This is a genomic window from Campylobacter concisus (assembly GCF_050447505.1).
In the GTDB taxonomy this organism is placed as follows: Bacteria; Campylobacterota; Campylobacteria; order Campylobacterales; family Campylobacteraceae; genus Campylobacter_A; species Campylobacter_A concisus_BP.
This window is the reverse complement of the sequence record NZ_JALMFZ010000001.1, coordinates 1,951,637-1,992,121: the sequence shown is the minus strand read 5'-3', so window position 1 is coordinate 1,992,121 and position 40,485 is coordinate 1,951,637. Positions and strand designations below refer to the sequence as shown.

At 40.5% G+C, this 40,485-nt stretch carries 30 protein-coding genes, 2 tRNA genes and 3 rRNA genes (1 of these 35 running past the window's edge); 23 read left to right on the top strand and 12 right to left on the bottom strand.

Annotated features, from left to right (window positions below; genetic code table 11):
* From MTT09_RS10015 to MTT09_RS09985, 7 genes are all read left to right on the top strand, one after another.
* Positions 1-3,703: Ig-like domain-containing protein (locus MTT09_RS10015; RefSeq protein ID WP_429803687.1), on the top strand; the 3,703-nt coding region annotated here is incomplete at its 5' end.
* A 467-nt stretch (positions 3,704-4,170) separates the two neighbouring features.
* Positions 4,171-5,681: ribosomal RNA gene (locus MTT09_RS10010) — 16S ribosomal RNA — on the top strand.
* Positions 5,682-5,775: 94 nt separating this feature from the next.
* Positions 5,776-5,852, top strand: a tRNA-Ile gene (locus MTT09_RS10005).
* Positions 5,853-5,864: 12 nt separating this feature from the next.
* A tRNA-Ala gene (locus tag MTT09_RS10000) sits at positions 5,865-5,940 on the top strand.
* A 434-nt stretch (positions 5,941-6,374) separates the two neighbouring features.
* Positions 6,375-9,278: ribosomal RNA gene (locus MTT09_RS09995) — 23S ribosomal RNA — on the top strand.
* A 133-nt stretch (positions 9,279-9,411) separates the two neighbouring features.
* A 5S ribosomal RNA gene (gene rrf / locus MTT09_RS09990) occupies positions 9,412-9,530 on the top strand.
* Together the 16S, 23S and 5S rRNA genes with 2 tRNA genes alongside form the textbook arrangement of a ribosomal RNA operon.
* 550 nt (positions 9,531-10,080) lie before the next feature.
* Entirely contained in the window at positions 10,081-11,118 is a 1,038-nt protein-coding gene (locus MTT09_RS09985) for an isoaspartyl peptidase/L-asparaginase family protein (RefSeq protein ID WP_429802719.1), read from the top strand.
* Positions 11,119-11,172: 54 nt separating this feature from the next.
* Here the strand turns inward: MTT09_RS09985 and nrfD are convergent, their stop codons facing one another.
* From nrfD to MTT09_RS09955, 6 genes are read right to left on the bottom strand one after another with little or no spacing between them, the layout of a single operon-like run.
* Entirely contained in the window at positions 11,173-12,057 is an 885-nt protein-coding gene (gene nrfD, locus MTT09_RS09980; protein WP_429803686.1) for an NrfD/PsrC family molybdoenzyme membrane anchor subunit, read from the bottom strand.
* A gap of 10 nt (positions 12,058-12,067) precedes the next feature.
* Positions 12,068-12,706, bottom strand: coding sequence for a TorD/DmsD family molecular chaperone (locus MTT09_RS09975; protein ID WP_103631105.1), 639 nt, complete (start codon positions 12,704-12,706; stop codon positions 12,068-12,070).
* 10 nt (positions 12,707-12,716) lie between these two features.
* Positions 12,717-13,268, bottom strand: a complete 552-nt coding sequence (locus MTT09_RS09970) for a 4Fe-4S dicluster domain-containing protein (RefSeq protein WP_429803685.1) — start codon at positions 13,266-13,268, stop codon at positions 12,717-12,719.
* A gap of 11 nt (positions 13,269-13,279) precedes the next feature.
* Positions 13,280-15,571: a molybdopterin-containing oxidoreductase family protein gene (locus tag MTT09_RS09965; RefSeq protein ID WP_194173911.1), complete on the bottom strand. Its 2,292-nt coding sequence runs from the start codon at positions 15,569-15,571 to the stop codon at positions 13,280-13,282.
* A 22-nt stretch (positions 15,572-15,593) separates the two neighbouring features.
* Positions 15,594-16,487: a hypothetical protein gene (locus MTT09_RS09960; protein ID WP_429803684.1), complete on the bottom strand. Its 894-nt coding sequence runs from the start codon at positions 16,485-16,487 to the stop codon at positions 15,594-15,596.
* Positions 16,488-16,497: 10 nt separating this feature from the next.
* On the bottom strand, positions 16,498-17,208 hold the full coding sequence (locus MTT09_RS09955; protein ID WP_103620707.1) for a disulfide bond formation protein B: 711 nt from the start codon (positions 17,206-17,208) through the stop codon (positions 16,498-16,500).
* A 473-nt stretch (positions 17,209-17,681) separates the two neighbouring features.
* On the opposite strand from MTT09_RS09955, the gene MTT09_RS09950 reads away from it, so the two are divergent.
* Positions 17,682-18,830 carry a hypothetical protein gene (locus tag MTT09_RS09950; RefSeq protein WP_429803683.1) on the top strand — a complete coding sequence of 383 codons (1,149 nt, stop codon included), beginning with the start codon at positions 17,682-17,684 and terminating at the stop codon, positions 18,828-18,830.
* 2 nt (positions 18,831-18,832) lie between these two features.
* Here the strand turns inward: MTT09_RS09950 and MTT09_RS09945 are convergent, their stop codons facing one another.
* Together MTT09_RS09945 and MTT09_RS09940 are read right to left on the bottom strand one after the other, a co-directional pair.
* Positions 18,833-19,429: an effector protein gene (locus MTT09_RS09945; protein ID WP_429803682.1), complete on the bottom strand. Its 597-nt coding sequence runs from the start codon at positions 19,427-19,429 to the stop codon at positions 18,833-18,835.
* Positions 19,430-19,576: 147 nt separating this feature from the next.
* Positions 19,577-20,419: a DUF3737 family protein gene (locus tag MTT09_RS09940; RefSeq protein WP_429803681.1), complete on the bottom strand. Its 843-nt coding sequence runs from the start codon at positions 20,417-20,419 to the stop codon at positions 19,577-19,579.
* Positions 20,420-20,542: 123 nt separating this feature from the next.
* Here MTT09_RS09940 and dcd point away from each other — a divergent pair, with 123 nt between their 5' ends.
* The 8 genes from dcd (at position 20,543) to MTT09_RS09900 (ending at position 28,451) form a co-directional block, all read left to right on the top strand.
* Positions 20,543-21,103, top strand: a complete 561-nt coding sequence (gene dcd, locus MTT09_RS09935; RefSeq protein ID WP_002939953.1) for a dCTP deaminase — start codon at positions 20,543-20,545, stop codon at positions 21,101-21,103.
* A gap of 216 nt (positions 21,104-21,319) precedes the next feature.
* Positions 21,320-22,315, top strand: a complete 996-nt coding sequence (pseB, locus tag MTT09_RS09930) for a UDP-N-acetylglucosamine 4,6-dehydratase (inverting) (RefSeq protein ID WP_009295416.1) — start codon at positions 21,320-21,322, stop codon at positions 22,313-22,315.
* Positions 22,312-23,424 (top strand): UDP-4-amino-4,6-dideoxy-N-acetyl-beta-L-altrosamine transaminase, encoded by a 1,113-nt coding sequence (gene pseC / locus MTT09_RS09925; protein WP_429803680.1) that lies wholly within the window; start codon positions 22,312-22,314, stop codon positions 23,422-23,424. The genes pseB and pseC overlap by 4 nt, the downstream gene beginning before the upstream one ends.
* Before the next feature lie 3 nt (positions 23,425-23,427).
* Positions 23,428-24,105, top strand: a complete 678-nt coding sequence (pseF, locus tag MTT09_RS09920; protein WP_087583570.1) for a pseudaminic acid cytidylyltransferase — start codon at positions 23,428-23,430, stop codon at positions 24,103-24,105.
* The gene (gene pseG / locus MTT09_RS09915) at positions 24,106-24,978 is read left to right on the top strand and encodes a UDP-2,4-diacetamido-2,4,6-trideoxy-beta-L-altropyranose hydrolase (protein ID WP_087583569.1); all 873 of its coding nucleotides are present in this window, start codon (positions 24,106-24,108) and stop codon (positions 24,976-24,978) included.
* Complete coding sequence (gene pseH / locus MTT09_RS09910; RefSeq protein WP_087583568.1) at positions 24,963-25,421, top strand: UDP-4-amino-4,6-dideoxy-N-acetyl-beta-L-altrosamine N-acetyltransferase; 459 nt, start codon at positions 24,963-24,965, stop codon at positions 25,419-25,421. The genes pseG and pseH overlap by 16 nt, the downstream gene beginning before the upstream one ends.
* 3 nt (positions 25,422-25,424) lie before the next feature.
* Positions 25,425-26,453, top strand: coding sequence for a pseudaminic acid synthase (pseI, locus tag MTT09_RS09905; RefSeq protein WP_429803679.1), 1,029 nt, complete (start codon positions 25,425-25,427; stop codon positions 26,451-26,453).
* A 9-nt stretch (positions 26,454-26,462) separates the two neighbouring features.
* On the top strand, positions 26,463-28,451 hold the full coding sequence (locus tag MTT09_RS09900; protein WP_429803678.1) for a motility associated factor glycosyltransferase family protein: 1,989 nt from the start codon (positions 26,463-26,465) through the stop codon (positions 28,449-28,451).
* Between the two features lie 249 nt (positions 28,452-28,700).
* Here MTT09_RS09900 and MTT09_RS09895 read toward each other — a convergent pair whose 3' ends face one another.
* Positions 28,701-30,281: a flagellin B gene (locus tag MTT09_RS09895; protein ID WP_429803677.1), complete on the bottom strand. Its 1,581-nt coding sequence runs from the start codon at positions 30,279-30,281 to the stop codon at positions 28,701-28,703.
* A gap of 202 nt (positions 30,282-30,483) precedes the next feature.
* Between MTT09_RS09895 and topA the strand changes: the two genes are divergently transcribed.
* The 4 genes from topA (at position 30,484) to crcB (ending at position 35,144) form a co-directional block, all read left to right on the top strand.
* Positions 30,484-32,598 carry a type I DNA topoisomerase gene (gene topA / locus MTT09_RS09890; protein WP_429803676.1) on the top strand — a complete coding sequence of 705 codons (2,115 nt, stop codon included), beginning with the start codon at positions 30,484-30,486 and terminating at the stop codon, positions 32,596-32,598.
* A gap of 60 nt (positions 32,599-32,658) precedes the next feature.
* Complete coding sequence (locus MTT09_RS09885; protein ID WP_429803675.1) at positions 32,659-33,378, top strand: leucine-rich repeat domain-containing protein; 720 nt, start codon at positions 32,659-32,661, stop codon at positions 33,376-33,378.
* A 573-nt stretch (positions 33,379-33,951) separates the two neighbouring features.
* Positions 33,952-34,791 carry a biotin synthase gene (locus MTT09_RS09880; RefSeq protein WP_429803674.1) on the top strand — a complete coding sequence of 280 codons (840 nt, stop codon included), beginning with the start codon at positions 33,952-33,954 and terminating at the stop codon, positions 34,789-34,791.
* A complete protein-coding gene (gene crcB / locus MTT09_RS09875; RefSeq protein WP_107714348.1) occupies positions 34,791-35,144 on the top strand; it encodes a fluoride efflux transporter CrcB in 354 nt (117 codons plus the stop codon). Before MTT09_RS09880 ends, crcB begins: the two co-directional genes overlap by 1 nt.
* Before the next feature lie 207 nt (positions 35,145-35,351).
* On the opposite strand, the gene MTT09_RS09870 is transcribed toward crcB, so the two are convergent.
* Complete coding sequence (locus MTT09_RS09870; protein ID WP_429803673.1) at positions 35,352-35,834, bottom strand: hypothetical protein; 483 nt, start codon at positions 35,832-35,834, stop codon at positions 35,352-35,354.
* Positions 35,835-35,950: 116 nt separating this feature from the next.
* On the opposite strand from MTT09_RS09870, the gene MTT09_RS09865 reads away from it, so the two are divergent.
* The 3 genes from MTT09_RS09865 to MTT09_RS09855 are packed head-to-tail and all read left to right on the top strand — an operon-like array spanning position 35,951 to position 39,194.
* A complete protein-coding gene (locus MTT09_RS09865) occupies positions 35,951-37,114 on the top strand; it encodes a cation:proton antiporter (RefSeq protein WP_021085423.1) in 1,164 nt (387 codons plus the stop codon).
* Between the two features lie 2 nt (positions 37,115-37,116).
* A complete protein-coding gene (locus MTT09_RS09860; RefSeq protein ID WP_429803672.1) occupies positions 37,117-38,394 on the top strand; it encodes a citrate synthase in 1,278 nt (425 codons plus the stop codon).
* Positions 38,391-39,194: a 3'(2'),5'-bisphosphate nucleotidase CysQ family protein gene (locus MTT09_RS09855; protein ID WP_149705200.1), complete on the top strand. Its 804-nt coding sequence runs from the start codon at positions 38,391-38,393 to the stop codon at positions 39,192-39,194. The genes MTT09_RS09860 and MTT09_RS09855 overlap by 4 nt, the downstream gene beginning before the upstream one ends.
* A gap of 2 nt (positions 39,195-39,196) precedes the next feature.
* Here the strand turns inward: MTT09_RS09855 and MTT09_RS09850 are convergent, their stop codons facing one another.
* Together MTT09_RS09850 and MTT09_RS09845 are read right to left on the bottom strand one after the other, a co-directional pair.
* Complete coding sequence (locus MTT09_RS09850) at positions 39,197-39,661, bottom strand: damage-inducible protein (protein ID WP_429803671.1); 465 nt, start codon at positions 39,659-39,661, stop codon at positions 39,197-39,199.
* 1 nt (position 39,662) lies between these two features.
* Positions 39,663-40,485: the 3' portion of a methyltransferase domain-containing protein gene (locus tag MTT09_RS09845; protein ID WP_429803670.1), read on the bottom strand. It continues 734 nt past the right edge of the window; 823 of the gene's 1,557 nt are visible here — the last part of the coding sequence; the start codon falls outside the window, past its right edge; its stop codon occupies positions 39,663-39,665.

Genomic DNA, 40,485 nt, shown 5'->3' with positions numbered 1-40,485 from the left:
ACCAGTTACTACTCCAGTATCAGACGTTGTGCCGCCGCAGGTAGATCTCACTCCAAAGGCTGACGGCACAGTTGATGTAGTGCCTCACGACAATGACGCGACAAAGGTTGCAATTTCATACACAGACAATGGTGGCAACACGCAAACTATAACCGTGGTCAAAAACCCAAGTGCCGGCTGGGTCGTAGATAACACTCCTGGCAAGACGACAGCTCCAACAGGTGCTTTCAAGCTTGATCCACATAGTGGCAAGGTCACTATCAGCGACAATGCGACAAAAGACAACACTCCAGTGGTCGCAAAGGCTACTGATGGCGCTGGCAACACAGCCACAGGCGAGACTACTGCTCCAGATAAATTTACTATCAAATTTAATGATGATGCAGATGGCAATGGCACTATCACAAGAGGCGAGAACTATGCCGAGGATGGCGCAAAAGCTACTGCAACTATCAGCATACCAAACCTTGCAAAGGACGGCAGCAAGATACATGTCATAGGCACTGGCATAAATGACTATTACACAGTTCATAAAGATGCTAGTGGCAATATTACAAGCGTTATAGATACAAAAGGCAACAACGTATTTGACGGCGATAATGGCATAAAGATTAGCTATGACTATAACCACTATCAAACAGCCCTCGGAAATGCAGCTAGCATCACAGCTGAGCTAGAAGGTACAACCCTTAAAGCTACTTCAAGTGTTAAATTTGAAAATGTTGGTAAGGCTGAAGTTAAATTTGTTGAGCTTGATGAGCATGGCAATGTTCTAAATGAAAAATCAGATCAAATAACAAATCAAAATAGAAATACAGCTATGCTAGATGGTGATATCAACCACACCACAGCACGCATCTCACTACCTGAGAATGTTCAAGATGGCGACGTTGTAACTGTAAAATATGGCTACGGACCAGATGCAGCCTCTCTTGCAAAAACAGGTGGCACAGATACGACTGCTTATAAGTATTTCTTAGTTCATAAAGCAGCTGATGGCTCTATGACAGTTGATCAGATCACTTCAGAGACTGATAAGACAGTTATCAAATCAGGTCTTACATCTACAAATGGTGCTGGCGAGAAATTTGGTATAGATATAGCTGATATGCCAACAGCCAGCATGAATGGTACACACTCACGTGGTATAGAGGTAAGTATAAAAGGTGATGACCGTGCAGAGCAGTCTAATGGAAATACATGGATATTTAGAGATGGCATGGAGGCTCCGAAGATAGAATTTATAGAAGGCAACAAAGTTTATAATCCAAGCGTTTCAGGAAGTGGCTCAGGCGCACTAAATGCCGGCATAAGCGTAGCTGACGCTATAAAAGACGGCGATATCAACCACACTACAGCTCGCATAACATTACCAAAAGTGTTCTCAGACGGCGATAAACTAACAGTTGCTATAACTGACTACAACAAAATTTATGCTGACACTGGCGTAAAACAATACCCAGCAAATAACCCAGAGCCAACATTTGTGAAGACATTTGTCATTCACAAAGCGGCTGACGGCACTGTGACTTTTGACGAGGTCGATGTAGCTGGCAATGTCACACATGCAGGCATCCCAGCGCCAAATAACAACGCTATTGAAATAACTGGCGTGCCACTATATAATATGTATGAAAATGGCGTTGTGAAGTCAGATTATGTCCATGCAACAGGTGTTAATGCTACTATCACAGACCACCTTAACCTAAATGGCAACGATAGTGGAAGCAATACAGGCTATGCATTCTTAGCGAACGTAAATGTTGTCACTATCACAGAGGTGATCGATGATGTTGCAGGCGGTATAGATCACGGCAATGTCAAAGATAATGACGTAGTAGTAAATGGCGTAACTAAAAAAGGGCTAACAAACGACAGCACTCCGACATTTAACGGCAAGGCCGACCCTAACTCGGTAGTGGAGCTATATGATGGCACGACTAAGATAGGCAGCAGCAAAGCTGATAATTATGGCAACTGGTCTATCACTCCGGCCACTCCACTTGGCGAAGGCGCTCACAATATCACAGCCTCATCTCCAGCCACAAATGCGATCAAGGCCTCTGACCCAGCTACTATAACAGTAGATACAAGCACTAAGGTTACGCTTGATAGCGTTACAGATGATGTTACGGGCGGCGTTGTAAATGGCAATGTTAAGGGCAATGATGTGACAGTTGAAGGCAAAACACTAAAAGGTCTAACAAACGACAACACACCAACTCTATCAGGCAAGGCAGAGGCTGGCTCAACTGTAGAGATCTTTGATGGTACAAACAAGATCGGTCAAGTAGAGGCAAAAGCGGGCGGCTCTTGGAGTTTTAAAGTGAGCACTCCACTTAGCGAGGGCGAGCATGAGCTGAAGGTAAAAACTACTGACAAAGCTGGCAATACAGCCGAGGCCGCTCCAGTAACCATAACTGTTGATACGAAAGTGACAAATTTAAAAGTTGAGTGGATAGATGATCTCAACAATGATGGTAAATTTAGCTGGAGTGAGAATTTAAATCCTGAACACGCAGGACGTATAGCTTGGAAAGCATATCTTCCAAACGACGGTACGGTTAAAGTTGGTGACGTTATGCACTATATGTGGGGCGGACCAGGTGCTACTGGTGAGCTAACTTATACTATAAAAGCTGAAGATATAGCAAAAGGCTATGTGGGCTTTGTAAAACAAAATATGATTCATGGAACATGGGAGCATATTCCTTTTGGCAAGGACTCTGATGGTAAAATTTTTGAAGCTTGGGCATATTTAACAGACGCTGCTGGCAACAAAGGATCAACAGGCAAAGATGAGATAGTCTTTGACTTTAGTGATGCACCTACTCATATAAATGCTAGCGCTATTTATGGCACAAATAGAACAGGCTTGTTACTTGATGACAATCCAAAAAGCGCAAGTGCTGTTAATATCGAAGCACAAGGTAAAGCAGTAGAGCTAGATGTTAAAACATTCACTCATAGAGCAGATGTGAAACTAGGTGATGGTGACGATATAGTAACGGTGCATAAGAGTGGTGGTGTTTGGGGTGACATGGTAGAAGACTCAAAACTAAATTTAGGCGATGGAGATAATATCTTAAAAGTAGAGACAAATATCGATAGAGCATCAGTAATCGCTGGAGATGGTTATGACAACGTCAAAGTCGATGGATATATAACAAATCGCTCTAATGTAAATTTAGGTGATGGCAACAATACATTAACAGTTGGAACAAATATAGATCATAGTACTGTAGAAACTGGAAGTGGAAACGACACCATCAAAGTTGGTAACTATATCCACTACTCTAATATAAAGTTAGGCGCAGGCGATGACTCATTAACGATTGCAAAGTCAGATATGCAAGGTAATGATATAGATGGTGGCACTGGTTATGACAAATTATCTATCACTAACCCAGACAGATCTATAAATTTAGATAGCATCGCAGATCATGCACATAACTTTGAGGAGCTTAATATCTCTAATAAGAGCCAAAATACTACTTTAAGTGTCAAACTAAGTGATGTCATAAGCTTAACAGATGGTGATAATACGCTAAAAATAACAGCTGATGCTGGAGACAAAGTAGAATTTAAAGATACTGGCTGGCAAAAGGGTGCATCAACTGACGGCTATACCGCATATACAAATGATACTAGCGGAACAACTGTTACTGTTGAGATCAAGGACGAAGTAACACAGCCTATGTAATCATAGATGTAAATTTGCTATCAAAGTGGTGGTATTAAATCAAACGGAGAGCAAGGATGCTCTCCAAATTTATGTATCAGAAATAAAAATTAAATTTGTAAAATATTTTGCAATTATTTCAACTATCTTTAAGCATCACTCATATATAATTCCAGCTCACGAAACGAGAAACCACCTTTAACTTCAACGTTAATAAAGCCTTTTTCTTATCGTTGTTCTTTTAACTTACAATTGTTAAACTATTAGTCAATCTTTGAAATCTAAACAAGTGATCGATTGAGCCAGTCTATTATGATTAAATAATAGATTAGACAAACTAATATAAAAACTAAAAGTTTTTTTGATTAAAAACTTCATAATAAATACTAAAAGCAATTTTAGTAAAAACATTATTACTAGATTGCATTAGCAATCTTAGTCTTTAGTGTTGCTTCTTAGTAAAGCTTTGCTTTACGTTAAAGAAGGTTAATATGGAGAGTTTGATCCTGGCTCAGAGTGAACGCTGGCGGCGTGCCTAATACATGCAAGTCGAACGGACAAGTAAGAGCTTGCTCTTATGAGTTAGTGGCGCACGGGTGAGTAATGTATAGCTAATCTGCCCTACACTAGAGGACAACAGTTGGAAACGACTGCTAATACTCTATACTCCTCTCTAGCATAAGTTAGATAGGGAAAGTTTTTCGGTGTAGGATGAGGCTATATTGTATCAGCTAGTTGGTGAGGTAATGGCTCACCAAGGCTATGACGCATAACTGGTCTGAGAGGATGATCAGTCACACTGGAACTGAGACACGGTCCAGACTCCTACGGGAGGCAGCAGTAGGGAATATTGCTCAATGGGGGAAACCCTGAAGCAGCAACGCCGCGTGGAGGATGACACTTTTCGGAGCGTAAACTCCTTTTGTTAGGGAAGAATAATGACGGTACCTAACGAATAAGCACCGGCTAACTCCGTGCCAGCAGCCGCGGTAATACGGAGGGTGCAAGCGTTACTCGGAATCACTGGGCGTAAAGGACGCGTAGGCGGATTATCAAGTCTCTTGTGAAATCCTATGGCTTAACCATAGAACTGCTTGGGAAACTGATAATCTAGAGTGAGGGAGAGGCAGATGGAATTGGTGGTGTAGGGGTAAAATCCGTAGAGATCACCAGGAATACCCATTGCGAAGGCGATCTGCTGGAACTCAACTGACGCTAATGCGTGAAAGCGTGGGGAGCAAACAGGATTAGATACCCTGGTAGTCCACGCCCTAAACGATGTATACTAGTTGTTGCTAAGCTAGTCTTGGCAGTAATGCACCTAACGGATTAAGTATACCGCCTGGGGAGTACGGTCGCAAGATTAAAACTCAAAGGAATAGACGGGGACCCGCACAAGCGGTGGAGCATGTGGTTTAATTCGAAGATACGCGAAGAACCTTACCCGGACTTGATATCTAACAAATCATCTAGAGATAGAAGAGTGTCTGCTTGCAGAAATGTTAAGACAGGTGCTGCACGGCTGTCGTCAGCTCGTGTCGTGAGATGTTGGGTTAAGTCCCGCAACGAGCGCAACCCACGTCATTAGTTGCTAACAGTTCGGCTGAGCACTCTAATGAGACTGCCTTCGTAAGGAGGAGGAAGGTGTGGACGACGTCAAGTCATCATGGCCCTTATGTCCGGGGCGACACACGTGCTACAATGGCATATACAATGAGAAGCAATATCGCGAGATGGAGCAAATCTATAAAATATGTCCCAGTTCGGATTGGAGTCTGCAACTCGACTCCATGAAGCCGGAATCGCTAGTAATCGTAGATCAGCCATGCTACGGTGAATACGTTCCCGGGTCTTGTACTCACCGCCCGTCACACCATGGGAGTTGATTTCACTCGAAGCCGGAATACTAAATTAGTTACCGTCCACAGTGGAATCAGCGACTGGGGTGAAGTCGTAACAAGGTAACCGTAGGAGAACCTGCGGTTGGATCACCTCCTTTCTAGAGTACATATAGATATTCTCTCACAAGATATCTATAAGAAAGATATTCTCAATCATCCTTGTTTAGTTTTGAAAGATTGATAGACCTATAGGGGCCTATAGCTCAGCTGGTTAGAGTGCACCCCTGATAAGGGTGAGGTCACAAGTTCAAGTCTTGTTAGGCCCACCAGAGAATTTAATTGGGGAATTAGCTCAGCTGGGAGAGCGCCTGCTTTGCACGCAGGAGGTCAGCGGTTCGATCCCGCTATTCTCCACCATAAAATAGTTTAACAGCAAAAGTCTATATTAAGTGTTTTAAGAAACATTTACTTTAGACTTTTAAGCGTACTTGATCTTTATTGATTATAAAGTTGCCGAAAGCAACTTTGTGCTTTAGGGGTTTCCAAAGGGTGCAACTCTTTGGTCGTAAAGGCTAGCTTGCTAGTCTGCGAAGTCTAAATGTTCTTTTAATTAATATTGTTAATAGTCACAAGCAAGTTTTAAAAACAATTTTACAGGACTTGTTAAAGATTTAAATTTCTATTCTCTTTGCATTTAATGCAAAAGTTTGACATCACAATCTATTTAGGATTTAAAACTTATCTAAATAGTAGTCAATGCTTTCCGTCTTGAGAGCTAGAATTTAAATGTAGTAACATAAAGTTATCTTTAACAAGGAAGTGATGCGAATTAGAATAATCTAATATAGAAAAGGTAAGCTACAAAGAGCAAGTGGTGGATGCCTTGGCTAGTAGAGGCGATGAAAGACGTGCCAGGCTGCGATAAGTCTCGGGGAGCCGTCAAGGGGCTTTGATCCGGGAATTTCTGAATGGGGCAACCCAACTAATAGAGATATTAGTTACCGTATAACGGAGCGAACGAGGGGAATTGAAACATCTTAGTACCCTCAGGAAAAGAAATCAAAAGAGATTACGCTAGTAGCGGCGAGCGAACGCGTAAGAGGGCAAACCACTAGTTTACTAGTGGGGTTGTAGGACTGCAATATAGACTAAACTTAGCTAATAGAACAACCTGGAAAGGTTAGGCACAGAGGGTGATACCCCCGTATATGAAAGCTTTGTTTTACTTAGCAGTATCCTGAGTAGGGCGGAACACGTGATATTCTGTCTGAAGCTGGGTAGACCACTATCCAACCCTAAATACTACTACTAGACCGATAGTGCACAAGTACCGTGAGGGAAAGGTGAAAAGAACTGAGGTGATCAGAGTGAAATAGAACCTGAAACCATTTGCTTACAATCATTCAGAGCCCTATGATTTATCAGGGTGATGGACTGCCTTTTGCATAATGAGCCTGCGAGTTGTGATGTCTGGCGAGGTTAAGGAAACCCGGAGCCGTAGCGAAAGCGAGTCTTAATAGGGCGTTTAGTCAGACGTTGCAGACCCGAAACGATGTGATCTATCCATGAGCAGGTTGAAACCGGTGTAAGAGCCGGTGGAGGACCGAACCCGCTAGCGTTGAAAAGCTATGGGATGACTTGTGGATAGGGGTGAAAGGCCAATCAAACATCGTGATAGCTGGTTCTCTCCGAAATATATTTAGGTATAGCGTCATGTAGTAACACTAGGGGGTAGAGCACTGAATGGGCTAGGGCATACACCAATGTACCAAACCCTATCAAACTCCGAATACCTAGTGTGTAATCATGGCAGTCAGGCGGCGAGTGATAAAATCCGTCGTCGAGAGGGGAACAACCCAGACTAACAGCTAAGGTCCCTAAATCTCATTTAAGTGGAAAACGATGTGGAGTTACTTAAACAACCAGGAGGTTGGCTTAGAAGCAGCCATCCTTTAAAGAAAGCGTAATAGCTCACTGGTCTAGTGATTCTGCGCGGAAAATATAACGGGGCTAAAATGAGTACCGAAGCTTTAGACTTAGTTTACTAAGTGGTAGGAGAGCGTTGTATTTGCGTTGAAGGTATACCGGTAAGGAGTGCTGGAGCGAATACAAGTGAGCATGCAGGCATGAGTAGCGATAATTGGGGTGAGAATCCCCAACGCCGTAAACCCAAGGTTTCCTACGCGATGCTCGTCATCGTAGGGTTAGCCGGGTCCTAAGCAAAGTCCGAAAGGGGTATGCGATGGAAAATTGGTTAATATTCCAATGCCAACTATAATGTGCGATGGAAGGACGCTTAGAGTTAGAGGAGCCAGCGGATGGTAGTGCTGGTCGAAAGGTGCAGGTTGGAGTTCAGGCAAATCCGAACTCCTTTAAGCCGAGGCCTTACAGGTGCGTGAAGTTCTTCGGAATGAATCGTAAATCCTTGATACTGTCGAGCCAAGAAAAGTTTCTAAGTTTAGTTATAGTTGCCCGTACCGTAAACCGACACAGGTGGGTGGGATGAGTATTCTAAGGCGCGTGGAAGAACTCTCTTCAAGGAACTCTGCAAAATAGCACCGTATCTTCGGTATAAGGTGTGCCTAACTTTGTGAAGGATTTACTCCGTAAGCATTGAAGGTTACAACAAAGAGTCCCTCCCGACTGTTTACCAAAAACACAGCACTCTGCTAACTCGTAAGAGGATGTATAGGGTGTGACGCCTGCCCGGTGCTCGAAGGTTAATTGATGACGTTAGCTCTGCGAAGCGTTTGATCGAAGCCCGAGTAAACGGCGGCCGTAACTATAACGGTCCTAAGGTAGCGAAATTCCTTGTCGATTAAATATCGACCTGCATGAATGGCGTAACGAGATGGGAGCTGTCTCGAAGAGGGATCCAGTGAAATTGTAGTGGAGGTGAAAATTCCTCCTACCCGCGGCAAGACGGAAAGACCCCGTGGACCTTTACTACAGCTTGACACTGCTATTGGGATAAAAATGTGCAGGATAGGCGGGAGGCTTTGATCCATAGACGTCAGTTTATGGTGAGCCATTGTTGAGATACCGCTCTTTTTTATTCTGATAGCTAACTAGCTTGAGTTATCCTCAAGTAGGACAATGTCTGGTGGGTAGTTTGACTGGGGCGGTCGCCTCCCAAAATGTAACGGAGGCTTACAAAGGTTGGCTCAGAACGGTTGGAAATCGTTCGTAGAGTATAAAGGCATAAGCCAGCTTAACTGCGAGACATACACGTCAAGCAGAGACGAAAGTCGGTCTTAGTGATCCGGTGGTTCTGTGTGGAAGGGCCATCGCTCAAAGGATAAAAGGTACCCCGGGGATAACAGGCTGATCTCCCCCAAGAGCTCACATCGACGGGGAGGTTTGGCACCTCGATGTCGGCTCATCGCATCCTGGGGCTGGAGCAGGTCCCAAGGGTATGGCTGTTCGCCATTTAAAGCGGTACGCGAGCTGGGTTCAGAACGTCGTGAGACAGTTCGGTCCCTATCTGCCGTGGGCGCAAGAAGATTGAGGAGAGTTGACCCTAGTACGAGAGGACCGGGTCGAACCAACCACTGGTGTACGAGTTGTCCTGCCAAGGGCACCGCTCGGTAGCTATGTTGGGATGTGATAACTGCTGAAAGCATCTAAGCAGGAAGCCAACTCCAAGATGAATCTTCTTTTAAGAGCTCATATAGACTATGTGTTTGATAGGCTGGGTGTGTAATGGATGAAAGTCCTTTAGCTGACCAGTACTAATAGCTCGTCTGCTTATCTTTTAATAAGCATCACTTCCTTGTTAAGGATAAAAACTTAATAAGATATGTTTTTATAAAACTTTGTTTATGACTTTTAACTTTATTTAGTAGTGTTAAATAAGAGATTTATCTAGTATATCTTTTATTTAACACTGCCCGTGACTATACAGACGAGGAAACGCCTTGCTCCATCTCGAACCAAGAAGCTAAGCTCGTCCTGGCTGATGATACTCTCCCTTACTGGGATGTTGGAAAAGTAGGTCGTTGCGGGCTTTGTTGTTTATCTGCTTTAATTCTTATATTATTAATTCTGGTTTTTATTAGTGTTTATTTCTATTTAAGTATAAAATAGTAGTTTTTATTTTTTTATTATTAGATTATTGGTTTAGCGACCTTTATTTTGTGCTGTATGCTGTAATTGTGTGTTTTTGGTGTGTAAACACAATGCTTTGTGCTAGGGTTGTTGGTTATTTAGTTACATTCGCCACCTATCGCACAAATATTAGACCAACAAGTTGTCTAATTGGTTTTCTGCTATGCTATATTTATTCCATTGCTTATTAAAAATGCAGAACCTTAACTATTTGATATTAGCATGACCTCTAAGCTGATCTTCAAAAAGTCATTTTTGAGGTGATGTATTGATAGTTTCTTATTTTTATCATTCTTGTTAAAGTTTTATTACACACAAATGAACACGATGCTAAATTTATTAAATTTAACACTGCCTCATGCAAAAGTATATACTTATATTAAGCTAAACGAAAAGTATTAAGTTATATTATTTTTTTAAGATTTATCAAATTTCTTTAAAGGAGAGCGTATGAAACTAGCATTTTCAAAAGCTGTTTTTGTAGCAGCTGGCGTTGCCTTATTCGCAGGCTCACTCTTAAACGCAGAGGATAAATTTAGCCCTGTTATTGTCATACATGGTGGCACTAGCGGACTTGAGCTTACTAAAGATGAGTTTAAAGTGCGCGAAGAGCCTATGAAAAAGGCGCTTTTAGCTGGTCAGGCCGTGCTTGAAAAGGGCGGTAGTGCTATGGATGCAGTTACGGCAGCCATTATGGTGTTAGAAGACGATCCAAATTTTAATGCTGGCAAGGGCGCAGTATTTACAGCTGACGGCTTTAATGAGCTGGATGCCTCGATCATGGATGGCTCTACTAAAAAAGCAGGTGCAGTAGCGATGGCAAGGCATATCAAAAACCCAATCCTTGGTGCAAGAGTTGTAATGGACAAGACTTGGCACACTCTTGTTGCTGGCGAGGGAGCTGACAAGCTAGCCAAAGAAAACGGCCTAGAGATGGTTGATCAAAAGTACTTTTTCACGCAGTTTAGATATGATGCACTCCAAAGGGCTAAAGAGAAACAAAAGCTCATGCTTGATAGCGAAAAGACAAAGAAAACTTCGCTAAATTTATATGAGCGTCCATATCTTGGTACTGTTGGAGCGATTGCTCTTGATAAAAATGGCAACCTAGCCGCAGCAACAAGTACTGGTGGCATGACAAATAAAATGACTGGCCGTATAGGTGATAGTCCGATAATTGGCTCTGGAACCTATGCAGATAATGACTCAGTGGCAGTCTCTTGCACAGGCACAGGTGATATCTACATGCGTGTAAATGCTGCTCATGAAGTCTCAGCTCTTTATAAATACAAAACTTCAGATGTGCAAAAAGCAGCCGAAGAGGCTGTAAAAGAGGTAGCAACACTAGGTGGCAGTGGTGGTATCATCTCTATTGATAAGTCTGGCAAGACAGGCTTTGCTTGGACTAAAGATAAGCTTGGTATGTATCATGGTGAGGCTAGACTGGGAGCTAAACCAGTTGTTTACTGGCCGCTTGGTGAGAAATGATTAGATAGCTAGGCCAGATCCTATCTGGTCTAGTTTTTAAAGGGAGAAAGTTTATTAAAATATATAAATTGCTCCAAGAACGATAAATGCTCTTAGGCAAAAACCGCCGATTAAAACACCATATTCATTGTATACGCAGGATTTGATGCCTTCGCTACATTCACATACTGCTCCGTCTTTTGTCACGCCACATCTTTGCAGCATAAATTTACTGCCACCAATTAATGGCAGTGCAAGACCGAGTACTATAAAGCCTATCCAAAACATCGGTGCTAGAGAACCTGATACTATTTTGGTTATGCTAGCCATGCCAGCAGCTTCGTTTCTAACGCTTGCAAATAGCATCAAGAGGGCAAAAATTTCAAGCGCTACTAAGATAGTGTGAAATTTATGCGACTCATGGCTTAAAACGCCACCACCACTTAGCACAGATATAGCGTTTGCACTAAGGCCTGTTGATATGGCTGAGATAGTAAATAGTATCGGTAGCCATATACTTGCCCAAAGTGGGATCGCTTTTACTACATATAAAAGTAGTCCAGTATATCCCATCACACCAAGCGCTAGTAACGAGCCAAAGCTAAGCATCATATCGCAAATTTTGCCGCCTTTTTTGACCTGTAAAAGCACAAGCACGCTAACTATTATGAAAAATGTTAGAAGATATGTGCCGATACTCATTATAGAAACTGGTCTTGTGTAAAGACCTATGATCTTAGCTGGATTGATCGCTGCGCTTGGTGCTAGGTCAAATAGTAAAAGTGCAGTTCCAACTATAACCGCTATTGGCGCGAGCAAGAATCCAAATTTGTAAAATTTCTCATCAAGCTTGCCCAAAAAGCCTTTGTAGGCTAAAGCCGAGCACAAAAACGCCCCAGCACCTAAACCACCTAAAAAGAGATATATGACTATGAGCCATCCCCAAGTTGTTTGTTCCATTATCTATCCTTTAACTCTTAAAAGTTAGAAGAGCTCTTGACTGCTCTATCTCATTTTCAAGATATAAATTTAAAAAATCAGCAAAGCTCACATAAGCTTCTAAATTTGTAGCCTCCTTACAGCGAGAGCTAAATTTATAAAACCACTCAAACGGATGAGTGCGGATGAAGTCATATTTTTTATGTAAAATTTCATCCATCTTCTCTTTTTCGTCTGCTTGCAAGGCATTGAAACTTAGAAAGTAAAGGTATTGCAGCTCGTATCCGATGAAATCATCTGGAAATTTATCAAACTGCTCTTTGCTAAGCTTTAGCCCAGAGCTCTCATAAAAGCTTCGCACCTGCATGGTCTTTTCGCCAAACATCGTTTTATAATCAAAATAAACCGACTCGTATGGCTCGGCCTTTGGGTGTCTTGGTCCTACAAAGAGCCTATTAAATTCATATCTTAGCTCGTCTAGCAAATTTAGATCATCTTTACACTTATTTAGCCAAAGTATGAAGTCGTGATTTTTAAATTTATCACTAAAATTAAGGCTTAGGCTTATGAGCTCATCTAAATTTTGCTCTCTAAGCTCTACTAAGAAAAATCGCCTTAAAAAGTCTTCAACACTAAGACTAACGCTAAGCTTTTCTTTGACCTTATCCATCTTTTACTCTTTAGTGTATGAATTCATTTCGCTTCATTCTTGGATAAAAGCGGATATTTGGCTTGGTAAAGAAGTGTTTAAAGCCTGGCATCTCTTTTTGCATACCAGCGCTGTCGCTAACGTTGCTATCAACTAGTTTTAGTACTCCACACGGACAGCCTGCTACGCAAGCTGGTTCTTCGCCACGCTCAAGTTTTTCGGCACAAAGGTTGCACTTTTGAGCCTTGCCGTCTTTGCCTTTTGTGATAGAGCCATAAGGGCAAGCCATCAAGCAGTATCCACAGCCTATGCACTTATCATGAAGTGGCTGTACGACACCATTTTCTAGCTTGATATAAGCCCCAACTGGGCAGACATCCATACAGGCTGGCTCGTCGCAGTGATGGCAAGAGTGAGTCATAAAGATCTCTTTTTCTATGCCATCTTCATGTATCATAAGGCCATCGACATGTCTCCAGTTTATATCTGGATCTTGGTTGTGATAGACCTGACATGAAATTTCACAAGCCTTGCAGCCTATACAAAAGTTATAATCAAATAAAAATCCTTGTTTTCTTTTCATCTTAGACCCCTTTACATCTCTTGTTTAGCTGCTTTTTTTACTTCACAAAAGCTAGCTGTATAGGTTGAGCCATTTCCTAGATCGCTAACGCCATCAGAGCAAAGTATATTTGCTCCAGTTCTTGATTTTGTCACTTTTACCCAGATGTTGTTCCACGCATAGACTATGCCTGGGTTCATTTGATTTGTCTCGACTGCTGTAAAGACGGCTGTTCCTTTTTCGTTTGTTGCCTCAACTGTGTCTCCGTTTTTGATACCGCGTGCTTCCATATCTTCACGTGTCATAAATAGCTCAGCATTGCCCTTAACGATAACCCTTTTTAAGATATAAGGCATATTGCCCCAGTTTGAGTTGTCTTGTAGCTGAGTACCTGGCGTCATGAAATAAAGCGGATATTTTTTGAGATAGTCTTTCCCAAATTTATTGCTCTTTTCGTAGTAGTCCCAGTCAGTTTCAAGGTCTATTACTGGATGATAGCCTGCGTCTTTAAAGGTTTGTGAGTAAAGCTCGCATTTTCCACTCTTTGTACCAAAGACTAGTTTGTCTTTTGGCGCATAAGGGTAGTATGGGAACTGATCTTTCATTGTTTCAGGCGTTCTAAATGGCTTGATCCAGCCGACTGATTTTAGTTTTTCATAGGTGATGTTTTGTTTTTTGGCAAATTCTGTATCCAAAAAGCGTCTGCAAACCGTTTCACTATCCCAGTTAAAGCACTCTTCTGTATAGCCCATCGCTTTTGCAAGAGCGTTGAAGAACTCTAAATTTGTCTTAGCTTCGCCTAGAGGTTTTACGCTTTGAGCGTTGTAGCAGACGTATCCAGAAATTTGGTCGTTTTGGATATCCTCACTCTCCATAAATGTAACACCAGGTAGAACATAGTCAGCATAGTCACAGGTATCTGTTTCGTAAGGATCAATTACAACCAAAAAGAAGTCATCGTCCATTACACGCTTTTTGATCAAATTTGTATTTGGAGCTGTTACCATTAAATTTGAGTTGTAGTTGATACATGCTCTAATGACAGTGTTTATAGGCTTGTCAAGATATGTTGGATTTTCTTTTTGTATGCCTTTACCAAATTCTATATAGCTTACTTGCTGTCTTTCTATCTTTTTGCCATCTTTATCTTTTGGAGAGAGATCTGGCATACAGTTATCGAAGTTAAAGCAGCCTTTTACATGCACATATGCCCAAAATAGTCCTCCACCAAGTTTTGTAAGGCAGCCCGTAAGTACCGGCAAGAAGGTAACCGCGCGCACTAGCCTTGCGCCGTTAAAGTGTCTTTGGCCGCCATCGCCGTGCATGATAGCTGGTGCTTTTGCGTGAGCGTACTCTCTAGCAAAGACTTTTATCTGATCCACACTTGCTCCGCACATCTCAGATAGTTCGCCATAGGTGTAGAGTGAGCACTCGTGCACTAGATCTTCAAAGCCTGTTGTGTATTTTTCCACAAATTCATGATCATATAGATCTTCTTCTATTAAAAATTTACAGACCGCTAGACAAAATGCAGGGTCACTAGATGGTTTTAGCTGGATAAACATATCTGCTTGGTTTGCTAGAGGAATTCTTATCGTATTTATAACGATGATCTTTCCGCCTCTTTTTTTAACACGGTGAGCAAATCTTATCCAGTGTACGGCCGTATAAGCTTCGTTTGATCCCCAGCTGATATACATATCACTCTCGTCGACCTCAAGTGCATCTTTTGAGAAATCAGTACCTATAACGCTAGGAGTACCCGCGTATCTTGGCCAGTCGCAAGGGTTTCTAACAAGTCTTGTGGCTCCATATTTTTCAAAGAAATTTCCCGGTGCGATAGTTTTTGAGATATGTCCCTCGTTGCCAGAGTAGACAAACTCGGTCAATGCTTCGCCGCCAAATTTCTCTTTTATCTCAGTTAGCTTTGCAGCTATCTCTTTTAAGGCTTGATCCCAGCTTATCTTCTCCCATTTTCCCTCGCCTTTTTTACCGACTCTTTTCATAGGGTGCATGATGCGGTCAGCGTTATATAGATGCATGGCATAGGTGTGACCCTTGACGCAGACTGTGCCTTGTGTTAGCGGGTGTTTTGGATCGCCTTTTATGCTTACCATTTTGCCGTCTTTTATCTCAGCGATCATCGAACAGGCATCACGGCAGTTTCTAGGACAGGTTAGGTAGTGGTACTCTACATTTTCCTCGTTCTTATAGGATTTTGGGTTAAAATCCACCTCAAATTGCTCCATACCAAATAGGCTAGGAGCTGTTCCAGCTGCTGCTAGAGCTGCTCCGGTACCTTTTAGGAAAGAACGTCTTTGCATGTTTTCTCCTTAAATTTGATAGCTATTTCATCTCAAAGATAAAAACTTTATTCTCTTTGCCTTCTCGTGAGAAGATGTAAAATTTATTATCTTTGATCGCTAATGCTCTTGGGTTATTTACCCCACTAAAACTAAAAGCCTCGTCTATCTCTTTAGTGGTCAAATTTAACTTTAAAATAGTTGAGAAATTTTTGCTTAAAAGATAGAGCGCATCAGGCTCCACATCAACACCAGTAATGTAGTAGTTGTTTAAATTTCTACCCTCTTTTAGCTGTAAATTTGCTCCAGCTTTTGGTATAAATTCTTCTAAGATCATCTTGTCGTCACCATCAAATATAGCCACACTCCAGTAGTCTCTAACGTCATTTGGCACGCTAGCTGTGAAAAATTTATTCTCACTTTCTAAGTAGTCCCAGCCTAAGATGTACTGCTGTTTTGATCTAATGGTAGAAAATCTGCCCTTGTTACCAAGGTCGTTTAGCTTCCATGCGTCATATCCAGCCAGTAGGTGCCTCCACTGGCTATTTTGCTCATCTTTACTAAGGTTGCTAGCTGGCTCATAAAAGACAAAAGTTTTGTTATAACTTATCATGCCAAGCTCTTTTTTATACCAAGTAGCTCCAACTGTTGCCTCCATCTCCATTATAAAATGGCGGTCGTGCTTGGCATAACTTAAAGGCTTTAAATTTTCATCTGCGATGTAAAATTCATTGTCGTTTGAGACAAGAGCAAAGTGCTTTTTGCTCTCATCGTAGTCAGCACCAGTTATTGCATTATCATTTTGCAAATTTAGAGTGAGCGTATCTTTAAGGCCTAGCTCTTTTATGTTTTGGATCGCTCCATTTTTACTGTCCATGTCAAAGTTAAACCCAAAAGCAAGGCTTGCCAATGCGACAAAAAATATTAGTTTTTTCATCTTTTACTCCTTACTTTGCTAGGTCTGGAAGCTCAGGGTTCCAGTCAAATCTAAAATCAAGCGAGCTATCCCAGTGGTCTTTCTCCCAGAACCATTTTGAAGGATCGATACTCATTCTTGGCGGTGTGCTAGATCCTAGATATGGTGGTGGACCAGAAGCTATAAAGGCTTGAACGCAGTTTGCAAGGATGATCACGATAAAGACTAAATTTGCAAATTTGCCAAGTGGCAAGTAGCTTAGAAAGTCGCCATATTCGCCATTTGAGCTTTTTTGCATTATAAGACCCAAATTTTTGCTAAACAAAAATATAAGAGCCAAAAATATGATCACACAAAAATCAACAACCATAACCCAAAACTGAGTGTGGGCACCTAAAATTTCAAGGCCAAAACCTTGTTTGATGTCAAGATAGCCGCCAAATGTTCCATCTAGGCTGTAATGGATAAAGCCATTAAATATGCCCCAGCAAGCCATTAGTAAAAGTGCTGCTAGATAGCCAGGCTTTAGTCCGTACCTGATGATGAAAAGCGCTATTAGGCTAATAGCTATCATCGTGATCCTCTCGGCCCAGCACATTACGCAAGGGTTATCACCTAGTCCAAAGCCAAGCACCAAGCAGGCGATGCCAACTGGAAGTGCCACAAGAGCAGTGATGGCTAGTGACATAAGGTTGAAAAAGCCTTGTTCGTTTGCTGGGATTTCGTTTTGTTTTGTTTGCATCTTGCCCTCCTAAAAGTTGCCTATTGGCAAGACTACCCATAAATTTACGTAAAATTCTAGTGCAACTAGTATTACGCACCCCAAAGCCATACAGGACATTGCTATTTTCTTCATTTGTGGCTTTATGTATAAGATAAGCCCACTAATCAGAAATAGCGTCAAAATTAGAAATTCCATTTTGAGCTCCCAATTTGTAAATTTTCAACTACAAGCATGCTTATCTGAGAAAAATAATATAACTATATTTATTAAATTTAGTTTAAAAAATATATTTTTATGGCTAAGTTTTACTTTATAAAATAAAATTTTGTAAATAAAAATATATTTATATAAAAATATTTTATATAATTAAGCTATATTTAATTAAATTAATATTAATTTTTACAAAATTATTTTTATTAGTTAGCTTGTAAATTTAAATTAGCTTAAAGAATAGTTATGTAATATTTTTGCAAAGGTAAAAAGGGGTATTAATGGAAAATATATTTTTAGAATCATACGATGTTTTTAAGGTATGTAAATCCCCAAGCAAATTAAAAATTTATGATGAATTTTTGCAAAATAACAAAAGGTACTCTATAACGCGTTGCTACTACGTCATTGTAGTGGACAATACCTTTTTAACCTACTCACATCTCATGGTCTATGAGCAGCTGCTCTATCTTTTATACTCACAAAATAAACTAAAAAATGGCGACTTTTCGCTCACCCTTAAAAAAGCAGAGCTTGCTAAGAAATTTAAAACAGATATCACCAAAAGTGCCACAGATACGATAAAGTGCTTTTATGAGATGCAGGATGTGAAAATTTCAATCTTTGTAAAAGATAAGATCGAAAAGCAGATGAATATCATCGAATTTATAGACGCGGATCAAACTGAAAAATACGGCGAGCTACAAGATGAGATAAATTTGAGGCTAAACCAAGAATTTGTAAAGCTCTACCGATGCATCTATCTTGATAAGATCGAGTATTTAAACAGCTTTGACATAGAGCAAGGCAGCTTCATAAGATACTTCATGCAGCACGAGCTAGATGGTGGCGTAAGAAGCTCAGCTATTATCGATAAAATGGGCGTTTTAAACTATTTGCCTTTTGCTTATAAAAAGCGTTTCGAGCAAGAGGTGGCAAATGTTAGCTTTTATTATAAAAATGAAAAATACGAGATAAAAGATGGCTTTGTAGTTGTTACAAATCACGCAAATAGAGTAATGGATAATCAAAATGCTTCGATCGAACTCTTTGGTCTTATCTATGAGCAGATCACAAAAAATTGCACTAAAAACATCGTACTAAATGATGCAAATTTGCAAAATTATTATGCGAGGTTTGGTAAATTTGAGACAAATCAAACTATCTTTAAAATTTTTAGCAACATGGAGCTCATGCTAAATCACTCAATACAAAAAGAAAATGTCAAAATTTCTTTCTTCTCTCACTTTTTTGAAAGCATAGTCTGCAAAAGAGATACGGAGCTTGAAATTTTGATCGAGCTAAATCAAAAAGGCTTTGAATATATCATCTCGCGAAGTGCAAATTTAGACTTTTATAACGTTGAGTCAGCTGACTACGGACTTACTTCATATCCAGCTAGCTCGTGTGCGGTGGGTGTAAATTTCTAAATTCAGTTGATTTTAGCTTTTAGTTTGGCGATCACTTCGTCAAGCTTGCCGCTATCTTGAGCGTGCTTTAAGCATTCGTTTATCTCGGTCATCTTTTTGGTAAATTCGTTTTTTATAATGCCAGCCACAAAGTCCTCGCTGCTAGTCTCGTCCAAGATAGGATACATGTCTCGCCAGATATCTTTGATCCACCAGCCGCATTTTGATATGCAAGGGAACTCTTTAAGCTCGCCAAGCTTTAGGCTCATCATAACTTCATCAGAGTGTTTGATATCGTCTGTGACAAAGTCTTTATGAGCGTTATCAAAGCTCGTAAACATGCGGTAGCCAAGGCTTGATACGTTGTTTTCAGAGCAAATTCTAAACTGAAAAACATTATCTTCATAGTCTAAATTCGATATGCAAATTTGATGTTTTTGGGTGAAATTTGGAAATGAGTTAAGCCTTTTATCATCTATGCCAAGCTGCCATTTTGAGTCACTATCGCTATTTAAAAACTCTTTAAAGCTTAGTTGTACAAATTCTTTATAGCTCATCTCGTCAGCTGTGAAAAAGTCATAGTTGCTACTGTTTTTTTCTTTAAAATCTTTAAATTTCATATCATTTCCGATCAAAAAAGTGTAACTATTTTACTACTTTTAAGGATAAAAGTTATTAAATTTTACGAAATTTGTAAGATCTTTTATTAGCGAGCTATTTCGGCTTTAGAAATTTAAGTTGTGTAGCAAATGTTTTTTAAAAACAAATCAAATTTCATCCGTGATTATCTCTATTTTGCTTACATCAACCAAGCTGTCATCTATGATAATCTCATCTATCTTGCCAGCTCTTATGACGCCACTTTTTGGATTTTTCACACTTTTTATGCTGCTTTTGGTGCTAACATCTACGCTTGAATACTCAAAAGCAAGGCTTGTATCCATAAAAATGCAATCTTTTACAACCAAATTTTCTACGTAGCAAAGCGCTTGCAAGCTCTTTATCGTGCAGTTTATGAGTGTTACATTTTTCGCGTTCCAGGCTAGGTATTCGCCTGAGATGAGGCAGTTTTGCGCGACCACGTTTTCGCAGTTCCAAAAGGCGTCTTTTGAGATGAGTTTTGAGTTTGTGATGCGAAGATTTTTGCAGCCATCAAAGCAGTAGTTGCCGTCCAAGTTTAGCCCATCAACCTCTAAATTTTCGCTATTTGCCCCAAAGTAATCCCCCTTTGCAAAGACGTTTTTTATCTTCACGTCCTCGCACCCCCAAAGTGTCTCGGCAGCGTCTGAGAAATTTACATTTTCAAGTGAAATTTGCGAGCTTTTTCTAAAGCTTTTTGGAGCATTTATGACCACGTCTTTGAAGCTTAAATTTTTGCTGTACCACATGCCAGCCCTTGCTAGAGGCTCAAGATAGCCGCCATTTAGTGTGATATCGCTTGCGTACCAAAGTGGATATTTGTAGGCAAAAACGCACCCATTTAGCTTTAAATTTGAGCTATGTTTTAGCGGTGACTCGCCATCTTCAAAGATGCAGTTAGTAAAATTTATCCCCTTTGCCCCAAACATCGCGCGTTCTCCTGTGAAAGTTTCGGCCTTTCTTTCTTGCATTTTTGTCCTTTATTAAATTTTTCTCTCAAAATTATACTGATTTTCTCAAAATTTATTGCAAAATGCCATTAAATTTACTTTAAAGACGCAAAGCGTTATAATCGCCCCAAAAAAGGAGCAAAAATGGGTTTAAAATCAGACTCTTGGATAAGGAAAATGTCGGTTGAAAAGAAGATGATCGTGCCATTTGCCGAGGAGCAAGTGGGGCGTGGCGTCGTTAGTTACGGCGTTTCTAGCTATGGCTATGATATCCGCGTGGGCGATGAGTTTAAAATTTTCACAAACATCGGCGGAACAGTCGTTGATCCAAAGAATTTTGATGAGAAAAACGTGGTTGATTTTAAGGGAGATGTCTGCATCGTGCCGCCAAATTCTTTTGCTTTAGCGCGCACGATCGAGTACTTTAACATGCCTGATAATGTGCTAGCGATCTGCCTTGGCAAGAGCACATACGCAAGGTGCGGTATCATCGTAAATGTGACGCCATTTGAGCCTGGATTTAAGGGGCATATCACGATAGAGATCTCAAACACGACGCCGTTACCTGCGAAAATTTATGCAAACGAAGGGATCGCACAGGTGCTATTTATCGAGGGTGATGAGCCTTGTGAGGTGACTTATGCTGATAAAAATGGCAAATACCAAGCCCAAGAAGGCATCACACTACCTAGAATTTTGAAGTAATCTTCATGCCTTTGCGACTTTGCAAAGGCTAAATTTATCGCCCACTTTTTATAAAAACCCTAAACAATAACGAAATTTTGACGAAATAGAAGCTAGAAAGAGCAAAGCTTTGATAAACAAATTTTAAATTTGGCACAGCTTTTGCTTAAAAATTTATAAAAAATAATTCAAATTAGCCATTTATAAATCAAAAAATGACTAGCAAAAAGGCGCAAAATGTTTAACAACAAATCGATATTGATCACTGGCGGAACAGGAAGTTTTGGTAAAAAATACACTGAAATTTTGTTAAAAAAATATAAGCCAAAAAGGCTAGTTATCTACTCACGCGACGAGCTAAAGCAATATGAAATGGCTCAAATGTTTAAAGACAAGGCCATGCGTTTTTTTATCGGCGACGTGAGGGACTATAAGCGCTTAAGAACTGCGATGAATGGCATAGACTACGTCATCCACGCAGCAGCAATGAAACACGTACCAATCGCAGAATACAACCCAATGGAGTGCATCAAAACAAACATAGATGGCGCTCAAAACGTCATCGACGCCTCTTTGGAGTGTGGCGTTAGCAAGGTGATAGCGCTCTCAACCGACAAAGCGTGCAACCCTGTAAATTTATATGGAGCTACAAAGCTAGCCAGTGACAAGCTCTTTGTCGCCGCAAATAACATTGTTGGAGACAAAAAAACAAGATTTAGCGTCGTAAGATATGGAAACGTTGTTGGCTCTCGTGGATCAGTCGTGCCACTTTTTAAAAAGCTGATCGCACAAGGAGAAAAAGAACTTCCTATTACGCATGAGAAGATGACTAGGTTTTGGATCACGCTTGAACAAGGTGTAAATTTCGTTCTTAAAAACTTTGAGAGGATGAAGGGCGGCGAAATTTTCATACCAAAGATCCCGTCAATGACGATGGTCGATCTTGCAAAAGCCCTTGCACCAGACCTTGGCGTCAAGATCATAGGCATTCGCCCAGGCGAAAAGATGCACGAGATGATGATCTCAAGAGATGACGCGCATTTAACTTATGAATTTGATGATTATTACGTGATAAGTCCATCTATTCAGTTTTTAACAGCGCAAGACTTCTCGACAAATGCTCTTCATCAAAAGGGCAAACCAGTTAGTGAGGACTTTGAATATAGCTCAAATACAAATAAAATTTGGCTTGATAGAGCAGGCCTTCTTGAGATGATAGGAGATGCTAAATGATCCCTTACAGCCGTCAGCAGATCACAGAAGAGGACATAAAGGCAGTCACAGATGCCTTAAAAGACGACATCTTAACAGGTGGCCAAAAGGTCAGTAAATTTGAAGAGGAGCTGGCAAAGTATATTGGTGTAAAGCACGTGATCGCTATGAACTCAGCCACTTCAGCCCTGCACGTAGCATATCTTAGCCTGGGCGTAAAGACTGGCGATGAAGTGATCACGACGCCTATCACCTTTGCAGCCACTGCAAATGCGGCTTTGATGGCAGGAGCGCAGGTCAAATTTTGCGATGTAAAAGCAAATGGCAACATCAATGAAGAGAAAATCCCAAATTTGATCACACCAAAAACAAAGGTGATAACTGCGGTTGATTACGGCGGCAACCCTGTGGAGCTAGATCAGATCATAAATTTAGCCAAAAAACACGGCATAAAAGTGATAGACGACGCCTCTCACGCCCTTGGTAGCGTGCAAAACGGCGTAAAAGTGGGCGTTAAGGCTGATATTAGCATATTTAGCTTTCATCCAGTAAAGCCTATCACCACACTTGAAGGCGGCGCGATTGCTACAAACGACGATGAGCTCGCAAGACTTGCAAGGCTTTATAGAAGCCACGGTATCGCTAAAACAAAGCTTTGGGATAGCGACATGAGCCTGCTTGGATATAACTACAGGATAACAGACGTAGCCTGCGCTTTGGGGCTTAGCCAGCTAAAAAGGCTGGACGGCTTTATCGCTAAAAGAAATGAGATAGCTAAATTTTATGATGAGAAATTTAGTGAGTGTGAATACTTTAAAACTATAAAGATCCCAGCAAATACAACTAGCTCAAGGCACCTATATCCAGTGCTTTTGGATGAGAAATTTTGGGATAAAAAAGAGCAAATTTTTGAAGCACTCTTGCAAAAGGGCGTTGGTGTGCAGGTGCATTACAAGCCAACATATAAATTTAGCTTTTATAAAGCGCTGCTTGGCGAAATTTCACTACCAAATGCGGAGAAATTTTATAGCGCTGAGCTTAGCATCCCATGCCATCACGGCATGAGCGTGGATGATGCTAAATTTGTTGCAAGCACGCTTTTTGATGTGCTAAAAAGCTTTAGCGAGTAAAAAATGATCTGCATCATACCAGCAAGAGGCGGCAGTAAGAGAATACCTGGCAAAAATATAAAAGACTTTTTAGGCAAGCCATTAATCGCATATAGCATCGAGGCTGCGTTAAATTCTAAAGTTTTTAGCGAAGTGATCGTAAGCACCGATGATGAAATGATCGCAAATGTGGCTAGAGAATTTGGAGCTAATGTGCCATTTTTTAGAGATGCGAGCTTAAGCGATGACTACGCGACAAGCACTGACGTGATAAAAGACGCGATAAGGCGCGTGAATTCTGACTTTGACGTCTGCTGCCTTTATGCTACAGCACCACTCATAACGGCTGAAATTTTAAAAGAGGCTGCAGGGGAGTTTAAAAAGCAGGAGTGTAAATTTCTATTTTCGGCCACTGCGTTTGATTTTCCTATACAAAGGGCGATAAAAATTGATGAAAACGCTAGAGTTAGCATGTTTTATCCGCAGTTTGAAAAGACACGCTCGCAAGACCTTGAGCCTGCGTTTCATGACGCTGGGGCCTTTTATTTTGGTAAAAAAGAGGCTTGGCTAGAGTGCAGTGCCTTGTTTGCGCCACATTCAAAAGCATATTTGCTGCCAAGAAATTTAGTCTGCGATATCGACACGTTAGAGGATTTTGAGTTTGCTAAAAAGCTTTATTTGATAAATAATGGAAAGATCTGATTGAAAGAATTTAAAGGACTCCCCCTGCTAAAAACGCTAGTGCGCGCTGATAGTAGCAGCAAGATAGGGCATGGGCACATCAGGCGAGACCTTTTGCTTGCTAAAAAATTTAATAACATCTCATTTGCATCTTTAAGGCTTGAAGGTGACATTTTTGATGAGATAAGCTACCCTAAATTTAGCTTAACAAGTGGTGAGATAGATGAGCTTTGCGAGCTTATAAATGATAATAAATTTAAGCTTCTAATAATCGACCACTACGGCTTTAGCTTTGAAGATGAAAGAGCTATAAAAGAAAAAACTGGTGTTAAAATTTTATCATTTGATGATACTTATGAAAAACATTTTACAGACTATATTTTAAACGTAAATTTATATGCGAAAAAGGCAAGATATGAGAGGCTTGTAGAAAAAGGCTGTGAGGTATTTTGCGGAAGCGAGTTTTTGCTAGTTAGAGATGAGTTTTATGAAGAAGCGCAGATAAAAAGGGAGAAAATTTACGACTACGCTATCATTCTTGGAGGCACTGATATCTCAGGGCTAAGTGCTAAAATTTCAGAAAAATTACTCTTAAAAGGGCTAAAAACAGCCGTCATAACAACTAGCGGAAATAAAAACTTAAGCGCACTAAAAGAGCTATCAAGCAAGAGCGAAAATTTTAGTCTTTTTGTAGATAGTAAAAATGTAGCAAGGCTCATGAACGAAGCCAAAATGCTTATCATAACAGCAAGCTCGCTTGTAAATGAGGCTTATGTTTTAGGAGCTAAATTTAAAGCCATTTGCGTAGCGGATAATCAAAAGGAGATCTTTGCTTGGCTCAAAGAAAATGGATATGAAGCTTACTGGGGAGATGAAATTTGCTTGAGCTTATAAATTTTACCTCGCTTAGTGGCGAGCAAAAACTGATGGTCTTAAAGTGGAGAAATGACGAGCGTATAGCCAAATTTATGAAAAATAAAAGCGTTGGCAAAGAGGAGCATTTTGCTTTTTTAGAGAGATTAAAGAGCATTCAAGATAAGATCTACTTTTTAGTAAAAGACGAGGGTGAATTTATCGGAGTGGTGAGCTTCGTTGATATAACGAAAGAAAGCTGCGAATTTGGCGTTTATAAAAACCCAGAGCTCAAAGGTGTGGGCAAAAAGCTGCTTGATCTCATAAAAGACTACGCTTTTTTTACATTAAAAGTTGGCTCGCTAAAGGCAAAAGCTTATAATAACAACGAAAAAGCGCTCGCACTTTATGAAAATTTTGGCTTTAGGATCTACGCAAAAGATGATGAATTTAGCTATCTTGAGCTAAAAAATGAAACGGACTAGCGGATGAAAATAGGAAATTTTGATACAGACAAAAAGGTCTTTATAATAGCAGAGCTCTCTGCTAATCACAGCGGTAGCCTAAAAACGGCGGTAGATACGATAAAGGCGGCTAAGCGCGCTGGAGCTGACGCGATAAAGCTTCAGACATATACGCCTGATAGTTTGACTCTAAATTCGCACCTAGACGACTTTGTCATAAAAGGCGGACTTTGGGATGGGCGAAATTTTTACGAGCTTTACCAAGAGGCACTAACGCCAAAAGAGTGGCATGCTGAGCTTTTTAAAGTGGCAAAAGAAGAGGGGCTTGTCTGCTTTTCAAGCCCGTTTTGCAAGGACGATGCCAACTTTTTAGAGCAGTTTAACCCGCCAGCTTATAAGATCGCAAGCTTTGAGGTGACGGACTATGATTTTGTAGAATTTGTAGCCAAAAAAGGTAGGCCCATCATCATCTCAACTGGCATAGCCTATGAAGAAGAAATAAGAGAGGTGGTGCAAATTTGCAAAAATGCAGGCAATAGTGACATCGCCCTTTTAAAATGCACTTCAAGCTACCCAGCGCCACTAAATGGTATGAATTTACAAACCATTGCTGACATGAGAGAGAAATTTGGCGTTGAGGTTGGCTTTTCAGATCATACTCTAGGTGCGACAGCTCCAGTAGTGGCTGTTAGTTTGGGCGCTAGGATAGTTGAAAAACATTTTATACTTGATAAAAGCGTAAAGAGCGTTGATAGCGCATTTAGCCTTGATGAAAGCGAATTTGCTCTTATGACAAAGTGTGTTAGAGAGGCTGAGGAGCTTTTGGGCGTGGTAAACTACGAGTTAGATGAAAAAGCGCTTTTAAACAGGAGATTTTCACGCTCGCTTTATGCAAGTGCAGATATTAAAAAAGGTGAAATTTTTAGTGATCAAAATATAAGAAGTGTACGCCCAGGATATGGTCTGCATCCTAAATTTTTAAAAGAGCTGATCGGAAAACCATCAAAAAGAGATATCAAATTTAGTGAGAGATTAACAAAAGAGGATTTATAAGGAGGAAAAATGGCTATTAAATTTCATGATGGTGTCGTTGCGCCACAAGAAAAAAGTGAAGAGAGAGCAAAAGAATACGCCCAAACTGTCAATAAAATAGAAAATGCTGTTTTTAGAAATAACCTAAATGCGCTATTTTCTCAAGACGAGATCTTAGCTACTAGGCTCTTTTCTTTGGGCGAGCAAAAAAACTACGAAGTGTTTATCGGCAAAGATCCGATCGATATAAACATAATAGACAAAAAAACTCTATCTTATCTTTATGAAAAGCCAGCTTCTGATATACAAAATATGCTTGAAGGGCTTGGCTCTCAGTGCAAGCGCTACCCAGTGATGTTCTTCTATGGACTTGGCAACGGAGTGTTTTACAAAGCTTTGCTTTATAACCAAACTCACCAGCATATTATTGTCGTCGAGCCAGATCTTGAGATACTTTACATCACATTAAATTTAGTCGATCTATCAAAAGAGTTGCTTAGCGAAAGACTTATCATTTTCTATTCAGAGCTAACAACTTATTCACAAATTTATCAGCTTATGATAGGTCAGGTTTATTCAGTATATGCCAAAACCTATAACTTTCATGTTCATACGCCTTTTTATGATAAATTTGCAGATGACTACAATAGAATAAACCAATATTTTGTAAGAGCCATTTCACAAGTCGTAGCATCACATGGAAATAGTGTAGATGACTTGCTTCAAGGTGTTAGAAACAACACCGAGAACCTGCCTCAGCTTATAAAGGGCTATGTCTATCAAGACCTCATAAAAAAACGAAAAGGCCTTATGGATACGGCTGTGATAGTAGCTACTGGACCAAGCCTAGATAAACAGCTTGATACGCTTAAGAAATTTGCCCCTTATGTTACTGTTATTAGCCTAGATGCCTCTTTGCCGATACTTGCAAAGCACGGCATCAAGCCAGACTATGTTACGTCTATAGAAAGAGTTATAGAAACATCGAGCTTTTTTAAAAAGAGAAATGGAAATTTGGATAAAGACGCATACTTTATCGTAGCATCGCTAACACACCCTCAAAGTGTGAAAAACATCTTGCCAAGACGCCTAGTGCTTACGCTTCGCCCACAGGCTGAATGCTCTATGGGTTTAAACAAGCATGGCTATCTTGGCATAGGACTTAGCACGGCAAATCAGGCCTATCAACTAGCTTATGTGTTAGATCATAAAAATATAGTCTTGATAGGTCAAGACCTAGCCTTTGCACCAGATGGCAAAAGCCACGCAACAGGACATGCGTTTGCCCAGGCAGATGAAAATTTATACACTACAGCTTACGGCGGAATAGGCGAGGTTAGGACGACTTATGTTTGGGATAAATTTAAAAACCAATATGAATCAGACATCGAGTCAACAAATAAAAAAGGCATAAAAAACTACAACTGCACAGAAGGCGGCGCTATGATAAAAGGCACCATTGAAAAACCTTTTGTTCAAGTTATGGAGGAGCTAACTCGTGGTAAAGAGCTAAAAAATTTACCTCACATTAGTTTTCCTAATGAAAAAACCATAAAAAAAGAGCTTTTGCAAGCCTATAAATTTATACAAACTAAGATCAAATTTGAAGAAGAGGTAAAACAAAAGCTTGAAGAGGTCTTTTTAGAAGTCGCTCCAGATATAGACAAAATGATAGAGATAAGAGATAAAGGCGAGCTTAGCGAGAAGCATTTTAAGAAGTTATTATCTATAACAAAAAAGATAGATAAAGCTAAGGAATTTGCAGGAAGGCAAAAGTATAGAAGATATATCGAATACATCTTGTCTATCTCCGTATATTACCAAGAGCTTGAGCTGGCTAAAATTTCAGTTGAGCCTAGTGATACGACTATACAAAAGGTAAATAAACTAGCAGAGTGGGTAGAGATGCATAAGTATTGGCTATTTTCTCTAGCTGGTGGCTTAGATGCTGAGATAAAAACTACAAAAAAAGCTAGTAAAAATTTAATTAAGGAAGTTAAAAAGCTTGGACTTATATAAGCCAAGCTTTTTAAACATAGACAAACCAAATCCCCAAATAATTTTATAAAAAGCCTTTAAAGTTTTCTATCTTTGGAGGCTTTTATTTAAAACACTATTTTACATATTGATTTTACTGCTTATAAATTTAAAAAGCCCCAAAGCTAGGCTTTGAGGCTTGGGGGTTTGCGTATTGTAAAAGCATTAACACATTTGAGGCTTCGCTACTGCAACAAAGCCTCTATTAAAAACTTAATTTAACTAGCTACGTTATTGTAGAAGTTTCATTACGTTTTGCTGTACGCTGTTTGCTTGACTCATAGCATAAGCACCTGATTGAGCTAGGATGTTATGTTTTGAGAAGTTAGCAGACTCGCTAGCAAAATCTACGTCCCTGATTTGTGATTCTGCTGATTTTACGTTAACTTGAGTTACAGTTATGTTATTAACTGTAGCTTGAAGTTGGTTTTGAACTGAACCAAGGTCTGAACGAATTTGGTCAAGTGTTTTTTGAGCTGACTCAGCGATACTCATAACAGCCATCGCACCAGTTAATGTCATAACACCAGCACTTTGGTTAGATGTCATAGCACCACTATTGTTCATTCTAGTAAAGCCCATAGCAGCAGCTAGAGTTTTATCTATCTGACCTTTGATCTCACGCAAAGAAACAGATGCTTGAGCACCACCGTTACTTTTTGCCTTAGATGACATACTAAAGGCTACTGATAGACCGCCTAGTGTATTACCAGCGGCACCAGTGCTAACTTTGATATCACGACCATCAAGTTTAACTAGGTTTAGTCTTCCGATAAACATAGTAGATAGTGCTGCGCCCATTTTTGTAAGGTCATCGCCTTTACCAGCATAACCAAAAACAGCAGACATGTTGTTTGCAACATTAGCTGCATCTGCTTTTGATTTAGCTTGTATAGCGCGGCCATCTACTGATGTAAGCACTAGCTTGCCTTTGTCAAGTGAAGCTGTTACGCCAGTTTGGTCTTTAACAGCATTGATAGCATTTATAAGTGCGCCATTTTCGTCATTTGCTTTAACGCTGATGTCACCTATGATAACATCGTTTATAGTTAGGTCTTTTAACTCACCAGCTTTAATAGCATCTTTGCCTTTCCATGTAACATCATAAGTAGCACGAACGCCAGTTTCGTTTGCAACTTTGTTGATGTTCTCTGCTAGAGCACCTACGCCTTTACCAAGGCCAGTTGAGAGAGTAGCAGCTTGAACTTTTACGTTGTTTACACCATCTACGTTTACAAATGTAAGGCTGATTGCACCTGCTACTGTTTTAGTAAGTAGTTTTGAGCTCTCAAAACGTGTAAGACCGATCTTATCAGATGTAGTCGCACCAATACTTGCTTTAACAGTTTGGTTTGAATAAGCACCTATTTGGAATTCTTTGTTAGAGAATGTTCCGTTTAGTAGTTGCTGACCGTTAAATGAAGTAGTGTTACCGATATTGTCAAGCTCTTCCATTAGACGAACGATATCAGCTTGCAATGCTTGGCGTGATTGAGTTGTTTGGCCGTCTTGAGCTGACTGAGTAGCTTTAGCTTTGATAGTGTCAAGAACTTTTAACTGCTCGTCCATAGCTTTGTCGGCAACTTGAATGATACCAATAGCATCATTACCATTTGCAATAGCTTGACCTAGAGCTGAAGCTTGGCTTCTTAAGCTATCTGCGATAGATAGACCTGAAGCGTCATCTGCAGCTGTTTGGATACGAAGACCTGAGCTAAGTTTGTTAAGTGACTTAGATAGGTCAGTGTTGTTGCTAACTGCGTTAGCGTGTGTGTTAAGTGCGTTTACGTTTGTGTTAATACGAAAACTCATTGTAAATCCTTTTATGTTTTAAGTTACGACTTCATGTCGCACGAAAACTATATCGATCGGTTTTTAAAAAAGTTTAGAGTTATGCATAAAAATTTTTTATAAAAAACAAAAATTGCGCTCCATCTAAAAATTTTTTGCATGTTACACTCTAAAAAATTATTTCTGCTACAATTACGCCAAAAAATTTAAAGGCTATATATAAATGAAAAGCTTAATCATCGTAGAGTCGCCCGCAAAAGCAAAGACTATCAAAAATTTCTTAGACAAAAGCTACAACGTTATCGCCTCAAAAGGCCACATCAGAGACCTGCCAAAAACTAGCTTTGGCATCAAGATAGAGGATGATAAATTTACCCCAGAGTATCGCATCAGCAGCGATCACTCCGCCATCGTAAAAGAGATAAAAGAACTTGCAAAGGGTGCAGATGAAATTTACCTCGCGACCGATGAGGATAGAGAGGGTGAGGCGATCGCGTTTCACATCGCAAATGCCATCGGTAAAGAGCCAACCAGTCTGCCTCGCATCGTCTTTCACGAGATCACCAAAAGCGCCATACAAAACGCTCTAAAAAGTCCAAGACATGTCGATATGAACAGTGTCAATGCCCAGCAAACAAGGCGCTTACTGGACCGCATCGTTGGCTACAAGCTAAGCCCACTTTTAAATTTAAAGATACAAAAAGGCTTAAGCGCTGGACGTGTGCAAAGTGCAGCGCTAAAGATAATAGTAGATCGCGAGCGTGAAATCCAGGCATTTAAACCGGTTGAATACTACACTATCGACACCGTTTTTAAAAAAGATCTAGACGCTGAGCTAGTTAAATTTGAAAACCAAAAGATCGAAAAGCTTACTATCCAAAACCCAGATCGCGCAAAATATATCATTGAAAATTTACAAAATGAGAAATTTAGCGTCCGTGAGATCGAGAGCAAGGATAGAAAGATCCAGCCAAGCCCGCCATTTATGACTTCAACCCTTCAGCAAAGTGCGAGCAACCGCCTTGGCTTTAGCCCCAAGAAAACGATGATGATCGCGCAAAGCCTCTATGAGGGCGTGCAAACAAACGAGGGCTTCATGGGTGCGATCACTTACATGAGAACAGATAGCTTAAATTTAGCCAAAGAGGCCGTCGCAGCCGCTAGAGAGCATATCCTGCAAAACTACGGCAAAGAGTATCTGCCAGCCAAAGCGATAAGCTACACAACAAGCTCAAAAGGCGCGCAAGAAGCCCACGAAGCGATCCGCCCTACAAATTTAGGCTTCACACCGCAAATCGCAGCTAAATTTTTAGAAAAAGATGCGCTCAAACTCTACACGCTCATCTACAATAGATTTTTAGCCTGCCAAATGAGCGCATGTGTGAGCCAAACGCAAAACGTCTATGTCGCAAGCGAAAAAGGTGAGTTTAAGATAAGTGGCAGAAAGGTGCTATTTGACGGCTTTTACAAGGTTTATGGCGAGCTTGATAAGGATAAAATTTTGCCAAATTTAAAAAAGGGCGACGAGATGAGTTTGCAAAGCATAAAAAGCACGCAAAACTTCACCGAGCCACCAGCTAGGTACTCTGAGGCTGGCCTTGTTAAAAAGCTAGAGAGCCTAGGCATCGGCCGCCCAAGCACCTACGCACCGACCATCTCGCTACTAACATCAAGAGACTACGTGAGGATCGAGAAAAAACAGCTCATACCAAACGAGATCGCATTTAGCATGATAGGCGTTTTGGAGGAGCACTTTAGCAACATCGTCGATAGCGAATTTACTTCACATCTTGAAGAAAAACTAGATGAGATCGCGCTTGACAAGGCTGACTGGCAAAAGGTGCTAAGCGATTTTTACTATCCATTTATGGAAAAAATAAGCGCTGGCAAAACTGGCATAAAAAGCCTAAAAACAGCCACTCCGATCGGCGAGAAGTGCCCAGAGTGCGGAAGCGAGCTAGTGCTTAGAAAGGGCAGATACGGCGAGTTTATCGCTTGTTCAAATTTCCCAAAATGCAAATACTCAAGAAACGTCGCAAAAGATAATGAAAAGAGCGCAGAAACTGGCACCACAACGGCAGCTAAGCCAAAACGCGAGCTTAAAAAGCTTGACGTGCCATGTCCAAAGTGTGGCGGCGAGATCGTCGAGAGATTTAGCAGGCGCGGTAAATTTTATGGATGTGCCAACTATCCAAAATGCGACTTCATCTCAAACTACGAGCCAGTCGCACAAAAATGCGACGAGTGCGGCGGAGATATGATCAAAAAAGAGCTTAAAAAAGGCACTTTTATAGAGTGCACAAAGTGCAAGAAAAAGACACTTATCTCTGAAAACTAAAAATTTCTAGCCAAATTTAAGCCCTTGAGCCTAAATTTGGCTTATAAATTTGGACTTTAAATGCCTGAAACCATCATAGAAGTTAGTCAGTATAAAGGGCAAAATAGCCTTGTGATAAACTGCACGCAGCTAGGAGATAGCTTCACGCCGCAGTATAAAACCACCAAGCAAAAAAGAGCGGTGCTTGATGAGTGGTGCGACTTTTTAAGAAGCGAGCAAGAGGCCTTTCATGAGCTTAGCTTTTGCACCAAAATGCCTCAAGAGCTCTTTGACGCGGTCTGCTGCCAAAGAAATTTAAAGAGCCTTCACATCAAATGGGGCTCGTATGAGAGCCTTGATGCGCTGGCAAATCTTTCTAGCCTAAAGAGCCTTTTTATAGGCTCTGGTGCAAGTGTAAAAAGCATCGCACCGATCGCGACGCTTACTGGACTTGAAAGCCTTGCGGTGGAGAATTTTCAAAAGATAAGCGACTACTCTGCGCTTTCAAATTTGCAAAATTTAAAGAACCTAGAGATCAGTGGCGACGGACTTTCGCCTAAATTTATCCACATCGAAAGCTTAGAGTTCTTACGCCAGATGTCCGGGCTAACCAGCCTTGTCATTTTAACGGCTAGGCTAAAGAGCAAGGACTACTCGCCTATCTTGTCTCTAAAATCCCTCACTCACCTCAGTCTGCCACCACAGCACGCACTTTTTGGACTTTTTGACGAGCTTAATGCTTTGCCAAATTTAAAAACAGGTCTTTTAAAAGAGAGAGCGGAAATTTATAAGAAAAGATGATGCTGTAAATTTAAGTTTTTGCCAGACTTGCGGTAAATTTGATGGTTTTAGGCAAATTCCAAAATTCCATTCACTCGCAAGAATTGACTACTAAAATTTGGCTTCGCTTGCAGCTTAGCTCAAATTTTAGAGCCGAAATTACTCGTTCATGAAATTTTAAAATTTGATAGAGTTTTAAAACGCATGCTGCATGATAGTGCTATTGCATGCCACTTCTAACGTCGTCGGTGTTAGGGGATTGTTAAGGGGGAAGGGAGCGACTTCGTAATTCAAGCCTCTTCCCCCTTAACAAAAAAAACGAAATTTAAATTTCTAAAAAATCTACTTTTGCAAATTTTAAATTTACTTGACACTTATTTGACTTGAGAAAGCAAATTTGCAAATTTTAAAATCTTACCCACTCGCCTTAGCAGACTACTAAATTTAGGCTGCACTACGTTTAGTACTAAATTTAGAGCCGTGATATGCCAGCTCTAATTTTAAAATTTATCCGTTTTTCTTGTAAATTCAAGACGATTATACTTAAAATTTAAACCTATCAAGGCTATAATACGCCCCAAAAAAGGATAAAAAATGAAAACAATCATGCTTTGTGCGATATGCTCTGTCACACAAGGAAACTGCGGCGAAGACTGCGCTTATTGCACACAAAGTGCCAAAACTGGCGCTGATATCACGAAATTTAAAGAAAAAAGCGTGCAGCAGGTGGTGGACGAGGCCAAAATGGCTTATAAAAACCACGCTCTTGGCTTTTGTTTAGTCACAAGTGGTGCTAGGCTAAATGATAAAAAGACCAATTACATCGCATCTTTAGCAAGAGCCGTGAGCAAAGAAGTGCCAAATTTGATGCTCATCGCATGTAACGGCATGGCGACTTACGAGCAGCTTTGCGAGCTCAAAAATGCTGGCGTTTTTAGCTACAACCACAACCTAGAAACAAGCCGTGAGTTTTTCCCCAAAATCTGCACAACCCACTCATGGGACGAGAGATATCAGACAAATTTAGACGCAAAAAGGGCTGGGCTCATGCTTTGCACTGGCGGCATTTACGGCGTTGGCGAGAGCGAGGCCGACAGGGTGAGCTTTAGAGCCAGCCTAAAAGAGCTTGAACCATTTTCGTCGCCTATAAATTTTTTTATAAAAAGTGACGCACTAAGGCTTGATCTGCCGCCTCTTAGTGCGGATGAAGCCCTAAAAATCGTGCGTGAGGCCAAAAGCGCGCTACCAGAAACTAGGGTCATGATAGCTGGCGGCAGGGAGAAGATATTGGGCGATAGGCAGTACGAGATCTTTGAAAATGGCGCAGATGCGATCGTGATAGGCGACTATCTCACCGCAAAAGGCGAGAAGGCAAGCAAGGACATCGAGGAGCTTACAAAGCGCGGTTTTAGCTTTGCAAGTATCTGCCACTAATGCTTGTAAATTTACTTTTTGCGGGGCTTGGAGGCTTTATCGGAGCTGGGTGCAGGTTTTTAGCTGGGGAGCTGCTAAAATTTAGCCACTTTCCGCTAGCCACGCTTGGCGTAAATGTGCTTGGCAGCTTCATTATCGGCGTATTATTTTGCCTAAATTTAAGCCAAAGCGTGAGAGTGTTCTTAGTCGTTGGCATACTTGGCGGCTTTACCACGTTTTCAAGCTTTAGCCTTGATAGCGTGAAATTTCTACTAGAAGGCGAACTCGTAAAAGGCTTTTTAAATATAATTTTAAATTTAAGCCTTTGCCTGCTCGCAAGCTATCTTGGCATTTTGCTTGGTAAGAATTTGTGAGGTTTTTAAGGTACGCAATAAAATAACTTTATCTATGCCATTTTGCAAATTTTAAAATCTTACTCGCTCGCAAGAATTGGCTACTAAAATTTGACTTCGCTTACTGCTTAGCTCAAATTTTAGAGCCGAAATTACTCGTTCATGAAATTTTAAAATTTATCGTATTTTTAACCCCATGCAGTGCGAAGCGCCGCCACATGCGCCTCTCTACCTAGCCTCTACCTTTGGCATCTGTAGCATAAAATTTCTAGCTTCGCTTAGAAGTACCGGTTTAAGCGCATCTGCTAAGGTTTTTGGATCGTAAATCCTCTCATACGAAAGCATCATAACTCCATCTTTTTTAATTAAAAAGTGGATTATTTCTATATTTTTGCTCTTAGTTTCATCTTTTATGAGGGCTAAAATTTGATCATTTTCTTCACTAAAAAGCACGTTTTTATCTTGCTTAAGAGCTCTTTTTAGCTCTTCCAGCTCGTTTTTTGTCTTGACATCTTTGTCAAACTTTACCTTAAAAGCGGCAAAGTGCTCGTCCATGTTTTCATTTTTTAAAAAGTAAAAACTCTCATTTTTAACCACTTGCTTTTTATAAAATGTGCTGCCATCAAATCTAAAACTCTCAACTAAATTTAGCTCGCCTGCCAAAGAAAAGACGCCAAAAAATATCAAAATAAAAAGGCTAAATTTACGCATAAAATTTCACTCCAAATTTCTAAAAATAGCCGCCATTTTGCCCAAATTTTGCTTAGCTTAATCAAAAAATAACAAAGCTTTTTATACAATCAGGCATTTTTATTTTAAGGATCTTTTTGCAGTTACACCAAGCAAGCGAGCTTAGCATCCTTGTCGTTTTGGCATTTATCGTCTTTGCTTCGCCTTATATTTCTAAAATTTTACGCATCCCAGTCGCACCTGCTGAGATACTACTTGGAGCGGTTGCCGGCTACATCGGAGTCGTTGGCGACAACGAGATGTTTAAGCTCATCAGCGAAGTTGGCTTTTTCTTTTTGATGTTTCTAGCTGGCATGGAGATTGATCTTAGGATGCTCATAAACATCGACCGTAAAATTTTGCGCCTCGGGCTCATCTATCTAGCGCTCATCTACGCTCTAGCCACGGCCCTGACGCTAGGACTTGAGCTTAGCCTGCTTTACATCATCATCATCCCGATAATGGCCGTTGGTATGGTATTTACGCTATTTAAGGAGTATGGCAAGCAGCAAGAGTGGCTAAATTTAAGCATGCTAATAGCAACTATCGGTGAGCTTTTAAGTATCACACTTCTAACATTTACCGCTGCTTACTTGCAGTTTGGAGCGAGCATAAATTTATGGCTAACGATTGGCTATTTGATCCTATTTTTGGCTATCAGCGTGCTTAGCTTTAAAATTTTGGACGTGCTTTTTTGGTGGTATCCGGGGCTTAAAGTGGTGCTCATGCCGCACTACGACAAGGATGAGAAGGACATCAGGCTTTGCATCGCGGTATTTTTCACGATGATAGCCTTGATGCTATATCTAAATTTAGAAGTAGCCTTTGGTGCGTTTATCGCAGGTATGTTTATCACGACATTTTTTGATCACAAAAAGGACTTGCCACACAAGCTTTCAAGCTTTGGATTTGGCTTTTTGGTGCCGATATTTTTCATCCACATAGGCTCTACCTTTAAGCTTTCAAGCCTAGGATCTAGCGAAGTGATAAAGGATGCTATTTTTATATTTTTAGCGATGCTTGGCACGAGAGTTGTATCTAGTTTGCTCTTTTTGGGCAAGCTTGGCTTTAGAGGGATATTTTTATTTTCAGTTTCGCAGTCTATGCCGCTCACTCTTTTGATCGCAGTTGCTACTATCGCACACAAATCAGGCGAGATAAGTGACTATTCTTACTCATCTTTCATCCTAGCAAGCCTCGCACAAGCTATAATAGGAGCTATAATCATCAAAATTTTAATGCAATCAAAAAGCAAGGAGTAAAAATGTCATCAAACACAGCCACACTAATCGACAACCGAACTGGCAAGAGCTATGAATTTCCTATCCTAAAAGGCACGATGGGGCCAGACGTCATCGACATATCGACCTTCTTTAGCGACACTGGGATGTTTACATTTGATCGGGGCTACACCTCAACTGCGATGTGCCGCTCAGCCATAACCTACATCGATGGCCTAAAGGGCGAGCTCATGTATAGGGGCTACGACATCGCGTATTTGGCTGAAAATAAGACATTTTTAGACGTTGCCTACCTACTTTTAAACAAAGATCTGCCAACGAGCGAGCAATACAGGGGCTTTAAAGATGAGCTTAAAAAAAGGAGCTTCATACATGAGGGCATGATGAAGCTTTTTGATGCATTTCCAGACAAGGCGCACCCTATGGCGATCTTGCAAGCAGCAGTCTCAGCGCTAAGTGCCTTTTACTCAGACCACCTAAATATGGATAAACCTGAAGAGTATCACGAGATGGCTATGCGTATCATCGCCAAGATCCCAACGATAGCGGCCTTTAGCTACCGCTATTCACGCGGACTTCCTATCATCTATCCAAATTTAGATCGTGGCTTTACTGAAAATTTCCTCTACATGATGAGGGGCTATCCATACGAACACGTCGATCTTAAGCCTATCGAGATAAAGGCGCTTGATACGGTCTTTATGCTCCACGCTGACCACGAGCAAAACGCCTCGACTACGACTGTTAGGACTGTTGGCTCTACGCACGCGCACCCATACGCATGTATAAGCGCAGGTATCGGCGCACTTTGGGGCTGGGCTCATGGCGGAGCAAACGAGGGTGTCATCCGCCAGCTTGAAGAGATCGGCTCGGTCGCAAATGTCGATAAATACATCGCTAGAGCAAAGGATAAGAACGATCCATTTAGGCTAATGGGCTTTGGCCACAGGGTCTATAAAAACTTTGACCCTCGCGCAAAGGTGCTTAAAAAGATGAGAGATCAGCTGATGGATGAGATCGGCATTAGCTCAGAGCTTATAAAGATCGCCAACCGCATCGAAGAGATCGCGCTAAATGACGACTACTTTGTAAGTAGAAATTTATATCCAAATGTTGACTTTCACTCAGGGCTCATCTTAAAGGCGCTTGGCATACCAAATAATATGTTTGCCGTAATCTTTGTCATCGGTAGGACGCCAGGCTGGATCAGCCAGTGGATCGAGCTAAAAGAGCAAGAGAGTATAAAGATCGTCCGCCCAAGACAGCTCTACGTCGGAGAGACAAACAGAACACCAAAATGAGCGAACTTTTAAATTTAGCCATCAAGGCAGCCATCAGTGCTGGGGGTGAGATAATGAAATTTTACTCATCTAATAGCCAGGCGCTTAAAGTCTGCCTAAAAGATGATAGCTCGCCGCTAACTAGCGCTGATCTAGCAGCAAATGAGGTGATACTAAAAGAGCTAAGCAAAAGCGGGATAAAAATTTGCTCTGAAGAGAGCATCTTGCAAGATAGCGACAAAGACGAGTTTTGGCTAGTTGATCCCCTTGATGGCACGAAAGAATTTCTAGCTAGAAACGGCGAATTTTGCGTTTGTATAGCGCTTATAAAAGAGGCTAGGCCAGCGCTTGGCGTCATTTTTATCCCAGTTAGCAAAGAGCTTTTTTACGCTGATGAAAACGGCGCTTTTAAAGAAATTTTAGGCGCCAATGATGAGGTCGTAGAAAAACAAGATCTAAATGAAAAAGCTAAAAGCTTAAATAACTTCATCTTTTCAAGCAGAAGAGGCGAGACGAAGAGGGCCACGCTTATAAGAGATAGTTTAAATTTAGAGCAAAAATGCATCGGATCTGCCATTAAATTTTGCCGTTTAGCCGAGCTTGGCGGGATATATGTGAGGTTTAGCCCAAGCTATCTTTGGGACAATGCTGCAGGCGAGGCGGTAGTGAAATTTAGCGGTGGCAAGGTCTTAAACGCTAGCGATAGATGTGAGCCAAGCTACAAGCTAGCTGATCTAAAAAGCCCATTTTACGTAGCTTTTAGCAAAAATGCTTTGGGCTTAGAAGATGAAGTTTTTAGGCTGATAGAGCAGGGCAGATAAGGCTACTTGCACCTTATCTCACCACTCATCTTTAAAAATGCGCTCTCGTTTTGCTTTAAAAATTTATTTGCCGCTTCTAAATCTTGAAATTTATCTTTTAGTCTAATCACCAAAGTGCCACATTTTAGCTCTCTAGCTCGCTCTAAACTAGCATCAAAGCTTTGCGCGAGATCATTTACGCTTTTTATCAAAAGATCGTTTTTACCTAGCTCTTTTACGTTAAATTTAGTGTGTCTCTCAGCTCTTACTACGCCAAGATAGTTTGCGACTTTAGCGTTACTTATGTAGATGAAAACTCCCTCACGCAAGTTGCTGCTAAACGCCACTGCATCATCTTGCTCAAGTATCTTTGCAAGCTCTTCGCCGCCGTAGTTTAGGCTGCTTTTAAGATTTAGATTTTTCACGCTTGGCTTGCTAGCACAACCTGCTAGAAATATACAAAATATAAGAGTTAAAGTTCTTTTCATTTTAAATTTCCTCAAGCAAATAGAGCATACTAGCTATTCTTATAGTGCCTGCCACATAGTTTAATATATTTGATACAACCTTATTTCTTTTTATCTCTTCGCCATTTGCTTCAAATATTTTTACGTCATTTTCTTTTATAAATTTTAAAGCCTTAGACGCAATGTCTTCTAAATTATTTTTACCATCTAATAGTAAAAATATATAGTAATCAACCAAATTTAATCTTTCAGATACACAAAATCTATTTGCAAAACCAATATTTGTCTCTTCTTTATTTTTTAAAAAATACTTAACATAATTTATCAAATTTGGGTTTAGCCTTGAATACCCTGGCCTATACTCTATATCTTTTAGCTCATCTTTTACTATCATTGCGCTTGCTGAGTTAGTTAAAAGCCTTACAAAAGCGCTATAAACTGTAAGCTTATCTTCTGGTAAAATTTCTAAAATTTGAGAGAGGTTTATGCTCGCTGGAAACATCTTGTTAAAAACCTCACAAAGCCAAGATATATCTTGTGGCATAACATTAAATCTATCATACCATCCGTCGTCTCTTTTTATAAAATTTGCCACAACGTGAAGTTTATTTATATCACTTGGTCCTATCTGTTTTGCCTTAATGACCTCAAAAGCATTTTTATGAACGATTAGGCTCTGCCTAAAAAGCTTCATATTTAAAATATCCAAAAACTGCTCACTTTGTATACGATCTGCAAAATGCACATTTTTAAAGTCATCCACAAGAGCATTTCCAAAATCAGGCACAAATACATCTTTCATATCAATATCACAAAGATAAGCTAAGTCAAATTTATCTATTTTT

What these genes read in the sequence shown, in the direction of transcription:
- crcB (WP_107714348.1), top strand. Translation starts at nt 34,791, where the DNA reads ATGCTTGTAAATTTACTTTTTGCGGGGCTTGGAGGCTTTATCGGAGCT.
- pseF (WP_087583570.1), top strand. Translation starts at nt 23,428, where the DNA reads ATGATCTGCATCATACCAGCAAGAGGCGGCAGTAAGAGAATACCTGGC.
- MTT09_RS09955 (WP_103620707.1), bottom strand. Translation starts at nt 17,208, where the DNA reads ATGCAAACAAAACAAAACGAAATCCCAGCAAACGAACAAGGCTTTTTC.
- MTT09_RS09965 (WP_194173911.1), bottom strand. Translation starts at nt 15,571, where the DNA reads ATGCAAAGACGTTCTTTCCTAAAAGGTACCGGAGCAGCTCTAGCAGCA.
- MTT09_RS09880 (WP_429803674.1), top strand. Translation starts at nt 33,952, where the DNA reads ATGAAAACAATCATGCTTTGTGCGATATGCTCTGTCACACAAGGAAAC.
- MTT09_RS09970 (WP_429803685.1), bottom strand. Translation starts at nt 13,268, where the DNA reads ATGAAAAGAAAACAAGGATTTTTATTTGATTATAACTTTTGTATAGGC.
- MTT09_RS09895 (WP_429803677.1), bottom strand. Translation starts at nt 30,281, where the DNA reads ATGAGTTTTCGTATTAACACAAACGTAAACGCACTTAACACACACGCT.
- MTT09_RS09855 (WP_149705200.1), top strand. Translation starts at nt 38,391, where the DNA reads ATGAGCGAACTTTTAAATTTAGCCATCAAGGCAGCCATCAGTGCTGGG.
- pseI (WP_429803679.1), top strand. Translation starts at nt 25,425, where the DNA reads ATGAAAATAGGAAATTTTGATACAGACAAAAAGGTCTTTATAATAGCA.
- MTT09_RS09985 (WP_429802719.1), top strand. Translation starts at nt 10,081, where the DNA reads ATGAAACTAGCATTTTCAAAAGCTGTTTTTGTAGCAGCTGGCGTTGCC.
- pseB (WP_009295416.1), top strand. Translation starts at nt 21,320, where the DNA reads ATGTTTAACAACAAATCGATATTGATCACTGGCGGAACAGGAAGTTTT.
- MTT09_RS09975 (WP_103631105.1), bottom strand. Translation starts at nt 12,706, where the DNA reads ATGGATAAGGTCAAAGAAAAGCTTAGCGTTAGTCTTAGTGTTGAAGAC.
- MTT09_RS09900 (WP_429803678.1), top strand. Translation starts at nt 26,463, where the DNA reads ATGGCTATTAAATTTCATGATGGTGTCGTTGCGCCACAAGAAAAAAGT.
- topA (WP_429803676.1), top strand. Translation starts at nt 30,484, where the DNA reads ATGAAAAGCTTAATCATCGTAGAGTCGCCCGCAAAAGCAAAGACTATC.
- pseC (WP_429803680.1), top strand. Translation starts at nt 22,312, where the DNA reads ATGATCCCTTACAGCCGTCAGCAGATCACAGAAGAGGACATAAAGGCA.
- dcd (WP_002939953.1), top strand. Translation starts at nt 20,543, where the DNA reads ATGGGTTTAAAATCAGACTCTTGGATAAGGAAAATGTCGGTTGAAAAG.
- nrfD (WP_429803686.1), bottom strand. Translation starts at nt 12,057, where the DNA reads ATGGAACAAACAACTTGGGGATGGCTCATAGTCATATATCTCTTTTTA.
- MTT09_RS09870 (WP_429803673.1), bottom strand. Translation starts at nt 35,834, where the DNA reads ATGCGTAAATTTAGCCTTTTTATTTTGATATTTTTTGGCGTCTTTTCT.
- MTT09_RS09860 (WP_429803672.1), top strand. Translation starts at nt 37,117, where the DNA reads ATGTCATCAAACACAGCCACACTAATCGACAACCGAACTGGCAAGAGC.
- MTT09_RS09945 (WP_429803682.1), bottom strand. Translation starts at nt 19,429, where the DNA reads ATGAAATTTAAAGATTTTAAAGAAAAAAACAGTAGCAACTATGACTTT.
- MTT09_RS09950 (WP_429803683.1), top strand. Translation starts at nt 17,682, where the DNA reads ATGGAAAATATATTTTTAGAATCATACGATGTTTTTAAGGTATGTAAA.
- MTT09_RS09850 (WP_429803671.1), bottom strand. Translation starts at nt 39,661, where the DNA reads ATGAAAAGAACTTTAACTCTTATATTTTGTATATTTCTAGCAGGTTGT.
- MTT09_RS09940 (WP_429803681.1), bottom strand. Translation starts at nt 20,419, where the DNA reads ATGCAAGAAAGAAAGGCCGAAACTTTCACAGGAGAACGCGCGATGTTT.
- MTT09_RS09960 (WP_429803684.1), bottom strand. Translation starts at nt 16,487, where the DNA reads ATGAAAAAACTAATATTTTTTGTCGCATTGGCAAGCCTTGCTTTTGGG.
- MTT09_RS09885 (WP_429803675.1), top strand. Translation starts at nt 32,659, where the DNA reads ATGCCTGAAACCATCATAGAAGTTAGTCAGTATAAAGGGCAAAATAGC.